This window comes from Altererythrobacter sp. TH136, assembly GCF_007065885.1.
Lineage (GTDB): Bacteria > Pseudomonadota > Alphaproteobacteria > Sphingomonadales > Sphingomonadaceae > Tsuneonella.
The window spans coordinates 616808-672860 of record NZ_CP041409.1 but is presented as its reverse complement, the minus strand read 5'-3'; the positions used below and the strand labels follow the sequence as shown (position 1 = coordinate 672860).

Genomic DNA, 56053 nt, shown 5'->3' with positions numbered 1-56053 from the left:
ATGCGCGCAGCGTTCTGATCACCGGCGCGGGCAAGGGGTTCTGCTCGGGCGCGGACCTTGCGGCGCGCGGCGAGTCGAGCGCGATCCAGCAGAAGGGCGGCAGCCACCGCGCGCTGCAGAACTACTACAACCCGCTGCTCAGCCAGATCCTGCGCTGCCCAGTGCCGGTGGTGACCGCGGTCAACGGTCCGGCCGCCGGCGTCGGCTGCTCGATCGCGCTGGCGGGCGATTTCGTCCTCGCGGGCCAGAGCGCGTATTTCCTGCAGGCGTTCGTCAACATCGGGCTGGTGCCCGACGGCGGATCGACCTGGTTGCTCGCCCGCGCCATCGGCCGCGCCCGCGCCACGCGCATGATGATGCTTGGTGAGAAGATCGGTGCTGAGCAGGCTGAAGATTGGGGGCTTATCTACCGCGCGGTGGACGACGCGGCGCTGATGGACGAGGCGATGGCGCTCGCCACCCGCCTGTCGGAAGGACCGACCGTCGCCTACCGCACGATGAAGTCAAACATCCAGACCGCGCTCGACGGGACGCTGCCGCAGGTCTTTCTGGCCGAGGCCGAGGGTCAGCGGGTGGCGGGCGCCAGCGCCGATGCGGCGGAGGGCGGGATGGCTTTCCTTCAGAAGCGCAAAGCCGCCTTCAAGGGAGCCTGATTGATGCTGTTCTACGATAGCCCGAACCCCGCGCCCAACCCGCGGCGCGTGCGCATCTTCGCCGCCGAGAAAGGCATCTCGCTTCCGAGCAAGGAGGTGTCGATCCCCGCGCGCGAGCACAAGGCGCCTGAATACACCGCCAAGAACCCGCGCGGACAGACCCCCGCGCTGGAACTCGACGATGGCACCGTGATCGCTGAAAGCGTCGCGATCTGCCGCTTCCTGGAAGCGCTGCATCCCGATCCTCCGCTGTTCGGCCGCACGCCGACCGAGATTGGCGTGATCGAGATGTGGAACCGCCGGGTGGAGTTGATCCTGATGCCGCCGGTGGGTGCGGTATGGGTCCACACGCACCGGTTCACCGCCGCGCTCCCCGGCCGGAATGCCGAGTGGGGCGAATCCAACCGGCCGCGGATCGCCGACGCCTTTGCGTTCTTCGACCGCAGCCTGGAAAACAGCGAGTTTCTGGCCGGCGACAAGTTTTCGATGGCGGACATCCTGCTGCTTACCACGGTCGATTTCGCCACGTTCATCGGCAGCGGGCCGGACTCCGGGAACGGTGCGCTGATGCGCTGGCATGAGACGGTCAGCGCGCGGCCGAGCGCGGCGGCATAGTCGCTGTCGCGGCTTCCGCTGGCAGGGCGGTTGTGCTTAGGGGTTGGCCATGACGGACAAGACCAAAGCTGACTGGCAGGCGCTCGCAGACAAGGAAGTGAAGGGCAGGGACCTGGCGTGGCACACGCCGGAAGGGTTCGCGATCCAGCCGCTCTACACGGCGGACGACGTGCCGGCCGATCCAGGGGTGCCCGGCTTCGCCCCGTTCACCCGCGGCGTGAAGGCGAGCATGTACGCCGGACGCCCGTGGACGATCCGCCAGTACGCCGGCTTCTCCACGGCGGAAGAGTCCAATGCGTTCTATCGCCGCAACCTGGCTATGGGGCAAAAGGGGCTGTCGGTCGCGTTCGATCTTGCCACGCACCGGGGATACGACAGCGATCACCCGCGCGTAGTCGGCGACGTCGGCAAGGCGGGGGTGGCGATCGATACCGTCAAGGACATGGAGATCCTGTTCGACGGCATCCCGCTCGATCAGATGAGCGTTTCCATGACGATGAACGGCGCGGTGATCCCGGTGCTGGCGTTCTTCATCGTCGCGGCGGAGCGGCAGGGGGTGAGCCAGGACAAGCTCGACGGGACCATCCAGAACGACATCCTGAAGGAGTTCATGGTCCGCAACACCTACATCTATCCGCCTGAACCGAGCATGCGGATTGTCGCAGATATCATCGCATATACCTCGGCCAACATGCCGAAATTCAACAGCATTTCGATTTCCGGCTATCACATGCACGAAGCCGGCGCGACCGCAGTGCAGGAATTGGCGTTTACCATCGCCGACGGCAAGGAATACGCCCAGCGCGCAATGGCCGCCGGGCTCGACATCGACGCCTTCGCCGGACGGTTGAGCTTCTTCTTCGGGATCGGGATGAACTTCTTCATGGAGGTCGCCAAGCTGCGCGCGGCGCGCACGCTGTGGTGGCGGACGATGGAGGAACTGGGCGCCAAGAGCGAGCGGTCGAAGATGCTGCGGACGCATTGCCAGACCAGCGGCGTCAGCCTGCAGGAGCAGGACCCGTACAACAACGTGATCCGCACCACGGTGGAAGCGATGGCGGCGGTGCTGGGCGGCACGCAGAGCCTGCACACCAACGCGCTCGACGAGGCGATCGCCTTGCCGACCGATTTTTCCGCCCGCATCGCCCGCAACACCCAGCTGGTTCTGCAGGAAGAGAGCGGGATCACCAACGTCGTCGATCCCCTCGGCGGATCATATTACATCGAAGCTTTGACCGCCAAGCTGGTGAAAGAAGCGGAAGAATTGATCTGTGCGGCGGATGCGGCCGGCGGGATGACGGCCTATGTCGCGACCGGCCGGCCCAAGGCAGCGATCGAGGAAGCGGCCGCTGCCAAACAGGCGAAAGTCGATCGCGGCGAGACGGTGATCGTCGGGGTCAACAAGTACCGCAAGGCGAGCGAAGATCACCTCGACACGCTCGACATCGACAACCACGCGGTCCGCGACGGGCAGATCGCCCGGCTGCAAGCAGTTCGCGCGGCGCGCGACGAGGCGGCCTGTCAGGCGGCACTGGCCGCGCTGACCGATGGGGCGCGAGCTGGCGGCAACCTGCTCGCCCTGGCGGTGGAAACGGCCCGGCACGATGCGACGCTGGGGGAAATCTCCAGTGCGATGGAACAGGCGTTCGGCCGTTACGACACGGTGCCAACCCCGGTGAAGGGCATCTACAGCGCCGCTTACGAGGGTGATCCGCGGTACCAGCAAGTGGCGGACGGGGTGCAGGCGGTCGCCCGCCGGCTGGGCCGCGCGCCCAGGATCATGGTCGCCAAGATGGGACAGGACGGGCATGACCGGGGTGCCAATGTCATCGCCTCGGCCTTTGCCGACATGGGTTTCGACGTCGTCAGCGGCCCGCTTTTCCAGACCCCGGCCGAAACCCGCGACATGGCGTTGGCGCGTGAGGTCGACGCGATCGGCGCGAGCAGCCTTGCCGCCGGGCACAAGACCCTGATCCCGGAACTGATCCAGCTACTGCGCGAAGCGGGGCGGGCGGATATCAAGGTGGTCGCGGGCGGCGTGATCCCGCCACAGGACTATGACTTCCTGCGCGAGGCGGGGGTGCAGGGCATCTATGGCCCGGGGTCCAACGTGGTCGAATGCGCGGCGGACCTGCTGCGCCTGCTCGGCCATAATATGCCGCCGCTGGGAAGCGAGCTGGAAGCGGCCGAATGAGCGGCGCCCCCCAGGCCGGCTTTCTCCCCATTGCCGCGATGATGTTCTTGGCCGGCATCGGCATCCCGGTGTTCGCCGCGTTCAACACCGCGCTCGGCAAGCAGCTGGGCGGTCCGATCGCTGCCACGGCCGTGACGTTCGCGGTTGGACTCGTCATCGCGCTGGTGATGGTGGCGGTCACCGGCTTCCCGCAGCGCGCCACCTTTACTTTCGAAACGCCGCACATCTGGTTCGGCGCGATCTTCATGCTGTTCTACGCCACATCAGTCGCTTTTGCGGCGCCGCGGATCGGGCTTGGCAATGCGATCTTCTTCGTGTTGCTCGGCCAGATCGTCGCGGCGGCGGCGATCGACCACTTCGGCTGGCTGGGCACCGTGCAGAGCGCGCTGACGCCCAAGCGCTTGCTGGGCCTCGCAGTGATGGCGGTCGGCCTGTATCTCGCAAGGAAGCCCGCATGAGTATTCCCCGCATCGACTGGACGCGCGAGGAGATCGCCGCGCTGTTCGACCTGCCGTTCACCGAACTGTTGTTCCAAGCGGCGAGCGTGCACCGCGAGAACCATCGGCCGGACCAGGTCCAGCTTTGCACCCTGCTGTCCATCAAGACCGGCGGGTGCCCGGAGGACTGCGGTTATTGCAGTCAGTCCGTGAAGGCGGACAGCGGAGTGCCCGCGTCGAAGCTGATGGACGTGCAGGCGGTGTTGCAATCGGCCGCGCAGGCGAAGGACCACGGCAGCCAGCGGTTCTGCATGGGCGCGGCGTGGCGCAACCCCAAGGACCGCGACATGCCCGCGATCGTCGAGATCGTGAAGGGCGTGCGCGCGATGGGCCTCGAAACCTGCATGACTCTCGGCATGCTGACGCCCAGGCAGGCCGACATGCTGGCCGAGGCTGGGCTCGACTACTACAACCACAATATCGACAGCAGTCCCGAATATTACGAGCGAGTGATCACCACCCGGACGATGGGCGAGCGGCTGGATACGCTGGCGAACGTCCGCGCCGCCGGGATCAACGTATGCAGCGGCGGGATTGTCGGGATGGGCGAGACGCGCGCCGACCGGGTCGGCTTCGTCCATACGCTCGCCACGCTGCCGCAGCATCCCGAAAGCGTGCCGGTCAACGCGCTGGTGCCGGTGAAGGGCACGGTACTGGGCGACATGCTGGCGGACACCCCGCTCGCCAAGATCGACGACATCGAGTTCGTCCGCACCGTCGCGGTGGCGCGGATCACCATGCCGCTTTCCATGGTCCGCCTCTCCGCCGGCCGCGAGAGCATGAGCGAGGCGACCCAGGCGCTGTGCTTCCTCGCCGGGGCGAACTCGATCTTCACCGGCGATAAGCTGCTCACCGCCCCCAACGCCGGCGACGACAGCGACGCCGCACTGTTCGCGAAGCTGGGACTGACGGCGCTCCGGGGTGAGGAGCCGATGCGGGCGTGCCGGGTGGCGGAGGCGGCGGAGTGAGCAACCCCCAACCTCGTCACCCCGGACTTGATCCGGGGTCCAGCTTTTCTTCGAGCGCCGGGCCGGAAGGTAGCGGGATGTCGGATCAAGTCCGGCATGACGGTTAAGGGTAGTCAATGAGAGAGCCGCTCTTCCTGCTCTTTGCGACTCTTTATTGGATCGCGGCTCTCCTTCTCGCATTCATAGCAACAGCTGCGCCCTGTGGTCTTGCGCCGGGGCCCGAATGCGAACTTGAGGGGCCGACGGTATTAGGTTCCGTGCTTGGCACACTTGGCCCGTTGGGGGTGCTGAGCGCTTCCGTGGTAATTTTTGTCGCGATCGTTTTGGTCCGACGCAGGCTTGCAAGGTCAAACTGATGTTCTCCAAAATCCTCATCGCCAACCGGGGCGAGATCGCGTGCCGGGTCATCAAGACGGCGCGCCGCATGGGTATCGCGACGGTGGCGGTCTATTCGGACGCCGATGCGCGCGCGCCGTTCGTGCGGATGGCGGACGAAGCGGTGCATATCGGGCCCTCGCCGGCGGCCGAAAGTTACCTGATCGCGGCAAGATCATCGCCGCGTGCAAGCAGACGGGCGCCGAGGCGGTGCATCCGGGCTATGGCTTCCTCTCCGAGCGCACCAGTTTCGCCGAGGCGCTCGCCAGGGAGAACATCGCCTTCATCGGCCCGCCGGTGAACGCGATCGCGGCGATGGGCGACAAGATCGAATCCAAGAAGCTCGCCAAGGAAGCCGGGGTCAACGTCGTTCCGGGCTTCGTGGGCGAGATCGAGGATACCGAGCACGCGGTGCGCATCGCAGCCGAGATCGGCTATCCGGTGATGATGAAGGCCAGCGCCGGCGGCGGCGGCAAGGGCATGCGGCTTGCCTATTCCGAGCAGGACGTGCGCGAGGGCTTCGAGGCGACCAAGCGCGAGGGCCTGAACTCGTTCGGCGACGACCGGGTGTTCATCGAGAAGTTCATCCTCAATCCGCGCCACATCGAGATCCAGATCCTCGGCGACCAGCACGGCAACATCGTCTACCTAAACGAGCGCGAGTGCAGCATCCAGCGCCGCCACCAAAAGGTGGTCGAGGAAGCGCCGAGCCCGTTCGTCACCCCAAAGATGCGTCAAGCGATGGGTGAGCAGTGCGTCGCGCTCAGCCGCGCGGTGGGGTACTACAGCGCGGGCACGGTCGAGTTGATCGTCAGCGGTGCCGACCCGACCGGCGAGAGCTTTTACTTCCTCGAGATGAACACCCGGCTGCAGGTTGAGCACCCGGTGACCGAGGCGATCACCGGCATCGATCTGGTCGAGCAGATGATCCGCGTCGCCGCGGGCGAGAAGCTTGCCTTCACGCAGGAGGACATCGGCATCGACGGCTGGTCGATCGAGAACCGCGTCTATGCCGAAGACCCCTATCGCGGGTTCCTGCCCAGCACCGGGCGGCTGGTGCGGTATGACCCGCCGGTCGAAGGCTGGACCGAGAGTGAGGTCGAGGGCAGCGACCGGCGCGGCGTGCCCGTCGGCGCGGGCGGGGTTCGAGTCGACGACGGCGTCTATGAAGGCGGCGAGGTCAGCATGTTCTACGACCCCATGATCGCAAAGCTGGTGACATGGGCGCCGACCCGCGACGAGGCCGCCGACCTGCAGGTCAAGGCGCTCGACAGTTTCCAGATCGAGGGGCTCGGCCACAATGTCGATTTCCTCTCCGCGATCATGCAGCACCCGCGGTTCCGCTCGGGCGAGCTGACCACGGGGTTCATCGCCGAGGAATACCCCGATGGCTTCCACGGGGCAGCGAGCGACATCCGCACCATCGGCGTACTTGCCGCCGTGGCTGGCGCGATCGCCACCGCCGATGCCGACCGCGCACGGCGCATTGACGGCCAGTTGGGGGATGAGCGCGCTGCACCGGGCGACTGGCAGGTGCGCATCGCAGGCGAGGATCACGCGGTCGTGCTGGAGGAGGACGCGATCACCGTCGATGGCCAGCCGGTCGCGATCGCGCTGGAATACACGCCGGGCGACCGGTTCGTGGAGGTGGAGCTTTATGCGGCTGACGCGGACGATGAAGCCGCTCCGCTGGACAGCTACGGCATCCAGCTGTCGCCGACGCGTAGCGGCTACCGCATGACCACGCGCGGGGCGAAGCACGAGGTCCGCATCCTGCCCGCCCACGTCGCTCAGTACGCGCAGCACATGATCGAGAAGGTGCCGCCCGACCTGTCGATGTTCCTCATTTGCCCGATGCCAGGGCTGCTGGTCGCGCTTCATGTGGGAGAGGGCGACACCGTCCAGCCAGGCCAGCCGCTCGCGACAGTCGAAGCGATGAAGATGGAGAACATCCTCCGCGCCGAGAAGACCGGCACCGTCGCCAAGGTCAACGCGCAGCAGGGCGCCAGTCTGGCGGTCGACGAGGTGATCCTGGAACTCGAGTGATGCACCTGTCGCATTCGCCCGAGGCCCCGGCGGCCGAGACAATCGCGTTCGCCGATTTCCTCAAGGTCGACATCCGGATCGGCACGATCGTCGAAGCGGACGAGTTTCCGGAAGCGCGCAAGCCTTCGTACCGGCTGAAGATCGACTTCGGACCCGTCATCGGCATCCGGAAAAGCTGCGCGCAGATTGCCGCCAACTATCCTGTGGGTGAATTGCCCGGCCGGCAGGTCGCGGCGGTGGTCAACTTCCCGCCGCGGCAGATCGGACCGTCCATGTCCGAGGTGCTGACCCTGGGCTTTGCCGACACCGCCGGCGAGGTCGTCCTGTTCGCGCCCGACGTCCATGTGCCTAACGGATCGCGGCTGTTCTGATGCCGGCGATCTACACCATCGGTTACGAACAGGCGACGCAGGCGGCGGTGATCGACGCGCTGCGCGCGGCCAATGTCCAGCTTCTGGCGGACATCCGCTTCCTGCCGCTGTCGCGCCGCCCCGGCTTCTCCAAGTCGAGCCTCAAGGCCGCGGCCGAGGAAGCGGGGATCGCCTACCGCCACTTCAAGCAACTCGGCACCCCGGCTGAAGGTCGCGAGGCCGCGCGGCGCGGGGATCACGCCACCCTTGCGTGCATCTACGGCGGACAGCTCGAATTGCCCGAGGCGATGGCGCAGATGGGCGAACTGCACGACATCGCGCAGCAACAGCGCGTGGCGTTGTTGTGCTACGAGCGCGATGCGGCGGAATGTCACCGCAGCCTGCTGTTCGATGCACTGTTCGACGGGTTCGAGCGGGTGGATCTGGAACCGGAACTGCTGCCGAAAACCTGACGGGGCGGACCCAATCCGCTGCCGGTACGTAAGTTCGGCATGCTGTTCGATAACTGGTCCAGTCTCCTGCGTGCCGCGCTTCTTGCCGTTCTGACATACGGGTGGCTGGTGCTGATGCTGCGCTTGTACGGCAAGCGGACGCTGGCGAAGCTCAATGCGTTCGACTTTATTGTCACCGTCGCGCTCGGGTCGATCCTTGCCAGCACGCTCCTCGCGAAGAGCACAACCTGGTCGCAAGGGGCGATCGCCCTCGCGATTCTGTGTTCGCTGCAGTGGCTGGTTGCCAAGGCATCGCTGCGCTGGCCGTGGTTCTTCCAGCTTACCCGACCCCGCGGCTGTTGTTGATCGATGGCACACCGATAGACGCGGCGATGAATGCAGAGCGGATCGGCTTGTCGGATCTGCGGGCCGCTGTCCGCAGGCACGGCAGCACCGCTTTCAAAGATGTTCACGTCGTCGTCCTGGAAACGGACGGAACGCTCAGCGTCATTGCCCAACCCGGCGATGGTTCGACCCTCTGCGATGTCGTCGGCTACGGGCAGTATCGCAAGCAGCAGAACGAGCCTTAGCGCGGATCGTCACCCGTGCGGGGTGTGCAAGGCGTTAGCGGCGCAACTCCTCGTCGAGAAACAAGGCGACGTCGGATAAGGCAACGTCACGTGCGAGGAACGCCTGACCGATCCCGCGCAGCAGCACGAACGGAAGGGTTCCGGCGTCCATCTTCTTGTCGTGCCGCATGTGGTCGACCAGCGTGCCGCCGTCGCGATCGAGCCTGAGTTGCGCAATCTCGGACGGGAGGCCGGCGGAACGCACCGACCCTGCTACCGCCTCTGCTTCCGTAGCCTCCATCAGCCCGGTCCGCGCCGAATAGCGAGCGGCCAACACCATGCCGAGCGCGACCGCCTCGCCATGCAGCAGGCGGTCGGAGAATCCGGTTTCCGCCTCCAGCGCGTGGCCGAAGGTGTGGCCGAGATTGAGCAGCGCGCGCTGTCCGGTGGTCTCACGCTCGTCCTCTGCGACAATGGCAGCTTTCATCGCGACGCTGGTCGCGACCGCATGTTCGAGCGGCGCATCCTCCAGTGCCAGCACCGCGGGGCCGTGGTTCGTGAGCCAGTCGAAGAAAGCCCGGTCGCCCAGCACGCCGTATTTGAGCACTTCGGCGTAGCCGGCGCGCAGTTCCCGATCGGGCAGGGTGCCCAGCGCGTCGAGATCGGCCAGGACCATGCTTGGCTGATGGAACGCGCCAATCAGGTTCTTGCCCGCGGCGGTATTGATCGCCGTCTTTCCGCCGACGGAGCTGTCGACTTGCGCCAGCAGGCTGGTCGGCAACTGGATGAACCCGCACCCGCGCTTGAGAATGGCCGCCGCGAATCCGGTGAGATCGCCGACCACTCCGCCGCCGAGCGCCAGCACGTTGTCGCCGCGCTCGACCTCTCGCGCCAGCAGCCAGTCGGTCAACGCGGCCAGGCTCTGCCAGCTCTTGGAGCCTTCCCCCGGCTCGACCAGGTAGACGTCGGCGTCCTTGCCAGCCTCGCGCAGTCCTTGCTCCAGCCGCTGACCGTGCAGGTTCCAGGCGTTGCGGTCCGCGATCACGGCGACGCGGCGCTTGCGCAGGAGCGGCCCGGCGAGCGCACCGGTGCGCTCGAGCAGCCCGCGTCCGATGTGCACGTCGTAACCGCGCCCGGCGAGCGCGACGGGGATCACAGCCACCGGTCGACCGCCTCGACGATCTGCATCGCCGTTTCGTGCTGCGGGCCCCGCGCGCTCTCGACCCGGATAGGCGCCTGCGCATAAAACGGTGTGCGCTCCCGGTTCAGCCGTTCCAGAATTTCCGCGGGGTCGCCTCCGCGCAGCAGCGGCCGGTCGTCGCGCCGGCCGGTCCGCTCCACCAGGGTGGCCACGTCGCAGTCGATCCACACGGCGATCCCGCGTTCCAGAATCAGCGCCCGGGTATCCGGGTTGACGAACGCGCCGCCGCCGGTGGCGATCACGCCGTGATGCTCGTCCAGCAGGCGCGCGATCACGCGCCGTTCCCCGTCGCGAAAATACTGTTCACCGAAACGGTCGAAGATTTCCGCGACCTGCATCGACGCCGCTTCCTCGATTGCCTCGTCCGCATCCACGAAGTCGGTTTGCAGTATGGTGGCGAGACGGCGACCGACGGTCGACTTGCCGACCCCCATCAGGCCGACCAGCACGATCGGCCGGTCGATCCGCCGAACGAGTGCGCCGATCTCGGCTGGGGTGAGGGCGGCAGTCGCGCAGCGCATTGCCGCTTCGACTATAGATGGGCTAGGGGACGCGCAACCGCGCACCGGCTTTGCGTGCGCGCGGCGGAAGGGATCGCGGGTCTTGGTGATGAACGGCAGGCGCATCGGCTGGATCGCGGCGGCGCTGGTGGCGCTGCTGCTGGCGTATGCGTGGATCGACGGCGGCGAGGAAGCGATCCACCCGATCGTCCAGCCCATCGATGTGCCGGAGCATGCCCGATGAGGCGGCTTGCGGCATTGAGCGGAGGCGCGGCCGCCCTGGCGCTCCTTTCGGGTCTGGCGTTGGCGCAGAATGCCCCCGAATCGCTGCTCCCGCCCGGCTTTGAAGAACCGCGGCCGGCGCCCACTCCAACGCCCCGGCCCAGCCCATCGGGCGGCGCGCAAGCCCCGGCACCCGGGCCGAGTGGCAATGCGACCTCGGTGCCCGTCATCCAGCCGCTGCCGACTGGAAGTAGCAACCGCGCGCCCGCGCCCGCACCTGCGCCGCTCCCCGATTTCGCGGGCAAGCTTCCCTCGCTCGACCAGATCGAGCGGATGTCGACCGACGAGATCGACGAGCTGCTCGGCCTCAAGCCCAAAGTCGATATTCCTCCTGGCGCGCGCCGGTCGCTGAAACGCGTCGGGGTGCTCGCCCCTGCGGAAGGCGGCTTGCCGACGTTCTCGCTCGCCAACCAGCCCGCCTCGCTGGTGCGTGCCGCGCTTGCCGGTAGCGACGGTCCCGTGGTGTCGCGCTGGGGGCACATCCTGCTGCGCCGGGCTCTTGCCAGCCGGCTGGCGGCGCCGGCGGACATGGACCCGGTGGAGTTTGCCGCGCTGCGCGTCAGCACTCTCAACGCGATGGGCGAATTCGCCGCCGCGCGAGCGGTGGCGCAAGAGGTCGATACCTCTGACTGGAACCCGGCGCTGACCGCGGCGGCTCTCGATGCTTATATCGGCACCGCCGATCTGGTCGGAGCTTGCCCCGCGGTGCGCCTGCAAGGCAGTCGGCGCGAAGACGCGAACTGGCGGCTGGTCCAGGGCATCTGCAATGCGTTCGCGGGCGAGGGCGCGCGGGCCAAGGCTGATCTCAACCGCGTGCGCAGCCGCGGTCAGGCCGCCAGCATCGACGCGCTGCTGGCCCTCCGCTTCGCCGGGGCGTCGGGGCAGGGGCGCGGTGCGGTCACGATCGAGTGGAATGACGTCGACGAACTGACGCCGATGCGGTTCGCGCTGGCGAACGCCGTGGGCGAGCCGGTGCCAGCGGGTTTGCTCGAGGGAGCAGGCCCATACTACGCCCGGGCAGCGGCGGTCGCCCCGATGCTGGCATTGCCGCAGCGCATCGCCGCATCGGAAATTGCTGCGCGCGAAGGCATCCTGTCATCGTCCGCGCTGATCGATCTTTACTCGCAAGCATACGGCGAGGAGGACCTCGACGGGCCCGCGGCGACGCTGGCGGGGCAATTGCGCCAGGCGTATGTCGGAGGGGATTCGGCCGCGCGACTGGCAGCGATCAAGGACGTCTGGGTGTCCGGTCCCGGGCAGGCAATCGATTATGCACGGCTCGTGCTGACCGCCTATGCCGCCGCGCGGCTGGAGCCGAGCGAGGAGTTCGTCGACGATTCCGGACCTTTGCTGGCCGCGATGCTTTCGGCGGGCCTTGAACGGGATGCGCTGCGGTGGGGGAACGTGATCCCGGAAGGCAGCGACGGCTGGGCCCAACTGGTGTTTGCGGCGCCCAACCAGAACGATCCGGTATCGACGGGTGCGGTGGATGACTTCATCGGCGACGATGATGGTGCGGGCCAGCGACGGTCCAAGTTCCTGGTTGCCGGGCTCGCCGGTCTCGGGCGGCTGAGCCAGAGCGACATCAACAGCTATTCCAGCGACCTCAAGCTCGGTCTTGGAAGCGCGACGCGCTGGACCCGCGCGATCGACGCGGCGGCCGCGGCCGACAACCAGGCGCTCGTGGCCTTTCTGGCGGGGCTGGGAATGCAGGGTTCGGATTGGCAGCAGATGACCCCGCGCCATCTGTATCACATCGTCGGCGCGCTCCATCGCGTGGGCCTGTCCGCCGAGGCGCGGATGATCGCGGCGGAGGCGGTCGCGCGCGGCTGATGGCGGCTGGCACGGGCCCGGTCGAAGATTTCCTCGCGATGCTGGCAGCCGAACGCGGCGCGGCGGCCAACACGCTGGCCGCCTATCGCCGAGACCTGGAGGGAGCCGCCGGGCACGTCGGCGATCTGGCGACAGCCGACTCCACGACGCTCGCCAGGTTGGGCACCGCGTGGTCCGATCTCGCGCCGGCGAGCGTCGCGCGGAAATCGTCTGCGCTGCGTCAGTTCTACGCCTTTTTGATCGACGAGAACGTGCGCGAAGACGATCCGAGCAGCGGGCTTCCGCGCCCCGTCGCCCGCCGCCCGCTGCCCAAGATCTTGTCACACTACGAAGTCGAGGCCCTGTTCAGCCGCGCGGAGCTGGAGGCGGCAACTGAAAGTCCGCCGGCCTTGCGGATGCTGGCGTTGCTGGAACTGCTTTATGGATCGGGCTTGCGCGCGACAGAGCTGGTTTCATTGCCGGTGACGGCGGTGCCGCGCGATGCGCCGCTGCTGACGGTGACGGGGAAGGGGGGGCAATCGCGCATGGTACCCGTCAGTTCCGCCGCCCGTACTGCGCTTATCAGCTGGCTGGCGACCCGGCCGCCGGGGCGGTTCCTGTTCCCCTCCCGCGCGGGCACGCACCTGACCCGGGTCAGGCTGTTTCAACTGATCAAGGAACTGGCGATTCGCGCTGGCCTGCCCCCTGAAAAAGTCAGCCCGCACGTCCTGCGCCATGCCTTCGCAACTCACCTGCTGGAAGGCGGCGCGGACCTGAGGGTGCTGCAGACCCTGCTCGGCCATGCCGACATCGCCACGACCCAGATCTATACCCACGTCGATGCCGCGCGGTTGGTGACGCTGGTCAATGAGCGCCACCCGCTTGCACGGGCGCGCCGGGGGGACTAGCGGGGCGCCAATGCAGTCTTATCTCGAATTCGAGAAGCCCGTCGCCTCGCTGGACAAGCGCATCGCAGAGTTGCGCGCGGCCGCCGCCGGTGACGAAGTCGACATCTCGAGCGAACTCGCGAAGCTGGAGGCCAAGAGCGCCGAACTGCTGGCCACGACTTACGCGGGGCTCACTCCCTGGCAGAAGACGCAGGTCGCGCGCCATCCGCACCGGCCCCACTTCCGCGATTACGTCGCCCACGCGTTCGATGAGTTCGTGCCGCTGGGCGGTGATCGCCTGTACGGCGACGATCAGGCGATCATCGGCGGATTGGCCAGGATCGATGGCCGCAAGGTCGTCCTGATCGGGCACGAGAAGGGCCACGATACGCAGACCCGCATCCGCCATAATTTCGGGATGGGAAAGCCGGAGGGGTATCGCAAGGCGATCCGCCTGATGGAGCTGGCCGGCCGTTTCGGCCTGCCGGTGGTGACGCTGGTCGACACGTCTGGGGCATTCCCGGGGATCGAGGCCGAGGAGCGCGGCCAGGCTGAAGCTATCGCCCGCTCGACCGAAGCGTGCCTGGCATTGCCGGTGCCGATGGTCGCCGTGATCGTGGGCGAGGGCGGATCGGGCGGGGCGGTCGCGCTTGCCAGCGCCGAGCGAGTCCTGATGCTGGAACACGCCGTTTATTCGGTAATCAGCCCCGAAGGCTGCGCATCGATCCTGTGGCGAACCGCGGAAAGGGCGCCCGACGCGGCAGAGGCAATGAAGGTCACGGCACAGCACCTTGAGCGTCTGGGCGTGATCGACCGCATCGTGCCCGAACCGATGGGGGGCGCACACCGCGATCCCGTCGGCGCGGCGAGGGCGCTCGGCAGCGCGATCGCGCAGGAGATCGACGCGCTTACCAAGTTGCCCGCCGATGTGATCCGGCGGATGCGGGAGGACCGCTTCCTCGCGATGGGCGCCGGCTGAACACTGCTCCCGGGGGAACCAGAGTTGTTCCTTGCGGGTTTCCAAGGCCACAAAAACGCATAACCGCGGCGGGCGGTGGGTCGCCGTGCATGCCTTGGAAAAGGACCAGACATGACCGTACATCGCACCAGAATGCGCGCGCTTTTACTCGCCACCAGCGCGGCCGGCTTGATCGTTTCCGGCTGCTCGACCACTGCCGATGCCGCGCCGCGATCCACGGCTGCCACGATCAGCCAGTCCGAAGCGCAACAAGGCGCGCAGCAGCACCCGCAACTGCTGCAGGAATTTGGCGGCGCGATGAGCGGGCCGCAGGCGCAATATGTCGAGCAGGTGGGCAAGAACATCGCTGTCCAATCGAGTTTGTCCAATGCCCGCGATGCCTTCACGGTGTCGTTGCTCAACAGTTCTGTGAACAACGCCTTCGCCATCCCGGGCGGCTACATCTACACCACCCGACAGCTGGTCGGGCTGATGAATAACGAGGCCGAGTTGGCCGGCGTGCTGGGGCACGAAGTCGGGCACGTCGCTGCCCGGCACGCACAGCGGCGGCAGAGCACGGCCACCAAGAATTCGATTCTAGGCGCCCTGGGTTCGATCCTCGCCGGGGCGGTGCTGGGCAACAGCCAGGTCGGCCAGGCGATTACCAGCGGGATTCAGCAGGGCTCGCAGCTTTTGACGCTGAAGTTCTCCCGCAGCCAGGAATTGGAAGCCGATCGGCTTGGCATCCAGTACCTGCAGCGCGCCGGCTACGATCCGCGGGCGATGGGAACCGTGTTGCAGAGCCTTGCGCTGCAGAACGCGCTGGACGCCTCGCTGCAGGGCCGGAACAACGCGAGCGTGCCGCAATGGGCCTCGACTCACCCGGATCCCGCCAGCCGGGTGCAAAGTGCGTTGCGAACTGCCGGTGCCGCAACCGGCGTGACCAATCGCGACACGTTCCTCACCCGGATCGACGGGCTCGTCTATGGCGATGATCCCGCGCAGGGCGTGATCGAGGGGCGGCAGTTTATCCACCCGACCTATCGCCTGTCCTTCAGCGCGCCGACCGGGTTCTACATGGTCAATGGCACGCAGGCCGTGTCCATCCAGGGCCAGAGCGGGCAGGCGCAGCTGACCACCGCTCCATACAACGGCAATTTGGATACGTACGTACGCCAGGCATTCGCCTCGCTGAGCCAGAACCAGCAGGTTGCTCCGCAGTCGCTGCAACGTACGACGGTCAATGGCATTCCGGCAGTGTTCGGCACCGCGCGGGTCAACTCGGGCAACAGCCAGGTCGATGTGGTGATCTTCGCCTATGAATTTGCGAGCAACCAGGCGTTCCACTTCGTCACGATCAGCCAGGCGGGCCGATCGAGCGTGTTTTCGCCGATGTTCAATTCGATGCGGCGGATCAGCGCCAACGAAGCGGCGCAGGTCATCCCGCGGGTGATCGATGTGGTGACGGTGGGATCACGCGACACGGTGCAGTCGCTGGCCGCCCGGATGGCCTACACCGATGCGCAGGAACAGCGCTTTCGTGTGTTGAACGGGCTGACCGGCAATCAGACGGTCACGCCGGGGCAGAAGGTCAAGCTGGTGGTTCGCGCGCGCTAACGGACAGAGCGCGCATAGAAAAGGGCGGCGGGTTTGCTCCCGCCGCCCTCAGTAGTGGCTTTGTTTCGCTTACGTGGTTTCGGCGCAGTTGGCTGCCGCAGTGCCATCCGCCGAGTCCTCAAGGCATTCGCTGACGCCCGTAAAGGTGGAGCTCAGCTGGTCGCCGAGGCCCTGCATCGCAGCGATCGCGGCCACTGCGATCAGAGCGGCGATGAGGCCGTATTCGATAGCGGTCGCGCCGTCTTCGTTGCGAACGAGATTTTTGATGAACTGCATGTGGTGTCTCCTGATTTGGTCTTCGCTACCCCGCCTGCCCCGCAACCCTTACGGTTCAGACTGCACGTGAATACGTTGAGGTGGTTGATTAAATCCTAACCGCATTCTCGCTTATTGAGACTGGCTTTTGGCTTCCTCGATGTCCGTGGCGACTTTGTTCCACATTGAAGATGTCGAACCTTCAAGGGTCTGAATCGCCGCGAGCATCGCAAGAAAGATCATGGCCAGGATCAGGCCGTATTCGACAGCAGTGGCCCCTGAAATGTCGCTGGCAATCCGCTTTACGAACTTGCGCATCGGCATTTTTGCTACTTTCTGTCGAACAGTGCCTGATCGAATTCGCTTCTGGACTTCACTCCTTAAGAAAAGATTGCCGATGGTGACGAAACTGGAAAATCCACCGACAGCGATGGAGGTGGTGGCGGGCGCAATGTCCGACGGCGCGGGTCGCTGGCTGTTGCAGAAGCGCCCGGCGGGAAAGCGGCACGGGGGACTGTGGGAATTTCCCGGGGGCAAGGTCGAGCCTGGCGAAACGCACGCCGAGGCGTTGCTGCGCGAGCTTTATGAGGAATTGGCGATCATTGTCTGCTTGCCCGACGAAGACGCCGTTGGTCAGGCGCGCGCCGACGCTGGCGAGGGCGAGGCTGCGATTGTCATCACTCTTTACAGAATCACTTCATGGACCGGAGTGCCGCAGCCCGAACCCGGCGCGGAATGCCGTTGGTTCACCCCCGCAGAGGTAGGGCGGCTGCTGGTTCCGCCGCTCGACCGCGCGCTGGCTGCGCAACTCTTCACGGCGGCAGGATAAGGGATTGCCAAGCCGAAACGGCGACCCTATGTGCCGCCCCCTAGTGCGCGCCCGTAGCTCAGCTGGATAGAGCATCAGACTACGAATCTGAGGGTCGGACGTTCGAATCGTTCCGGGCGCGCCAACTTCGGGCCGCTTCCCATCGGGAGGCGGCCCGCTGTGTTTCTGCCGCTGAAATCGGACCGATCTGTCTCCGCGATAGCAAGACCCGTGACCCGGCCCCCGCCTTGCCCTACGGACCGTAAGCTAGCGACGAAGGGGGAAGCACTTGGCAAAGCCGCCGGAACAACATCAGGGTCCCGCCTTCGATGACAACTCGGTCGCGCCCGGCGTGTGGAAGTTCGCGAAGGTCGAGCGCGCCAGTGTCGTCGTGGATGCGGAAGATTATTTCGCCCTCATGCAGCGGGCGATGCTGAAGGCACAACGCCGCGTCATGCTGGTCGGGTGGGACTTCGACACGCGTATCCACCTTGCAGTCGGTCGCCGTTGGTTCAGCCGGCCGTTCCGGCGAAACCATCCCCGCCGCTTGGGTAGCTTCCTCCTGTGGCTGGCCCGCCGCCACAAGAAGGTGGAAATCCGGATCCTCAAATGGGGGATGGGCGTGTTTCAGTTCGTCGCCCGCGGATACATGTTCATCGATGTGATCCGCATGGCCAGCTACGAACGGATCAAGTTCAACTTCGACAGCCATCACCCGGTCGGCTGCTCCCATCACCAGAAGATCGCGGTGCTCGATGATCGCCTCGCGGTCTGCGGCGGGATCGACATGACGATGGATCGCTGGGACACCCGTGCGCACGATGAAACGGACCGCCGGCGCCGGCGGCCGCACGGTCGCAAGTACGGTCCGTGGCACGATGCGACGATGATGATGGAAGGCGACGCGGCACGCGAACTGGGCCGGCTGTGCCGTGACCGCTGGGTCAAGGCGGGCGGCAAGCAATTGAGCGAGATCGACATACCGGACGACAGCCTGTGGCCCGAGGAACTGCCGGTGCAGTTCGAGAACGTCGAGATCGGTATCGCCCGCACTCGTGCCAAGTACGATGGCGACGTCGCGGTGAACGAGATCGAGGACCTGCTGCTGCAGCAAATCTCCGCGGCCAAGCGCTTCATTTATTCTGAAAACCAGTACTTCACCTCGCCGAAGATCGCCGAAGCGATCGCTCGCCGCCTGAAGGAAGACGATCCGCCCGAGATTGTCATGGTGCAACCCCAGACGGCTGACGGCTGGCTTGAACAGCAGGCGATGGACCACGCGCGCAACTGCCTGCTGCACTCTCTCCAAGAAATCGACCACAAGAAGCGGTTCGGCCTGTTCACACCCTACACGGGTGAAACGAGCATCTATGTCCACGCCAAGCTGACGATCTTCGACGATCAGGTCCTGCGGATCGGATCGGCGAACTTCAACAACCGGTCGATGGGGCTGGACAGCGAATGCGACGTGTTCATCGACTGCAATCGTCCCGGCAATGCGCACGCATGCGACGGCATCGCCGCACTGCGGCATTCGCTGCTGGCGGAACACTGCGGGCTATCCGATGCCGAGGTGGCGTCCGCTCTGGATGACGCCGGGGGATCGATGCTCCGATTGATCGAGCAGCACGGCGCGCGCAACGCGCGTCAACTCCGGCGGTTTGATCCGCCCGAACTGGGCGCGATCGAGGAGACGCTGGCGGGATCGCAGGTGCTCGATCCCGAACGCCCCGAAGAGATGTTCGAACCGTTTGCCAAGGGCGGCTTGCTCAAGCAGGGGAGCCTGATGAAGCGGGCGTACGAGCGCGCCAAGAAGGGGATCCGCAGATGAGCAGCCTGGTCGGTCCGGACGAGGACACCGATGACGGCAAGCCGCCGGTGCCCGCGGACGTGCAGGAAGCAATCCGCACCGTGATCCGCTGGGCGGGCGACGACCCGTCGCGCGAAGGTCTGCTCGATACTCCCAAGCGCGTTGCCCGGGCGTGGAAGGAATACTGCCTCGGCTATGCCGAAGACCCTTCGGTCCACCTCAGCCGCGTGTTTGACGAAGTGGGCGGGTACAACGAGATCGTCCTGCTGAAGGACATCCCATTCCAGAGCCACTGCGAACACCACATGGCGCCGATCATCGGCAAGGCCGCGATCGCCTATCTGCCCAATGACCGGGTGGTCGGCATCAGCAAGCTGGCACGGGTTCTCCACGGGTTCGCGCGCCGGTTGCAGGTGCAGGAGCGGCTGACGGCACAAGTGGCGGACTGCATCTGGAACCACCTCCACCCCCAGGGTGTGGCGGTAGTGATCGAGGCGGCGCACAGCTGCATGACCGCGCGCGGGGTGCGCACGCCGGGCGTGAGCATGATTACCAGCCGGATGATGGGCACTTTTCTTGACGACCCGCGCAGCCGCGAGGAAGTGCTCAAGCTGATGGGGTACTAACCCGCTGGCTGATCGCGGCGGCCAAGGCCCAGATGACAAAGCCGGCGGCAAGATCGACAGCGTAATGCCCGCCCACCGGAACGGTCGAGACGATGACCATGCTCGTCCAGGCCACTCCCACCCAGCGGAGGCGGGTGGGGGCGAGTGCTTGCGTCGCCATCAGCGCCAGCACGGTGTGAAACGACGGAAAGGTGACAAGACCGGTCATGTCGCTCAGCCGAGCGACAGGATCGCTCCCGCCGTAAAAGTGCGCGAAGCCCTGAAGGTGATAGACGCCAGCCCCCACCGGCAGGCCCCGGCCCTGCAGGTCGCCCAAGCCGAAGTGGTGCATGGCACCGATGGCCGGCATCAGGATCGATAGCGCGGCGACAACCTGCATGGCGATCACGATGGTCGCGGTAAGCTCCCACGCGCGGCCGGTGCTTCCGGTCCCGAGAACCGCGAGTATCAGCGCCACGACGACAACTCCCGAAGCGTTGTACACAAACGCCAGCACGTCGATCAGGTGCGGACTGTACGCCGCCGCACGGACTGCCCGATCGACATGAAACCCCAGCGCGGCGTCGGCCCGGGCCAAACGCGCATCCATCAGGGGCGCCTCCAGCTTGAGGCCCACATGCGAGATGACCGCGCAGAACATCAGCGAGAGGATCGCCGCCGCGACGATCGCTGCAGCGGCCGCCATCCGCGGATCGAGCTGCCGTTTGCTGCACCATAACGATACCAGGGCCATCCCGGTCGCCAGGGCGGCGAACCGGGCGAACACGGCCCACTCGAGAGACGTGCCGGTAACCATCAGGATGGCGCCCGCGAGCATCGCGGCACTCCCCAGCACGATCGCCAGCAGCGAGGTCAGGCCATGCCGCGCGGTCCACGTCGCCGTGGGGGGCGTGGGGGAATGCTCCAGTGCGATGGCGCGTGCGGCGAGAAGCCCGTTCATGCGGCAAAACTAAACGGCAATGGTTGCCATTCGGTGGACAACGGCGTCGCCACCCGGCCGTAAAAAAGCCGCGGGCGATCTCTCGCCCGCGGCTGTTGTCGCGTTCTGGAGGAACCTAAAGCTGTTCGAGCAGGTGCTCTGCGCTGGACACGGAGAAATCGCCGGGCTGTTCGACGTTGAGCTCCTTCACCACGCCATCATCGACGATCATCGAGAACCGCTGACCGCGCTTGCCAAGCCCGAAGCCCGAGCCGTCCATCGTCAGGCCGAGCGCTTCGGCAAAGTCGCCGTTGCCGTCAGCCAGCATCGTGATGTCGTCGCTGCCGGCGGACTTGTTCCAGGCGCCGAGCACGAACGCGTCGTTGACCGAGGTCGCGACGATCTCGTCCACGCCCTTCGATTTCAGATCCTGCGCCTTGTCGACATATCCCGGAAGATGGCGCGCCGAGCAGGTCGGCGTGAACGCGCCGGGCACCGAGAACAGCGCAACCTTCTTGCCCGCGAAATAGTCGGAGCTCTGCACCGCTTCGGGCCCGTTTTCGGTCGCCTTCACCAGCTTCACGTCGGGCAGCTTGTCGCCCACCTTGATCGTCATCGCACTAATCCTTTTGCAAGTTGCAGGAAGTCGCCAGCGAGATAGCGCGCACGGACGCCGGTGCAAGCCGCGCAGCCCCGAGAGCGACGAATTTCGGGGCAGGGCCGTCCGCTGCCGCGACAGCCCGCCAAGACGGGTTCTGGATCACATATAAAGGAAGCTTTATATTTGCTTTTGGCGCCAACGGGAGCTAGGGCGCGCGCAACCCCCGAATGGAGAATTTTGCCGTGGCCACTTCTGCCCAGACCCTTACCCGCGATTATGTGATCGCGGACATCAACCTTGCCGACTACGGCCGGGCCGAGATCGCGATCGCCGAAACCGAGATGCCGGGCCTGATGGCTTTGCGGGAAGAATACGGTGCGTCCCAGCCGCTCAAGGGCGCGCGGATCACCGGTTCGCTGCACATGACGATTCAGACAGCGGTGCTGATCGAGACGCTGACCGCGCTGGGTGCGGAAGTGCGCTGGGCCACCTGCAACATCTTCTCGACCCAAGACCACGCAGCCGCTGCGATCGCCGCGAGCGGCGTGCCCGTGTTCGCGATCAAGGGCGAGAGCCTGGCGGATTACTGGGACTATGTCGGCCGCATCTTCGACTGGGGCGACCAGACCTGCAACCTGATCCTCGACGACGGCGGCGACGCCACCATGTTCGCGCTATGGGGCGCACGGATCGAGGCGGGCGAGACCATGCCTGATCCCGCCAACGCCGAAGAAATCGAGATGCAGCGCGCACTGAAGGCGTTCATCAAGGCACGGCCGGGCTACCTCACCGAGACGGTCAAGGCGATCAAGGGCGTGTCGGAAGAAACCACCACCGGCGTGCACCGGCTGTACCACCTGGCCAAGCAGGGCAAGCTGCCGTTCCCCGCGATCAACGTGAACGACAGCGTGACCAAGTCGAAGTTCGACAACCTGTACGGCTGCAAGGAATCGCTGGTCGACGCGATCCGCCGCGCCACCGACGTGATGCTCGCCGGCAAGGTTGCCTGCGTTGCCGGGTTCGGCGACGTCGGCAAGGGCTCCGCCGACAGCCTCCGCAACGGCGGCGCGCGGGTGATGGTGACCGAAATCGATCCCATCTGCGCTCTTCAAGCAGCCATGGAAGGCTTTGAAGTCGTCACGATGGAAGAGGCGGTCAAGCGCTGCGACATCTTCGTCACCACCACCGGCAACGAGGACGTGATCACCGCCGAGCACATGAAGGCGATGAAGCCGATGGCGATCGTGTGCAACATCGGTCATTTCGACAGCGAGATTCAGATCAGCGCGCTCGACAACTACGACTGGCAGGAAATCAAGCCCGGCACGGACGTGGTGACCTTCCCCGACGGCAAGAAGATCATCATCCTCGCCAAGGGCCGCCTGGTGAACCTGGGTTGCGCCACCGGACACCCCAGCTTCGTGATGAGCTGCTCGTTCACCAACCAGACCCTCGCGCAGATCGAGCTGTTCACCAAGGGTGAAGAGTACAACAACGACGTGTACGTGCTGCCCAAGCATCTCGATGAAAAGGTGGCCGCGCTGCACCTCGAAAAGCTGGGCGTTCAGCTCACTCAACTGAGCCAGCGACAGGCTGATTACATCGGCGTGCCAGTGGCCGGTCCGTTCAAGCCGGATCACTACCGCTACTAAGTGCTAGTCGCCCGGTTGCTTTGGGGGCCGTGCGCGCATAGCGAACGGCCCCCATGCAGTTTTCACCTCTCGCGCTGGCACTGATCGGTCTGCTGCTCGCCGCTTGGGTGGCGGGAGCGGCCGGGCTGATGATCGCCGCCGGCGCGAAAGCGCGCGCCGCGGAATCGTCCCGCAAGGCCGCGCGGCGCATGGCGCGGATGATCGACGAAGCACCGGCCATTCCCTTGCTGGTGCGCGCCGACGGGCGCATCGAGGGCAGCGAGCGACTCGCCGGCTGGTTCGGACTCGCCAAGTTGCCCCAGTATCTCGTGGATCTGGGCAACGGCGCGGGCGGGAAGGGACTGTCCGCCGAACAGCTTGCCGAACTGCAGCGCCTCGTCGCGCGCACGCAGAAAACCGCCGCTCCGTTTCGCATGGCGATCACTCCCCCCGGCTCGCGCCGCAGCCTTGCCGTGCGGGGTGCACTGGCTGACCCCCAGGTCTCGCCCGGCGGCGCGGCCTTGCTGTGGATCTTCGACTTTTCCGAAAGCGAGAGCGAACTGGCTCGCCTGCGCGCGGACGCCGCCCGCGCCAAGAGCGATTTTGCCGCCCTGGTGGGCCTTATCGAAGCCGCTCCCATGCCGATGTGGTTTCGCGGTCCCGACGCGAGGCTGAAGCTCGTCAACCAGGCCTATGTTGCCGCGGTCGGCGCCGACAGCGCCGAAACAGCGGTCGAAAACCAGGTGGAACTGATTGAACCTGCTGACGGCCTGTCCGCAGCGCAGGTCGCAGCCCAAGCTGCCGGACAGAAGCAGGCGATCGAGCGGATCGTGGCCACCACTATCGCCGGTCAGCGGCGGGCGATGAAGGTCAGCGACTTGCCGCTGGGGGACGAGGGCGTCGCCGGATACGCGGTCGACATCGAGGAGATGGAAGAGCTTGGTCGCACCCTGCGGGCATTCCAGGATGCCCAGCGCGCGATGCTGGACCAGCTTTCCGTCGGCGTCGCGCAGTTCGGAGCCGACCGCAAGCTGATCTCCGCCAACCAGCCCTTCCGCCGTGCCTTCACGATGCGTCCCGGCGCAAGCGAGGGCACCGAGTTCGAACGCTTCCTGCGCGAAGCGCGCGAGGCCGGGCGGACGCCCGAAGTGCGCGACTTCCCCGCCTGGCGGGCGGAACGGGTCGAGTGGTTCGCGCAAGGCGAGCCGGTGGAAGAAGCCTGGCCGCTGAGCGACGGCACGCACTTGCGGATCGTCACGCAGCCGATGCCTGACGGAGGGCTCGTGCTGATCGCGGAGGATCGCACCGAAAGCCTGGCCCTGTCCGCGACCCGTGACACGCTGCTGCGCACGCGCACCGCGATCTTCGACAGCCTGTTCGAGGCGCTGGCGGTGTTCGCTCCCGACGGGCACATGCAACTGTGGAACCGCCGTTTCGCAGCAGCCTGGGGGATCGAGCCGGACACACTCGATGGTCATCCGACCGCGGATCAACTCGTGGCGATCATCGCCCCGCACCTGGAAAAGCCCAAGCAGGCGAAAGCCATCGGCGAAATCGTCCGCGGCGCTACGCTCGATCGCAAGCAGACCGGCGGCCGGGTCGCGCTGGCCGACGGGCGCACGCTGGAGATCGCGGGCGTCCCGCTGCCCGACGGCAATGGCCTGCTGACGGTGCTCGACATCACCGATTCGCAGAAAGCCGAGGACGCCCTGCGTGAGCGTAACGAGGCGCTGGAGGCAGCTGACGAGCTGAAGACCCGTTTCCTCGCCAACATGAGCTATGAATTCCGCGTGCCGCTTACCTCGATCAGCGGGTTTGCAGAGCTGCTGGAGGCCGGCGTGGCGGGCGAACTTTCCGCGCAGGGGCATGAGTATGTCGCCGCCATCATAGAATCGGTCCAGCGCCTGACCGATCAGGTGGAGAATGTCCTCGACCTGTCGCAAAGCGAAGCCGGCCTGCTGCCGCTGGCGCCCGAGAAGTTGGAACTGCTGCCGTTTGCCACCAAAGTAGTGCGCGATCGCGAGGCGGCCATCCTGAGTGCGGGGTTGAGCCTGGACTTGCGCGGCGGCCAGACGGCGAAGGTGGAGGCCGATCCGCGCCAGCTGGGCCGGGCACTCGGCCAGTTGCTCGACAACGCGATCGCCGCCACGCCGCCGGGGGGAAAGATCCTCGTCGAATTGTCGCGCAAGGCCGACGGCGTGCGCATAATCGTATCCGACAACGGCAAGGGCATGACCCGCGATGAGCTGCGCCGCGCGCTGGAGGGCTTGCGCACTGGTGCGAATGGCCGCCCGGAGCGCCGCGCGGGGCTAGGCATCCCGCTCGCCCGCCAGCTGGTCGAAGCGCACGGCGGCACGCTTGAGATCGTGTCGCTTGCTGGTGAGGGGACCACCGCGACGATCCTGCTGCCGTGAGGGTGGAGCTGCCCGACCTTGCCGCGATGGATGCGTTCGGTGCCCGCCTGGCCGTGCACCTGCGCGCAGGCGACGTTATCGCCCTGTCCGGTGGCCTTGGCGCTGGCAAGACGACTTTGGCGCGGGCGATCATCGCCGCCCTGGGTCATCAGGGAGAAGTGCCGTCGCCGACCTTCACCATCCTTGAGACCTACGATGCGCTCGATCCGCCCCTGGTGCACGCGGACTTCTATCGGCTCGATTCGCCCGCTGAAGCCGAGGAGCTGGGGTTGGATGACTACCGCTACGGCGCAGCCCTGATCGCCGAATGGCCGGAGAATGCGGGCGGTTTCGCACATGAGCCGGGATGCCTCTCGATCACGCTGGAAACGGCGGGAAACGGCCGCGTGGCGATTGTCGAACCGGGGGCCGATTGGCTAGGGCGCCTGTCATGAGCGAGCTGCCCGAAGGTCTGCACCCGTTTCTCGCCGCTGCCGGCTGGGGCAGCGCCGCTGTCGATCCCATTCCCGGCGATGCGTCGTTCCGGCGGTATTTCCGCATTTGCAGCAGTGAGCGCAAGGCGATGCTGATGCACGCCCCGCCGCCGCATGAAGATCCGCAACCGTTCCTCGATGTCGCCGAATGGCTGACCGCCGCGCAGATGCGCGCGCCCGCGATCTACGCTGCCGACGCCGCACAAGGTTGGGTGTTGTTGGAAGATTTCGGCAGCGACCGGATGCGCGATTGGCTCGACGTTCACCCCGCCGACGAGGACGCGGCATACAGCGCGGCGATCGATGCCCTGGTCGCGCTGCACACCAAAACGCCTGGTCCGTTCGCACCGTATGACATGGCGACATATCAGCGCGAAGCGGCGCTGCTGACCGAATGGTACTGCCCCGCCGCAGGGCTGGAAGTGGATGCCGAGGGTTACACCCGCGCCTGGGACGAAGTGCTCGCTCCGCTGCTCGAGCGTCAGCGCCCCGGCGTGACGGTGCTGCGCGATTATCATGCGGAAAACATCATGCTGCTCGAGGCAGGCAAGGACGCGGGCGGCGCGCAAGGACTGATCGATTTTCAGGACGCGCTGGTCGGTCATCCGGCGTACGATCTGGTTAGCCTGCTGCAGGATGCGCGGCGGGAGGTCTCGCCCGAGCTCGAGCGCCGCATGCTCGACCGTTATGTCACGCGCGCGCGGCCGGGCGCTGAATTCGCGGCGGACTATGCGCGCCTCGGCGCCCAGCGGAATGCCAAGATCGTCGGCATCTTCGTGCGGCTATGGCAGCGCGACGGCAAGCGAGGCTACCTGTCGCTGATCCCGCGGGTATGGGCCGCGCTGGAGCGCGACCTCGCGCATCCGGCGCTGGCCCCGGTCGCCGCCTGGTTCGACGCCAACATCCCGCAGGCCCGCCGTGATGAACTGGGTGGAAGCCTGACGTGACCGTCCTCGCCAGCGATACCGCGATGGTCATGGCGGCGGGGCTGGGCAAGCGGATGCGTCCGCTCACGGCGACGCAGCCCAAACCGATGGTGCGGGTCGCGGGCAAGCCGCTGATCGATCACGCGCTTGACCGCCTGGCAGATGCCGGCGTCGCGCGAGCGGTAGTGAACGTGCATTATCTGGCCGACCTGTTGGAGGCGCACCTTGCCGAGCGGCAATCGCCGAAGGTGACCGTTTCGGACGAGCGCGCGGTGCTGCTGGAGACGGGCGGCGGCATGAAGAAAGCGCTCGCCGCCGGCCTGCTGCCCGATCCGTTCTTTTGCCTCAATGCCGATAACATCTGGCTCGACGGGCCGCGCGATGCCTTCGCCGATCTGTCGAGCGCGTGGCGGCCTGATCAGATGGACGCCCTGCTGCTCGTCGTGCCGCACGCGCGCGCGATGAACTTCCGGGGGCAGGGCGATTTCCACATGGACGCGCTTGGCCGCCTCAGCCGCCGCAAGACGGGCCGGGTCGCGCCGTTCATCTATACCGGCATCCAGCTCGTCAGCCACCGGCTGCTGCGCGATGCGCCGGACGGTCCGTTCGGCACGATGATCCTGTGGGAGCGGGCGATCGCGGAAGGCCGGCTGTTCGGCGCCGCGTTCACCGGCCAGTGGTTCGAAGTCGGAGAGCCGCACGCGATCAAGCCGACCGAAGAGGCGTTGAGGGGTGCCTGATCGCCGCCGATGAAGGGCCCGCAAGTCTATTCGATCGCAGCGCACCGAGGCTTTGCCGACGCGCTCGTCGCCGGGTTGATCCCGCGCTACACCGAAGGCGATTACGGGCTTGCGCGCCTGACGCTGCTGTTGCCGTCGAGCCGTGCCGCCCGAACCTTGCAGGAAGCGTTCGTGCGGGTCAGCCCGTCCGCCGGTTCGGGAGCCGGCCTGCTGATGCCGCGGATGGCGGTGGTCGGCGACCTGGACCTCGACGAAACCCTCGGCACGCTGCTTGACCCGCTGGGTGCGGCCGACATCCCGCCGGCGGTCGATCCCACGCGCCGATGGCTGCGCATCGCCGCGTTGCTGGCGGACGAGATGGGGCAGGAGGCACCGCGCGGTGCTGCGCTGTTGCGGCTGGCGCAGCAGGTCGCCCGCACGATGGACCGTCTGCTGATCGAGGATATCGGACCCGAATTGCTGCTGAGCGATCAGGTGCGCGAGATCGTCGGCGACATGGCCGAACACTGGCAGCGGTCCGTGCGGCTGTTTGCGCGGGTCCAGACACGGTGGCTGGCGGAACTTTCGGCGATGTGTGCGCTAGACGCGTCCGCGCGGCGCAATCGCCTGTTCGATCATGCGGCGCGAACCTGGAAGGAACGACCGCCGCAAACTCCGGTGATCGCCGCCGGCGTGACCAGCGCCGCGCCCGCCCTTGCGCGGCTGCTGCGCGTGGTCAGCGAACTGCCGCAGGGTGCCGTCATCCTGCCCGACCTCGATCTGGCGATGCCCGATGAGGTGTGGGCAGAGCTGGGCATCGCCGGCGGACCGGAAGATCCACCATTCTCGGAAGACGACGCGGTCTCGCACCCGCAATACCACCTCAAGCTGCTGCTCAACCGGATGGGCGTGAACCGGCAGGAGGTGCAGCCGTGGCACCGGCGCGGGCTGTCGGCCGCCCCGCCCGAACGCAGCCGCGCAATCTCCAGCCTGTTCCTGCCGCCCGAAGCGAGCAAGTCGTGGGCCGACATGCCGCCCGATCGCCGCCGGCTGGCCGGCGTCCGGCTGATGGAGAACCCCAACCCCGAAGCCGAAGCGCAGGCAATCGCGCTGCTTATCCGGCAAGCAGTGGCGGAACCGGAAAAGCGGGTCGCGCTGGTCACGCCCGACCGCGCGCTCGCGCGCCGGGTGATCCAGCACTTGCGTCGCTGGAACCTGGACGCCGACGATTCAGCGGGCCGCCCGCTGGGCAGCACCGCCGCCGGTCGGCTGTTCCTTCAGCTGGCGCAGATCGCATCGGAAGGCGGCGCGCCGATCGCGCTCGTGGCCGCGCTCGCCCATCCGCTCGTGATGACGGGCGAACGGCGCGCGCCCTGGCTCGAACGCCTGCGCGCGTTCGAGCTCAAGCTGCGCGGTCCGCGTCCCGCACCGGGTTTCGCAGCCTTGCGGCCGATCGCGGAGAAGGCGCGGGTCGGGCACTGGTGGCTTGAGGTCGAGGCGATCCTGACGCCGCTGATGGCAGACGAAACGCTCTCCCTGGCAGAATGGCTGGACCGGCTCGCCGCGACCGGAGAGGCGCTGTCGGGAGAAGTGCTGTGGAGCCGCGAGGACGGCCGCGCACTGTCCGCCTTCGTCGAGGATCTGCGCGCCCACGCCCGCGAAACGGGCACCGTGCTGGAGGCGCGCGACCTGCACCCTGCGCTGGGCGATGCGATGGAAGCGGTGGCGGTTCGTCCGCCCTACGGGGGACACCCGCGGGTGGCGATCTACGGCCTGATCGAATCGCGTATGGCGCGGGCGGACCTGGTGATCGCAGCCGGGTTGAACGAAGGCACCTGGCCCACGCGACCGGCGACCGACCCGCTGCTCGCACCGGCGGTGCTGCGCGCGCTCGGCGTGCCGGGCGCCGATTTCCGCATCGGCCTTAACGCACACGATCTTGCTGCCGCGATGGGCGCGCCCGAAGTGGTGCTCAGCCGCTCCCGCCGGGACGAGGGCGGGCCGGCGATCGCCTCGCGCTTTCTGCTGCGGGTCCAGGCGCTGCTGGGGGAACTGGGCGACCACCACCGCGAGGCTGACGCGCCGCGGCTTGCCGCGATGATTGACCATGCCGCGCCCGCGCCGGACTATCCCCGGCCGCGGCCCATGCCCACGGCGGAGCAGCGAAAGGTCGCGATCAGCGTGACCGGGCTCGACCGGCTGCGCGCTGATCCATACCAGTTTTATGCGTCGTCTATTCTCGGCCTGCCGGAGCTGGAGCCGCTGGAGGCGGAGCCGAGCCCGGCGTGGCAAGGCACTCTGGCGCACGAGATCCTGGAAAACTGGCACAAGACCGGTCGCCCCCTGGACGAAATCGCGCGCGAAACGCTGAGTGCGATGCACGCCCATCCGCTGACGCGCGCGCTATGGCGCCCGCGGCTGCTGAACGCGCTGCGATGGGTGGAAGCGAGCGTCGCCTCCGATCCCTCGCGCACGCCCGTTCTCTGGGAGGAGAAAGGGCGCATGGAGTGGCGCGGCGTGACCCTTCATGGGCGAATCGATCGCCTGGACCAGCTGGAGGACGGCACCTTTGCAGTGGTCGACTACAAGACCGGCAAGCCGCCGTCGGGCGCGCAGGTGGAGCGCGGGTTCGCGCTCCAGCTCGGCACGCTGGGGTTGATGGTGGGCGAGGGCGCGTTCGCCAAGGCACAGGGCACAGCCAGCCGGTTCGAATACTGGTCGCTCGGTCGAAGCGACAAGAGTGATACCGGGTTCGGTTACATCACCACGCCGATCCTGGAAGGCGCCAAGAAAAAGGGCATCGCCGCGGGCGAGTTCCTGCCGCAGGCGCGGCGCTATCTGGATGATGCGCTGGACAACTGGATCCTGGGGTCCGAGCCGTTCACCGCCCGGCTCAACCCCGATGCGCCCAGCTACGCGACGTATGACCAGCTGATGCGGTTGGATGAGTGGGTGGGACACGAACAATGAGCGGCGCGGTTCACCCCTTGCGCGACAATCAGGCGCGGGCCGTCGCGCCGGAACGCAGCGTGTGGCTGTCCGCATCTGCCGGGACCGGCAAGACCCAGGTTCTGTCTGCGCGCGTGCTGCGCCTGCTGCTTCAACCGGGGGTCAAGCCCGGCCAGATCCTGTGCCTTACCTTCACCAAGGCCGGCGCGGCGGAAATGTCCGAGCGGGTCAACGCCGTGCTAGCGCGCTGGGTGCGATTGAAGCCGGAGGAACTGGGCAAGAACCTACTCGCGATCGGTGCGCCGGTCGATCCGGCCACGCAGGAGCGGGCACGCACGCGCTTCGCGGCGGTGCTCGATTGCCCTGGCGGTGGCTTGAGGATCGACACGATCCACGCGTTTTCCCAGTGGCTGCTGGCGGCATTCCCTGACGAAGCGGGGCTGGTCGCCGGCACCCGGCCGATGGAAGACCGCGACCGCGAACTCCTGGCGCGACAGGTGCTTCAGACCCTCGTCGTGGAGGCCGAGCAAGTGGAGGACGTCGCGGTGCTCGGTCCGCTGGCGATGCTGAGCGAGCGGATGGGGCCGGACGGCGTGCGGTTGTGGCTGATGCGCTGCGCCGAAGCGCGCGAGGTCTGGCAGGGGACGGGTGCATGGCAGCCCCCGATGCACGAACGGGTGCTCCGGTTGCTCGGCCTCGAGAGCGACGCGAGCGAGACCAGCCTGGTGGAACTGTGCGCCGAGGGTGTGTTCGACTGCGAAGCGCTTCACCGGGTCCAGTCCGCAAACGCGGCATGGGGCACGGCGACCGCGCTTAAATCGACCACCGCGATTGCCGACTTCCTTGGCGCCAGCGGCTTGGGGCGGGTCACGGCGGCGGGTCCGCTGCGGGATGCGCTGTTCACCCAGAAGGGTGAAATCCGCTCGCTGAAGAGCCTGGAGAAGTGCGATCCCGGCTATGCCGCCGCGGCGGAAGCGGTTGCGGCTTCGCTGGGTGCGCTACGCGAGCGACAGGCGTTGCTCGCGCTGGCTGACCTGCTGACGCCCGCACTTGAGCTTGGCCGCCGGTTCGCGCTCGCGTGGGAAGAGGCCAAGGAGCGGGAAGGGCTGATCGACTTCGATGACCAGATCCGCCGCGCGGCCGAATTGCTGACCCGGTCCGATATTGCCGACTGGATTCGCTACAAGCTCGACCGGCGGTTCGACCATATCCTGATCGACGAAGCGCAGGATACCAACCAGGCCCAATGGGACATCATCCGCGCGCTGACCGGAGACTTCTTCGCCGGCGAGGGCGCGCGCGGCGAAGCCATGCGCACGATCTTCGTGGTCGGTGATTACAAGCAGGCGATCTTTCGCTTCCAGGGCACCAGCCCGGAAAACTTCGCCATCGCGCGGCAGCACTATGCCGAATTGATCGACGCGCTGGCAGCCGGTGACCCCGACCGTGAGCTGCTGAAGCTGGGACTCGGCCGCAGCTACCGCACCGCGCAGCCGGTGCTCGATTTCGTCGATCGCGCGATCGAGACGATCGGCGCGCGCGCGTTCGGTCTCGACAGCGAGCCTGAGCCGCACATCGGGGATGGGCGCCCCGGACTTGTCACGCTGTGGCACCCGGTCGCCGGTCGCGGAGACGATGCCGATGACGACGGGCCCGAGGACTGGCTGTCGGAACCCGAGGGAGCGATGGCCAACCGCATCGCCGATCAGGTCCGTGTCTGGCTGAGAGACGGCTTCCCGCTGGTCAAGGGCGGCACCCGCAATGCCGGACCCGGCGATATCATGGTGCTGGTGCGCAAGCGGCGCGAGCTGGCCGGGCTGATCGTCGCCCGGCTGCACGCGGCGGGCGTGCCGGTCGCGGGCGTCGACCGGCTGCGCCTGGGCGCGCCGCTGGGGGTGAAGGACCTGCTGGCGGCGCTGCGCTTTTCCGCCCAGCCGCTCGATAGCCTGAGCTTGGCCAACCTGCTGGTCAGTCCGCTGATCGGTTGGTCGCAGGAAGAACTGCTCAAATTCGGCTACCGCACCAAAGGCGTGCCGCTGTGGGATCACATCCGGGGCGGCGCGCACCCGCGCCAGCAAGAGACCGCCGCCCGCCTGCTCGACTTGCTCTGGCGCGCGGATTTCGAGCCGCCCCAGGCGTTGCTCCACTGGCTGCTGGTCGGTCCGTGGCAGGGTCGCAAGGCACTCGTCGCGCGTCTCGGTCACGAGGTACACGATCCGATCGACGAACTGCTCAATGCCGCCAGCGCCTACGCCTCCACGCAAACGCCCAGTCTCGTCGGCTTCCTCGCATGGTTCGATGCGGGCGAGGGCGAACTGAAGCGCGACGCGGACGGAGGCGGCGGGCTGGTGCGGGTGATGACAGTCCACGGATCGAAGGGCTTGCAGGCGCCTATCGTGATTTTGGCCGATGCCACCGGCAATCCGGACGCTTCTCCGACGCGCGACCTGACTCTCACCGAGGATCTGCCCGGCGGCGGCGGGCGCACGGTGCCGATGCCTCCCCTGCGCAAGGAGGAAAAGGCCGGCCCGGTGGTCGATGCGGAGAACACCGCCCGTGTTGCCGAGCGCCAGGAGCACTGGCGCCTGCTCTACGTCGCGATGACCCGCGCCGAGGAAGCGCTGTTCATCGGCGGCGCGCTGGGCAAGCGAGAGAAAGAGCCGGCACCCGATTCATGGTTTGCGCGCCTGGCGCCCTTGTTCGAAAATGAACCGCTGGCCGATCCGATCTGGGGGGCGGTCAGCGAATGGGGCGCGCGCGCGCCAGCGGCCCCGCCAACGGCGGCGGTTGAGGCTCCGCTCGAGGCGGGACTACCTGTCTGGGCTAGCGCTCCGGTCGGCGACGAACCGCGCCCGCCGCGGCCGCTGGCACCTTCGGCTGCTGGCGCGGAGCAGGGCGCCGATCCGCCATTCCCCGCCGATACCGCGCGGATCGCGGCGCGCCGGGGCGTGCTGGTGCACCGGCTGCTGGAGCGACTTCCCGACATCGCTCCAAACCAGAGGAGCGAGCTTGGCCGAGGATGGCTCACTCGCCAGGCAGCGGACCTTCCCGCCGAGGAGCGCGAGGCGTTGCTCGCCAGTGCGCTGGCGGTCTTGTCGCAGCCCGCGTTTGCCGACGTGTTTTCGCCCAGCGCCCTCGCCGAAGTCCCGCTGGCGGCGACGGTGGGCGGCGTGGTGGTCGCCGGAACCGCGGACCGTCTACTGATCGAGCCGGGCCGGATCACGGTAGTCGACTTCAAGACCACGCGCCGTCCGCCATCCTCGCTGGAGGAAGTGCCCGAGAGCACGCTGCGCCAGATGGCCGCGTACGTAGCCGCGCTGCAGGTGATCTATCCCGGGCGGGAGATTTGCGCGGCGGTCCTCTATACACAGGCGCCTCGGCTCATCGTCATCCCGGAAGATTTGCTGGCAGCGCGCAAGACGCACTTGTCCCCCGAACCGGAAAGCTTTCCAGCCCCATCGGTTGAGTGAACGACCGGGCTGCCTAGATTGGTGGCCAGAACATCGGGCCGCCGCGGAATGGCGGGCCGTGCAAAAGGAGAATATCATGCCGACCATCGCGGTGACCGACGCCAGTTTCCAATCCGACGTGCTCGATTCCGACAAACCGGTGCTGGTGGATTTCTGGGCCGAGTGGTGCGGTCCGTGCAAGATGATCGGCCCCGCGCTGGAAGAAATCGCCGATGAGCTGTCGGACAAGGTGACCATCGCCAAGATGGACATCATGGAAAACACCGGCGTGCCCGGTTCGATCGGCGTGCAGTCGATCCCGCTGATGGTGCTGTTCAAGGGCGGCAAGCCTATCGCGCAGAAGCTGGGCGCAGCCCCCAAGATGCAGCTCAAGAGCTGGCTCGAAAGCGAACTGCAGAGCTAGGGCACGGTTAGGCGAGCGGCCATCTGGTCCCACAAGCGCGGGCTCGCCGCGCCGATGAGGCCGGGCCGCTCGTACTCGTCCACGCGGTAGGGCGACCCGTCAGGGCGGGCGACCTTTCCGCCGGCCTCGTTGACGAACAGCGCGCCGGCAGCGTGATCCCACGGCAGGGTCCGTTCGAAAATCGCGACATCGTTCTCGCCCAGAACCAGCCGCGGATATTGCTCGGCTGCGCACCGGGGAATGTCGACGAGCGTGTAGTGTGGGGCGATCGCCGCGCTGACCCGTGCGCGCCGATCGGGGGCCATGTAGATCAACGAGTTGGCCGCGACCGGGGTCGAAGCGCCTGTCTCGCGCGCGGCGGCGCGCTCGCCATCGATGTACGCGCCGCGCCCACGGATCGCGTGGCAAAATCGGCCGGTCAGGCAATCGTAGAGCCACCCGGCGGCCGTTTCCCCATGCTCAGCCAGTGCGATCAGGATGCCGAACGGCGGTTTGCCGGCGGCGAAGTTGTTGGTCCCATCGAGTGGGTCGACGATCCAGCACAACGGGTCGCCGAGCCGAGCAAGCAGCGAAGGATCGGCGGCGCACGCTTCCTCGCCGATCACGGTGGCTTCGGGCAGCAGGCGGGACAAGCCTTCGGTCAGGATCGCTTCCGCTTCGTGATCCGCGATCGTGACCACGTCAGGCAGGGTGCCGCCGCTTGCTTTGCTTTCGATCTGGTATTCGGCAAGCGCTTGCCACCGCGGCATGATGGCGCGCGTCGCGGCGTCACGCATCAGCGCGCCGACCGCGCTGGTCAGCTTATCACCGGCGGCGGCCATTCAGGACCGATAATCTGCGTTGATGGCGATGTATCCCGCGGTAAGATCGCAAGTCCACACTGTCGCGCGGCCTTCGCCAAGGCCAAGATCGACCGCGATCGTCACTTCGTCGCCCGCGAGATACCGGGCCACGGGAGCTTCGTCGTAGTCCACGACCGGCTGACCCTCACGCGCGGCCCAAGTGCCGCCGAACCCGATCGACAGCTTGTCGCGGTCCGCCGGCTCCCCAGCTTTGCCGACCGCCATGACGACCCGCCCCCAGTTGGCGTCACCGCCCGCTACGGCGGTCTTGACCAACGGAGAGTTGGCGACCGCAAGGCCGATCCGGCGCGCGCTGTCGTCGGAGGTCGCTCCCGTTACCGCCACCTCGATGAACTTGGCGGCCCCTTCGCCATCGCGCACCACCAGATGAGCGAGCTGGCGGCACACATCGTGCAGCGCCGCGGCGAAAGCATCGGCGCCCGCGTCTTCGATCGAGGCCAGAGGAGCGTTGCCGGCTTGCCCGGTGGCGAACGCCAGCACGGTGTCGCTGGTCGAGGTGTCGCTATCGACAGTGATGCAGTTGAACGTCGCGTCGCTTGCCGCCGACAGCAGCGCCTGCAGGAAAGCCGGTTCGACCGCTGCGTCGGTGAACACATAGCCCAGCATCGTCGCCATGTCGGGCGCGATCATGCCGCTGCCTTTGACGATACCCACCAGCGAGATTTTTTGCCCGCCGACGATCGCGGTCGCCACCGCGCCTTTGGCGAAAGTGTCGGTCGTGCCGATGGTTGTCGCAGCCTCTTCCCATGAGCACTCGGCTGCCGTGAAGGCAGCAGCGAGACCTTCGCGCGCCTTGTCCTGCGGAAGCGGCACGCCGATCACCCCGGTGGAAGACACGAAGACGTCGCTCGGCGCGCACCCCAGGTGCTCGGCAATTTGAGCCATGATCCCCTCGACCGCCGCGCGGCCGCGGTAGCCGGTGAAGGCGTTCGAGTTGCCGGCATTGACCACCAGCGCGCGCGCAGTCCCCAGACGCACCTGCTCGCGGCCGAGTTCCACCTCGCTGGAACAGCAGACGTTGCGGGTGAACACGCCAGCGACAGTCGTGCCCGGAGCAAGCTCGATATAGGTCAGATCGCAGCGTCCCCAGTCCTTGTAACCGGCGCGGGCTACGCGCGGGGTCACCCCCGCGACCGGCGGTGCGACTGGAAAAGGGCGGGCGAGCGGAGAGCGATCGAGATCCATGTATCGGCCGCTAAAGACCCCTTTTAACGGCTGTTCAAGATTCGTTCAGCGCTCAAGCGTAGCGTGGACGCTTCGGTTGCTGCGATTCACTAGGGGGTGGACGAGATGCTTGCCAAAGCCTATCTGTCCCGCTCCATGTTGCGTCGTATTATTGCCTGTCTTGCGCTGATCACCGGGCTTGTTGCCACCGGCACTCCCGCGCATGCGCGCATGATCCTGGATTCCAGTACGCGTATCGAAACCAGCGTGCCGACTTCGCAGGGTTCTTCTCAAGCGCCCTGCAGTTCGCAGCCGCAGCGGGTGAACGCGCAGGGCAAGGCAGTCACGCAGCCCGGTTGCGCGCCGCGCCGGCCGGTGGTCGTCTACATTCCTACGGTTCAGTACGGCCCCGACCGCGCGTACGAATAGCGCGTCGTTTCGCTTCCCCGTAACGCTGCCCGGCAGGACCCGCGTGTCCGGCGGGTTTGGCTCTTGAACCTCCAGCCGTCAGGCACCCCATCATGATCCAGAATTTCGCCAAGGCCCTGTTCGGGTCGTCGAACGACCGTTACGTCAAGTCGCTCGACAAGATCGTCCGCCAGATCAATGCGCTCGAACCGCAGCTTGAAGCGCTCTCGGATGCCGAACTGTCCGCCCAGACGCAGAAGTTCCGCGATCAGCTCGCCGGCGGTTCCACTCTCGACGATATCCTGCCCGAAGCGTTTGCGACCGTTCGCGAAGCATCGCGGCGTGTGCTGGGCATGCGGCATTTCGACGTCCAGATGGTCGGCGGCATCGTCCTCCACCGCGGTGAGATCGCCGAAATGCGGACTGGCGAGGGCAAGACCCTGGTCGCGACGCTGGCGACGTACCTCAACGCGATCGAGGGCAAGGGCGTCCATGTCGTGACCGTCAACGACTACCTCGCCCGCCGCGATGCCGACTGGATGGGCCGGATTCACAAGTTCCTCGGCCTGACGGTCGGGGTGATCGTGCCCAACCTCAACGAATTCGAGCGGCGCGAGGCATATGGGTCCGATGTGACGTACGGCACGAACAACGAGTTCGGCTTCGATTACCTGCGCGACAACATGAAGCACGAGCGCGGCCAGATGGTGCAACGCGCGTTCAACTTCGCGATCGTCGACGAGGTCGACTCGATCCTGATCGACGAGGCGCGTACCCCGCTGATCATCTCGGGCCCGACGGAGGACAAACAGGACCTGTACCTCTCGATCGACGCCATCGTGAAGTCGATCGACGACAGCTATTACGAGGCAGACGAGAAGACCAAGAACATCTCGTGGACCGAAGAGGGTGCGGAGAAGATCGAGGAGCTGCTTGCCGGCAGCGGCCTCCTGACCACGCCCAATCTCTACGACGTCGAGAACACGCAGGTCGTCCATCACCTCGACCAGGCGCTGCGCGCGAACGTGATGTTCAAGCGCGACATCGACTACATCGTCAAGGACGAGAAAATCGTCATCATCGATGAATTCACCGGCCGCATGATGGACGGCCGCCGCTGGTCGAACGGCCTGCACCAGGCGGTCGAAGCCAAGGAAGGGGTGAAGATCGAGCCCGAGAACCAGACGATGGCCTCGATCACCTTCCAGAACTATTTCCGCATGTATCCCAAGCTCTCCGGCATGACCGGCACCGCCGCGACCGAGGCGGCCGAGTTCTGGGACATCTACAAGATGAACGTCGTCGAGATCCCCACCAACGTGCCGGTGCAGCGGATCGACGAGGAGGACGAGTTCTACAAGAACACGGCCGACAAGTTCCAGGCGATTGCCAAGGCGATCGCCGAGAAGAGCAAGATCGGCCAGCCGGTGCTGGTGGGCACCGTGTCGATCGAAAAGTCGGAACTGCTCAGCGAATACCTTGAGAAGGAAGGCGTGAAGCATTCCGTCCTCAATGCCCGCTTCCACGAGATGGAAGCGCACATCGTGGCGCAGGCGGGCCGGCTGGGCGCGGTGACCATCGCGACCAACATGGCGGGCCGCGGGACCGACATCCAGCTAGGCGGCAACGTCGAGTTCCGGACCGAGGACGAGCTGAAGAACGTGCCCGAAGGTCCGGAGCGCGACGCGGCGATCCAGCGGATCAAGGAAGAGGTCGCTGCAGAACGGGCCAAAGTGCTCGAAGCAGGTGGCCTGTTCGTTCTTGCGACCGAGCGGCACGAATCCCGGCGCATCGACAACCAGCTGCGCGGCCGGTCGGGCCGTCAGGGCGACCCCGGCCTCAGCCGGTTCTACCTGTGCCTGGAAGACGACCTGCTGCGTATCTTCGGCCCCGATACGCTGTTCAGCCGGATGATGAATTCGAACCTCGCCGATGGCGAGGCGATCGGGTCAAAATGGCTGTCGAAGGCGATCGAGACCGCGCAGAAAAAGGTCGAAGCGCGCAATTACGATATCCGCAAGCAGGTCGTCGAATATGACGACGTGATGAACGACCAGCGCAAGGTCGTCTACGAACAGCGCGCCGACATCATGGATTCCGAAGCCGTCGACGATGTGGTCGCCGACATGCGTCATGACACGGTCAACAATCTGGTCGGCGAAGCATGTCCTCCCGGCTCGTATCCCGAGCAATGGGACGTGGCCGGACTGAAGCAGCGCATCTTCGACGTGCTGGGCGTCGATGCCCCGGTCGAAGCGTGGCTGGAGGAAGACCACGTCGAGCCTGAGCTGATCGAGGAACGCCTGCAGGCGCTCACCGACGAGGCGATGGAGCGCAAGATCGCCGAGGCCGATCCCGGGATGTGGAAACGGCTGGAGAAGCAGATCCTGCTGGAACGGCTGGATCACCACTGGAAGGAGCACCTCTCCACCCTCGACGCGCTCCGTCAGGTGATCTTCCTGCGCGCCTACGCTCAGAAGCAGCCGATCAACGAGTACAAGCGCGAAGCATTCATGCTGTTCGAGCGGATGCTGGAAACGCTGCGCGAAGACGTGACCACGATCCTGCTGCGCAGCGAATTCCGCTTCAACGCGCCTCAGGCGCCGCTGTCGCTCCCCGACCTGCCGGATTTCCTGACGGGTCACATCGATCCGCTGCTCGGCATCGACAATTCGAACGATGGCGACGGGTCACGCTTGCGCGAAGCGCTGTTCGGCTCGCTCGCCGGGTCGCCTGTGGCCGAAGCCGGGCCGGGCGGCGTGGCGGACAACCCGTGGGCAGGTCAGGAAATCAGCCGCAACGCGCCGTGCCCTTGCGGATCGGGCAACAAGTACAAGCACTGCCACGGCGCGGTGGGGACCAAGACGCCGGCCTGACCTGCGGGCGCGGATCGCCAACCACGGCCGCTTGGCGAAACCCAGCGCGGAGGCCGCAACATGGCCTCCAGCGGCGGGGCACCGGGCATCACATCGATCATCGCCTGACGTTCGAAGCCGCAACTGCGGTAGAACCCGCGGTTCGCCGGGTTGGAATTCTCCAGGTAGGCTGGCACGCCGGCCCGATCGCACGCGTCGAGCACCGGCTGGATCAAACTGCGACCAAGGCCTTTGCCCCGTGCGGATGGGCGCACGCCGATGGTAAACAGGTACGCGTGGGGAAACGCGGGATGGTGGCGGGCCATGGCAGCGACCGCCGCATCGGTGCGGCGTTTTGCGCCCCAGGTACTCCCGAACAACACCGCACCGTACAGCGCGGGTAAGGCGCGCAGCGGCGGCTCGAGGTCACCTCCGGGCAGCATCCACATCGCGGCACCCTCATCTCCCATCCGGATGCAGTAGCCGCGCGGCAGATACACATGGCGGGCGAGCGCGCCGAACACCCCCGCCATTCCGGCAAAGCGCCCGAACAACCAGCGATTGAAGGGGTCGTCGCGAAAAGCGTCGGCGGTGATGTCGCCGATGGCGCGCGCGTCGCTCGATCCGCCGCGCTCCAGGTCGCGGCCAAGTTCGATGGCGGGGAAGTCCACGCGCTCCCTCCTGCTAGTGGCAAGGTCGACGCTATCATGGCGCATGGGGTCTGGTAGAGGAAGTGATGATGCCGCTGCTTGCCGCCGCCTTCGCGCTGACTGCCCTGCTTTACGCCGCGGTCGGCTTTGGTGGCGGATCGACCTACAGCGCGTTGCTGGCGCTCGCCGGGTTCGATTACCGCCTGCTGCCGATCCTGGCGCTCGCCTGCAACCTGGTGGTGGTGAGCGGGAGCTCGATCCGGTTTGCGTGCGCCGGACTGACGCCGTGGCGCGGGGCCGCGCTGCTCACCGGCGTGGCCGCTCCCGCCGCTTTCCTGGGCGGGCTGACCCCGTTGAAGCAGGAAGTGTTTGTCGGACTGCTCGGAATCAGCCTCGTGCTCGCCGGGGCAGCCCTGCTGATCCCGCAGACCACCCGGGGGGAAGGGGGAGCGCTGACCGCCGCGCGGTGGATGCCCCTGCTCGTGGCGCCGATCGGCTATCTGGCGGGCCTAGTGGGGATCGGGGGCGGGATTTTCCTCGCCCCGCTGCTGCACCTGACCCGCTGGGACAACGCACGTGCTATCGCCGCGACAGCGGCGCTGTTCATCCTGATCAATTCGGTGTTCGGCCTGGCTGGCCAGCTCATCAAGAATGGCGGCGATCGCCTCGGCGAAGCCGCGACGCTGGGACTGCCCCTGTTGATCGCCGTGGTGATCGGCGGCCAGGTCGGCAGCCTGCTCGCGGTGCGCCTGCTGCCGCAGACCGCCATTCGCTGGCTCACCGCCGCGCTCACGATCTATGTCGGAGCGCGGCTGTTGCTGAAATTCTAACTGGTCGGGGCGAGCGGCCCTTCGCCGGCGTGCACCACCGTCGCGTCCCTGCTGAGAGGCCCACCGGCGAGGTCAGCGTTGTCGCCGGTCCGACCACTGGCGGATCCGCCCTGTGTCAGGCGCCGGAAGGTGCCGTCCACCTGCTCGCGGTTCTTGTTGTAATAGTTGTAAGCGGCGTATCCGAGGGCGCAGAGGGTTGCCATTCTGAGAAGCATCTTGAGGTGTCCTTTCCTTCAGCCCCTCAACGAAGGCGACCCGCAAAGGGTCCGGTATGGTCGAAGTCAGTGCGACAGCTGCTTATGGCATGGACTTGCGTGGTGAATGACGTCGCCCAGTCGGCGGCGATCGACCTGCTGGCCGCAAACCGGGCATTTGTGGAAGTGGTCCGGCTCGGGCAGGTCGGGCGCTGCGACCGAAGCGCGATTGGCGACCTCACGCATTGTGCAAGAGATTGGCTTCATCACCCCGAACCGAACCGGATGAGCCGCGGCCGGTTCCGATTCGGTCTGGCGCGAAACGGATTCGGTTCAGCGTAACGACCGGAACGCTGCGATTCTCTCGAGCGCTCAGCCTTCATGCCTGTCCAGCAGATCCGAGGTTCGTCCGCGATCGAGAGAGTGGCCTACAATCCCCTTTCGCGCGAACTCAGCGTCTGGTTCAGCGGGCGGAGGCGTTACATCTATTCCGACGTCCCGGCCGAGATCTATCAGTCGCTATGCGAAGCCGGATCGGCCGGCCGGTTCGTCAACTCTGCGGTAAGAGGACGGTTCGATTGCCGCGCCGATCCGCCGCGGCGCCGGTATCCCGATTAGAGTATTACGGATCCCTGGGCATCCCGTGGATGCGGGGGATCGCGTCTGCAACCGGCTGCTTTGCCGCCACGTCAGGGACTTTCAGCAAATACAGAGGACAGGATGACGGCCTGACATACCCGCGCCGCACCCGTACGGGTCAAGCTGCGGTGTCATCGCCAGTGCGGCTACCATAGCCGCAGGGAGGGACTGAAGCGCCGCTTGGCGGCTCATCGTACATCGTCGAACTGGCGACGATGAATGGCTCCCCGAGTTGGATTCGAACCAACGACCAAGTGATTAACAGTCACCTACTCTACCGCTGAGCTATCGGGGAGCAGCCGGATCGGCAGGAGCGCGCCTATATGGGCGTGCCCGATGGTTGGCAAGTCCCAGAGTCGACTAGACCGCGAACTGTTCCGCAACGATCCGCTCATCGAGGGCGTGACCGGGATCGAACAGCAGGGTTAGCTGGCTTTCGCGGGCGATCTCCAGGTTCACTTCGGCGACGTCGCGGAACTCTTTTTGGTCGGCGACCACCGACACCGGGCGCTTGGCTGGCTCGTTGACACGGAAGGTCACCTTGCTCCGCTCAGGCAACACCGCACCCGACCACCGTCGCGGGCGGAACGGACTGATCGGGGTCAGCGCCAGCAACTGCGAATCGAGCGGCAGGATCGGTCCGTTGGCAGACAGGTTATAGGCGGTGGAACCGGCCGGGGTGGCCAGCAGCACGCCGTCGCAGACCAGTTCCTTCAGCCGGGTCTTGCCGTCCAGCAACACCTCAATCTTGGCGGTCTGGCGGGTTTCGCGCAGTAGCGACACTTCGTTGATGGCGCAGGCAACATGGCGCGCCCCGTCCTGCGTGATGGCCTCCATCCGCAGGGGGGCGATAGCGTGGATGCGGGCCTTGTGCAGCCGATCAACCAGCTTGGCCGGAGTGCGATAACGGTTCATCAGAAAACCGATCGTGCCGCAGTTCATTCCGTACGCAGGTATGACCCGCCCCTTGTCGAGCATCCGGTGCAGCGTGTGCAGCATGAAGCCATCGCCGCCCAACACCACCACCGCTTCCGCCCGGTCGAACGAGACGAAATCGTGATGCTCGCGCAGCTCGGCCGCCGCGGCGATGGCCCGTTCGGTGCGGGAGGCGAGCAGCGCCAGGCGCTTGACATCGATGGAGCCAGTCACGCGCGCACCCTTATTTCGAAACCAGGATAAGCGCGAAGCTAGAGCCGGGTGTCCCATTTGGCAACGCAGGGCGGCGGCGGGCGCGCGGCGGCGGGCGCAAGCGGCTAGGGAGGGCCGGATGACGTCGCTATCACATGCTTCAGGCCAGAGCCGCCGCGATGCCCTGACCGGGCTTGCCGACAGCGAGGCCGTGCGCGGCGCGCTCGACATCTGGCGGGCAGAAGCCACCGACGGCAAGGCGGCGCCGGTTCATGCCCTGCTGATCGGGCTGGGACGGTTCGATGCAGTGAATCTGGCGTACGGCGAAGCCGCGGGAGACGGCGCCCTGGTCGAAGTGGCCCGGCGGATCCTTCATTTTGCCGCCGATGAACTGGCGGACGGCGAATGGCTGGCGGCCCGCCTGGGTGGTGGCAAGTTCGCTTTAGTGGCGCGAGAGGCGATGAGCCGTGAACGGTGGCAGTGGCTGGGGGAGGCTTTGGGCGAAGCGCTCGCCGCCCCGATTGCGACGCTCGACCGGTCCGGCACGGTGCGCCTGTGGCCGCGCATCGCGCTGCTGCGGGTGCTGCCCGGAGAGCGGGCCGATCACGTGGTCGATCGTCTCGCCGGCACGCTGGCGCAAGCGCACGACCGGCCGGGCGCGCGGATCGCGTGGGCCGACCGGACCCGCTCACCCGCCGGCATCCGCGCTGCCGAGATCGAGGCGGACCTGCTTACGGCCATCGACCACGGCGAGATCGAGATCGTCTTTCAACCGCAGTATGACATGGCGGACGACAGAGTGGTGGGGGCCGAGGCGCTCGCCCGGTGGAACCACCCCCGCATCGGCCAGATCGGGGCGGGTGCGCTGTTCGCGATCGCCGAACGCGCCGAGCATGTGGCGCATCTGTCGCGGCACATCGCGGAGAAGGCGCTGGCGGCGGCGCGGGTGTGGTCGCGCGACGTGCGGCTGTCCATCAATGTCACGCCGGCTGATCTCGCCAGCCCGAACTTCGCGCACGACTTTGCGTCGCTGCTGGACGCAAGTGGCTTCGCCGCGGCACGGCTGACATTGGAGATCACCGAGCAGGTGCTGCTGGGCGATCTCGAGCGATGCGCTGCTACGCTGGCCACGCTGAAGTCTCGCGGAATCCACATCGCGCTCGATGATTTCGGCGGCGGGTTCTGCAATTTCCGCTATCTCAAGCTGCTGCCGCTCGACACGCTGAAGCTCGACCGCTCGATGATCGACGGGATCGAGCAGGACGAGCGCGACCGGGCGGTCCTGCGCGCCATCGTGGCGCTCGCCCGGGCACTCGACCTGGCAGTGGTCGCAGAGGGGATCGAGACCGAGGCCCAGCGCGCCATCGCCCACAGCGAGGGTTGTGCGGTGTACCAGGGCTTTTTGCGATCGGCCCCGCTTTCGCCCGCCGCTTTTCTCAAGGTTGCGCGCCTGCCCGCGTGACGCGCCCCGCGGCATCCGCTAGTGAACGCGGCGAATGCTGACGCGCCTCACCATCCGCAACATCGTGTTGATCGAGGCGCTCGATCTGGAATTTCGCAGCGGGCTGGGCGTCCTGACTGGCGAAACCGGGGCGGGCAAGTCGATTCTGCTCGACGCGCTGGGTCTCGTCCTCGGCAACCGGGCGGAAAGCGGTCTGGTGCGCGCGGGAGAAGACAAGGCGAGCGTAACCGCGACGTTCGAGTTCGCCGCGCTGCCTGAAGCCATCGCCGCCGCCCTTGACGAGGCTGACGTCGAACTGGAGCCGGGCGAGCCGCTGATCCTGCGGCGCACGCTGAAGGCGGACGGGGGTAGCCGCGCGTTCGTCAACGACCAGCCGGTGGGCGTGGCGCTGCTGCGCGAGATCGCGCCCGCGCTGGTCGAGCTGCACGGCCAGCACGACGACCGCGGGCTGGTAAACCCGCGTGGCCATCGCGCGTTGCTCGATCGGTTCGCCGGAGGGGAGCAAGGCCTCACCGCCCTGTGGACAGGGTGGCGCGCTGCCGAGGATCGGCTGGCCGCCGCGCGAGAACGGGTGGCGACGGCGCAGGCCGATCAGGACCTGCTACTCGCGCACCTCGCCGAACTCGCGGCGATCGAACCGCAGGCGGGCGAGGAAGAACGCCTGGCCGAAGCGCGCGCATCGATGCAGAAGGGCGAGCGGCTGTCGGGCGACCTCGAGGAATTGCGCCTGCTGTGGGAGGGTTCCGACTCGCCGCTGGCCAACCTGCGGGTCGCTGCTCGCCGCCTGGACCGGATCGCATCAAAACACCCGCTGCTGGCCGAAGCACTGGCGGCGCTCGACCGCGCGGTGATCGAGGCGGGGGAGGCGGAGGACAAGCTGACCGCCGCGGGCGAGGCGCTGGTGCACGATCCGCTGGCGCTGGAGCGCGCCGAAACGCGGTTGTTCGATCTTCGTGCACTGGCGCGCAAGCATCGCTGCGAAGTCGACGAGCTGCCCGACCGCATGCGCGAGTTCCGCCACCAGCTCGATGCGATCGAGGGCGGCGAGGCGGAGCTCGACTCGCTGGCCGCCGCGGCGAAATCGGCTGGCGAGGCTTATCGAGAGCGCGCCGTCGCCTTGCACCAGGTGCGGATCGCCGCGGCGGAACGACTGGACGCGGCGGTTGCGGGAGAGCTTGCACCGCTCAAACTGGATTCGGCGCGCTTCCGGACAGCGGTGACGGAGTTGCCGGAGGACCGCTGGGGGCCGCACGGGATCGACGCGGTCGAATTCCTGATCGCCACCAATCCGGGAGCTGATTTCGCCCCGCTCAACAAGATCGCGAGCGGGGGCGAACTCAGCCGCTTCATCCTCGCGCTCAAGGTTGCGCTGGCGGAGAAAGGCGGGGCAGCCATGATCTTCGACGAGATCGATCGCGGCGTCGGCGGCGCGGTGGCGAGCGCCATTGGCGAGCGGCTGTTGCGCCTCGCCGGCCACGAAGCGAAGAGCGGTGGGCAGGTGCTGGTGGTCACGCACAGCCCGCAGGTCGCCGCGCGTGGACGGACCCATTACGTGATCCACAAGTCGAGCGAGGGCACGGTGACGCGCACCTCGGTGACGCTGCTCGATCCGGCGGCGCGGCAGGAGGAGATCGCCCGGATGCTGTCCGGCGCGGAGGTCACTCCCGAAGCGCGCGCGCAAGCCGATCGGCTGTTGGAGGGAGTGTGAGTGCGGTGCGGAACCTGTTTGGCGCTGCGGCGGCGATCTTGCTGGCGGGTTGCACGATGACGGCGCCTCCGGCCGCAGCACCGCCGCTGGGCATGTACGGCACCGATGCGAATCTCACGCCGTCGAAACCTGATCGCGTGCTGCGCTATGCCGACCACCAGCGCGCGGTAGCCGACCTGCGCCTGCCGGAAGGCACGGGGCCGTTCCCGCTGGCGGTGATCTTTCACGGCGGGTGCTGGAAGACGGGCATCGCCGACCGACGATACATGGAGCCGCTCGCCACCCGGTGGCAGCAACTCGGCATCGCCACCTTGAATGTCGACTACCGCGAAGTGGGCGACGGAGGGGGCTGGCCGGGAAGCTTCCGCGATTGGTCTGACGCCGAAGGCTTGCTGCGCGGACTGGCGGAAGATCCGCGGCTGGACCTTAGCCGCCTGACTTTCGTGGGACATTCGGCCGGCGCTCTGCCGGCGCAGTGGTTGGCGGCGGCCCAAGGCGTGGACGGGCCGCTTGGCAATCGCCCGGCGACATCCGGAGCCAGTGCTATCGTGTTTGACGGCCCAGCCGACCTCGCGCTGGATCAGCCACCGTTCGACGCGCTATGCCAATTTTCGGCCGTGGCTCCGTTCATGGGCGGCAGCGAGAGGGAGGTGCCGCAGCGGTATCGGGCGATCTCTCCGCTCAACCATCCGGCGCGGCTGGACCGGATCCTGTTCGTCCAGGCACGGCTGCCGGCGCCAAATGAGCGAGGCCTTGAAGCCCTGCGCTCCGCCGGAGCGAAGGTTGCGGTGGAAATGAAGCCCGCGGCGACCCACTTCGATGTCATCACGCCCGGTGCCGCGGCCTACGATGCGGTCGAACCGCAAGTGCTGGCGGTGCTGCGCGCGCAATGAGCACGGCCATGAGCGAAGCCGATGCCGCGAACGAACTGATGCGGCTCGCCAAAGCGATCGCACACCATAACCGGCTGTATCATGCCCAGGACGCGCCGGAGATCACCGACGCCGAATATGACGCGCTGGTGCGGCGCAATGCGGAGCTGGAAGCAGCCTATCCGCATCTGGTGCGCGCTGATTCGCCGTCTCGCGCCGTGGGGCACGAAGTCGCCGCCTCTCCCTTGAGCAAAGTGCGCCACGACGTGCGCATGATGAGCCTCGATAATGCGTTCTCCGACGAGGAGGTGGCGGAATTCGTGGCCCGCGTCCGCCGGTTCCTGAACCTGCCTGCCGACGCCCCGCTGGCTTTCACCGCCGAGGACAAGATCGACGGCCTGTCGTGCTCACTGAGATACGAGCAGGGCCGCCTGGTGCGTGCCGCGACCCGCGGGGACGGCGAGGTGGGGGAGGATGTCACCGCTAATGTCGCGCACATCCCTGACATTCCGCAGGAATTGACGGGCGAGGTGCCCGCGCTGTTCGAGGTGCGCGGCGAAGTCTACATGGCGAAACAGGACTTTACGGCCCTGAATGCGGCGCAGCAGGAGGCGGCGGGCCGGCTGTTCGCGACACCGCGCAACGCGGCGGCCGGATCGCTGCGGCAGAAGGACGCTAGTGTCACCGCCCGCCGCAAGCTGCGTTTCTGGGCGCATGGCTGGGGGGCGGCGTCCGAGGTGCCAGCCGACACCCAGCATGCCATGATGGAGCGGCTGCGCGCGTGGGGACTGCCGGTCAGCCCGGACTTCGTCCTCTGCCAGACGGTTGAGGAGATGGTGCGTCATTACCGCGGCATCGGCGAGCGGCGTGACGGCCTGCCGTATGACATCGACGGGGTGGTCTACAAAGTGGACGACCTAGCGCTGCAGTCGCGGCTCGGTGCGATTGGCAAGGCCCCCCGCTGGGCGCTGGCCCACAAGTTCCCTGCCGAACGGGCCGAAACCGTACTGGAGAAAATCGATATCCAGGTCGGCCGCACGGGCAAGCTGACTCCGGTGGGCCGCCTGCGACCGGTGCTGGTCGGCGGGGTGACGGTGGTAAACGTGACGCTGCACAACCGGGACGAGATCGCGCGCCTGAACTTGCGGGAAGGGGACCGGATCGTGATCCAGCGGGCCGGCGACGTCATCCCCCAGGTGGTCGGCAACCTCACTGGCGAGGAGCCGCGAGACGTTTACGTGTTCCCGGATCACTGCCCGGTCTGCGGCAGCGAAGCGGTGGCCGAAGAGGGTGAAGTCGATGTTCGCTGCACCGGCGGCCTGGTCTGCCGCGCCCAGCAGTTCGAACGGCTGCGCCATTTCGTCAGCCGCGCCGCGCTCGACATCGAGGGGTTGGGGGAAAAGACCATCGCTGAGTTTATCGATTTGGGCTGGCTCGACCGAGGCCCCCCGGAAATCTTCTGCCTGAGGGACCATCGCGGCGATCTGGTCGGACGAGAGGGGTGGCAGGAGAAATCGGTCGACAACCTCCTCGCCGCGATCGAAGCGAAGCGCACGCCCGATGCGGCGCGGCTGCTGTTCGGCCTCGGCATCCGGCACGTGGGCGCGGTGACCGCGCGCGATCTCCTCAAGCATTTTCACGAGTTGCCGGCGGTGCGCGCCGCCGCGGAAGCCGCACATCGGGGCGATGCGGAGGCGGCCGCTTCGCTGACCGCGATCGAGGGCGTCGGCCCGGTGGTGGTCGAGGCGCTCGGCGATTTCTTCCACGAAGAACACAACCGCGCGGTGTGGGACGACCTGCTGCGCGAGGTTTCGCCCCCGCGTTACGAGGTTCAAACCACCGCCAGCGCGGTCAGCGGCAAGACGGTGGTGTTTACCGGCAAGCTGGAAACGATGAGTCGGGACGAAGCGAAGGCGCAGGCCGAGCGGTTGGGTGCCAAAGCCGCCGGAACGGTCAGCGCCAAAACCGACCTCATCGTCGCCGGGCCGGGCGCGGGCAGCAAGCTCAAGAAGGCCGCCGAACTGGGCATCGAGGTGATCGACGAGGCGGCATGGGCGGAGATCGTCGCCAGCGCCGGGTAGCGGAACCCGCGCGCCGGCGGGGCGCTTTGCAAGCCATGGCACGCAAGCTCAAGGTGTTCCGCACGGCGGCGGGGTTCAACGACGCGTACGTCGCGGCGCCGAGCCAGAAAGCGGCGCTTGCTGCCTGGGGCGCGAGTGGAAACCTGTTCGCGCAAGGCACCGCGGAAGAGGTGACCGACGAAGCCTTGATGGCCGCGCCCCTCTCCAAGCCAGGCGAGATCGTGATGATATCGCGCGGTGGATTGGCCGAACAACTGAAGGCGCTCGGCCCGCGCAAGACCAAGAATTCCGCAAAGTCTGGGAAAGCGGCTCCTGAACCGGCACCTCCCCGCAAGCGCAGCAAGCCGCCCAGCCGTGCTTCGCTCGACAAGGCGGAAGCGGCTCTGGAGGAGGCGACCAGCCGCCACGCGGCGGCACTCGCCGCATTGGAAGCCAAGCGCGAGTCGCTTGACCGAAAGATTGAAGCGCTCCGGGCGCAGCAGGCGAAGGAAGCCAAGAAGCTCCAGCGGCGCGAGCGGGATGCGCGCGAAAACTACCGTGAGGCGCTCGCCCGGTGGAGCGGCTGACGGTTGCGTTTTCGCAGCCACAGCACGGACCAGTCTCCGCGCACGTCGCGCGCGGCGAGGCGAAACCCGGCGCGGGTGTAGGTGGCGCGCACCGCGCGCTCCTGCGTTTCGAGCAAGCCCGCCAGCAGCACGCTGCCGCCGGGCACCACGGCGCGCCCGAAATCGGCGGCCAGTTCCGCCAGCGGACCGGCGAGGATGTTGGCGATGAGCAGGTCGTACGGCCCGCGCGCGCGCAGCAGCGGGTTCGCCATGCCATCGGCGATCACCATCGTCAGCGCGCCGCGGCCAGCACCCATCCGCACGTTATTGGCCTCGGCATTGGCCTCCACGACCCCGGCGCAGACCGCGTCGATGTCGCTCGCGGTCGCATAGGCGCGGGACCACAAGGCCAGCCCGGCGAATGCCAGAAGCCCCGTGCCGGTGCCGATGTCAGCGAGGTTGCGCACCTGCATCCCCGTCCGTTTCATGCGCCCTAGCATCGCCAGGCAGCCCGCGGTAGTGGCGTGATGGCCGGTGCCGAAGGCTTGGCTGGCCGGGATCGCGAAGTCGATCGTGTCGGGGATCGCCGGATGATCGGGGGTGCGGACGCGGAACGGTCCGGCGACGATCGGCTCCAGCCCCGCTTGGCTGACGGTGAGCCAGTCCTGATCGGGGATCGCGGTCACTACCAGCTTTGGCGCCGTGTCTCCAAACAAAGCCGCTACACGGCCGACGTCCTCCGCCGAAGGTTCGTGCGGCAGATAGGCTTCGACAAACCAGTCTTCCGGCAAGTGATCGGCCACCTCGCTGCCGGTCAGCACCCAGTCTTCCGGCCAGTCGAGCGCGTCTTCGTGCGCCACCAGCGCCGCACGGGCGATTTCCCGCGGCACATCGGCGCGAACGGACCAGCAGTCAGCCACCGGCGGCCTCCTGTACGAGCCGCTTGTCGAGCCGATCACTTGCTGCTGCAGCATAGGCACGGCAACCACCCGGATCGACCAGAGGCTTGTCTCCCAGCAAGCGCGCGCGCATCGCTGCCGCCATAGGATGCGGCGCCAGCACGATGTCGCACGGTGCGCTGCTCACCGCGTCGATTCCGCCGCGGAACCCCTTCACCAGCTCCGGATGGTCGCGGTAGCGGTAACCTTCAGAGCTGATCGGATTGAGGCTGTCGGCATAGACGATCGTCTTGCAGTCCCCTTCGTCGCAAGCCTGCCAGGTCCAGCTCAGCGCTCCCAGAGTATGCCCCGGGGTGAAGATCGGTTTGGCGGCCAAACCCGGCGGCATTCGCGCTTCATCTACGCCGAGTTCGATGATCCGGCCGGTTGCGGGCGGGAAGGGCGGGTGGTTGGAACGGGACTGCGGGTCGTTCGGATCGACCTCGCCGCTGCGCAGGACTTTGGCGGCAGCTGCAGAGGTTACGATGGTTGCTCCCGTGGCAGCCTGCACCCGTGCGATCCCGCCGACGTGGTCGAAATGTTCGTGGCTCATCAGCAGGTACTTCACGTCGCCTGGATCGAAGCCGAGCGCGCGGATGTTAGCCAGCACCACCTCGGCACCCTTGTCGGTCCCGCTGTCGATCAACGTGTGGCCGCGGGGCCCCGTCACCAGCAGCGCGGTGATGCCGCAAGTGCCTACGTAATAGGTGTTGCCGCGGATGCGGAAGGGCGGGCCGGGCTTGTCCCACTCGTCAGCGTCCGCACACGCCGCGGCCCAGGCGCGCTGGCCGATGGCGGCGTCGGCCAGCGGCGCTGGAGCCGTCGCGCATCCCGCCAGCAGCGCAAATGCGGCGGCGATTGATCTAACGGACATAGCTAGCTCCGTTGGCGTCGAGGGTCGCGCCGGTCATGCTCGGCGGCGCGTCGAGAGCGCAGAACACGATGATCGTCGCGATCTCCTCTGGCGTTGCCACCCGGCCAAGCGGAATGTCCGCCAGCAGCGCCGGGCCGCCACGGCTGGCGAGGTAGTCTCCCGCCATGCCGGTATCGGTGAAGCCGGGCGCGATCGCATAGCTGAGGATCCCTTGCGCTGCGTATTGCCGCGCGATCGTCTTGTGCAGCGCCAACATCCCGCCCTTGGCCGCGGCGTAGTGCCAGTGCGCCGGGGAATCGCCCCGGTGTCCGGCACGGCTCGCGACATGGACGATGCGCCCCCCTGTGCCCCGGTCCTGCCAGTGCCGCACGGCGAACCGGCTGAGCTGGGCCGCTGCGGTCAGGTTGATCCGCACCGTATCTTCCCATCCGTCGAGCCAGGCGATGTCGGATCCGTCGAGCGGATTCTCGGCAAAAAGCCCGGCATTGTTGACCAATACGTCGATCGCACCGCCAGCCTGCGCCAGCGCGGTTTCCCACAGGACCTGCGGCGCCTGGGGCTCGGCGAAATCCGCCGCCAGCAAGCTTTCGCTGGCGCGTGTTGCCTGTCCGATCACACGGCACCCGCGTGCTTCGAGAGCGGCGAGGGCCGCCGCGCCGATCCCGCGCGACGCGCCGGTGAGAAGGATGGTCGTCATACCGGCCCCTTTTCCGCATCATCGGTTGCATGTCGAGCGCTTGCGCGACCAAGCCAAGACGTTAAGGGGAGGGCGCACTTCAACCGACGGACTTCTCGATGGCCAATCGCCCGATAGCACCGCACCTGCAGATCTGGAGATGGGGGCCGCACATGGCGGTATCCATCCTCCACCGCGTCACCGGCGACGGCATGGCGCTGCTGGGCCTGCCCATCCTGGTGTGGTGGCTCGCCGCGTTGGCGAGCGGCGGCGAAAGCTATGCCACCTTCCAGGCCGCGGCCGATTCCATCATCGGCCAGATCATTCTGATCGGCCTGTCGTGGGCGTACTTCAGCCACCTGGCGAGCGGCATCCGTCACTTCGTGCTCGACATCGGCTCGGGTTACGAACTTGGCACCAACAAGACCTGGTCGTGGCTGACGCCGGCGATCGGTCTCCTGCTGACCGTGGTCTTCTGGGCCCTGGTCTTGACCCGCTGAGGAACTGATCGATGGGTGATGGAACCGAACTCGGCCGGGTACGCGGACTGGGCTCCGCGCGGACCGGCGCGCACCACTGGCTGATCCAGCGCTTCACCGCGATCGGCAATATTCTCGGCGGCCTGTTCCTGGCGTTCGGCCTGGCACTGCTGCCGAGCCATGACTTTGCGGCGATGAAGGACTGGGTCGCCAGCCCGCTGCCCGCACTCGTGCTGGCGCTGTGGGTGCCCAACGTGTTCTGGCACGCGCGCCACGGCCTGCAGATCCTGGTGGACGATTATGTCCACGACGCCGGCAACCACCTAGCGATCTCCATCGTGCTGAACATCCTCGCCGTCGTGGGCGCCGGTCTCGGCGTCCTCAGCATCATCCGCCTCGCCCTGTCAGGAGCCGCCTGATGGCGACCGCAGCTTACAAGATTATTGACCACACCTACGATGTCGTCGTCGTCGGTGCCGGCGGATCGGGCCTGCGCGCCACGATGGGCGCCGGCGAAGCGGGACTGCGCACCGCGTGCATCACCAAGGTATTCCCCACCCGCTCGCACACCGTGGCGGCGCAGGGCGGCATTGCTGCCAGCCTGGGCAACAACACGCCGGATCACTGGACGTGGCACATGTACGACACCGTCAAGGGGTCCGACTGGCTCGGCGACCAGGACGCGATCGAGTACATGGTGCGCGAGGCGCCGCAGGCGGTGTACGAGCTGGAGCACGCCGGCGTGCCGTTCAGCCGTAACGAGGACGGGACGATCTACCAGCGCCCGTTCGGCGGCCACATGCAGAACATGGGCGAAGGTCCGCCGGTCCAGCGCACCGCTGCCGCGGCCGACCGGACCGGGCACGCGATGCTCCACGCGCTCTACCAGCAGAGCCTGAAGCACGACGCGGACTTCTTCATCGAATACTTCGCGATCGACCTGATCATGGACGGCGGCAAGTGCGTCGGCGTCATCGCGCTGTGCATGGACGATGGCTCGATCCACCGCTTCCGCGCCAAGGCGGTGGTGCTGGCGACCGGGGGCTATGGCCGCTGCTATTACACCGCCACCAGCGCGCACACCTGCACCGGCGACGGCGGCGGCATGGTCCTGCGCGCCGGCCTGCCGATGCAGGACATGGAGTTCGTCCAGTTCCACCCGACCGGCATCTACGGCGCGGGCGTGCTGATCACCGAAGGCGCTCGGGGCGAGGGCGGGTACCTCACCAATTCCGAGGGCGAGCGCTTCATGGAGCGCTATGCGCCTAGCGCGAAAGACCTCGCCAGCCGCGACGTCGTCAGCCGTTCGATGGCCCTAGAAATCCGCGAAGGTCGCGGTGTGGGTCCGAACAAGGACCACATCTATCTCCACCTCGACCACATCGATCCCAAGATCCTGGCCGATCGGCTGCCCGGCATTACCGAGAGCGGCAAGATTTTCGCCGGTGTCGACCTGACGCGCCAGCCGCTCCCGGTGGTGCCGACGGTGCACTACAACATGGGCGGCATCCCCTGTAACTATCACGGGGAGGTCGTGACGATCGGCGCCGACGGTAACGCCGACACAGTGGTCCCCGGACTGTTCGCGGTTGGCGAAGCGGCGTGCGTTTCGGTGCACGGCGCCAATCGCTTGGGCTCCAACTCGCTTATCGACCTAGTGGTGTTCGGCCGTGCGACCGGGCACCGGCTGAAGGAGCTGATCACCCCCGGAACCGCGTTCGAGGAGCTGCCCAAGGACAGCGCGGACCTCGCGCTCACCCGGCTCGACCACTTCCGCAATGCCAGCGGGGGCACCCCTACCGCGACGATCCGCAAGAACATGCAGCAGGCGATGAGCCGTCATGCCGCGGTGTTCCGCACCGACGAATTGATGAAGGAAGGCGTCGAGCAGCTCGAGACGATTTATCGCTCGATGCAGGATATCGCGGTCACCGACCGGTCGCTGATCTGGAACAGCGACCTGATCGAGACGCTGGAACTCGACAACCTGATCGCCCAGGCGAACGTCACGATGGCGAGCGCCTACAACCGCAAGGAAAGCCGAGGCGCCCACGCGCACGAGGATTTCCCCGAGCGCGACGATGCGGGCTGGATGAAGCACACCGCCAGCTGGTTCACCGGCTGGGGCGGCACCGGCGGCTCGGTCAGGATCGATTACCGCCCCGTGCACGAGTACACCCTCACCGACGACGTGGAGTACATCAAGCCCAAGAAGCGGGTGTACTGACGGTACCTTTCGTGGGGCGACGCGCCGGCTGGCTGCTCGGCGGCGCGCTGGCCGTGTTGACCGGATGCGCGTCGGTTGACACCGGGCCGCGGCCGTCTGTCCGGCTGCACCCCTTCTATGCCCAGCGCATCGACGCTGGCGGCATTCCCGTGATCGGATCGAACGCGGTGCCGGCAGCGGCGCTCGAGCGCGCGGCAGGGCTGATCCGGCAGATGCTCGCCCACCGGCCCGACCTGGCGCGGTGGCTGGTGGCCAACGGCTATCGCGTGGCGATCATGGCGGAAAGCGAGGCGACGACCGACTTGCCGGAGCAGGCGGGCTGGACCCGCCCCGACCGCTCCGACCCGCGGCTGACCCAGTGCGAACGCAAGCATTACGACACGCGGGTCGGCGCTCTGACCGATCGGGAATACTGGAACGCGCGTGCGCGGGGGATGGCCGGCCCGCTGACGAGCGCCGCCGCCGAGGATGTCCTCGGACTACGGTCAAGCCGATATTACGGCGAGACGATCCTGGTTCACGAATTTGGGCACAATGTCCTCGCCGCCATTCGCGCGATCGACCCGGTGCTGTCCGCGCATGTGGATGCCGCGTTCGCCGACGCGCGGTCGGCGGGGCGGTGGAAGGACGAATACGCCTCCACCACGGTCGATGAATACTGGGCGGAAGGCACCCAGTTCTGGTTCAATTCCAACAAGCTGGCGGCGTTCGGCGGTCGCATCATCCTCAACCACAGCGATCTGGCCGAGTACGACCCGGCGCTCTACGCGGCACTCGGCGCGGCTTACGGGGATCGGCATCGGCTGGCCGGCGATCCGTTCTGGATGTCGCCCACACGGGTGCCAGCCGGGCCGATCCCGCAGCATACCGCGGAGGTATGCTAGGCTGCGTTGGCTTGCGCCGCAGCGCGGGCGAACAGGCGGGACGACAGCACCCACAGCGCGGTGAAGAACAGGTCGATGACCGCGGTGAAGTGTCCCTCGATCAGATGCAGCGCGAGGAAGGCTAGCTGCAGCACGGCCATGAAGCGCATCGCCCATGCCAGATTGCGCGCGCTTCCCGCGACGATCGCCGCGCTGAGAGCCGCGATCACCATCGCGATGTAAGTCCAGTTGGCGGGATCGTCCTCGCTGCCGATGATGCCCACCGCAACCGTGATCCACAGCTGGAGGAACCCGCAAGCCACCGCCACCACCACCGCCGCGCGATAGGCGATGTTGCGGCTGGCCCGCGCCGCGAGTTCGAACAGGCCGCCGATCAAGCCGAAGATGACGGCGGCGAAGACGAAGTCGCTGACCGTCCAGTGCACACCAGAATCGGGAAATTGCATGGCGATGGCGGGCACTGTCAGCAGCAGGCCTGCGGTCGCCCAGCCGCCAATACGCAGGATGCGGGTCGTGCGGTCGCTCATCAAAGTGGATTCGGTCATGTCAGCTCACTCCGTTTCAAGAGGTCCCGCCATCGGCCGCGGCGGGGGTGA

At 66.8% G+C, this 56053-nt stretch carries 53 protein-coding genes, 2 tRNA genes and 1 pseudogene (1 of these 56 only partly in view); 40 read left to right on the top strand and 16 right to left on the bottom strand.

The window, feature by feature from the left end:
• The 10 genes and pseudogenes from C0V74_RS03300 to C0V74_RS12985 form a co-directional block, all read left to right on the top strand.
• Window positions 1-653 carry the 3' portion of an enoyl-CoA hydratase-related protein gene (locus C0V74_RS03300; RefSeq protein WP_143250607.1) on the top strand. The gene continues 136 nt to the left of window position 1, outside the view, so 653 of the gene's 789 nt are visible here — the last part of the coding sequence; the start codon falls outside the window, past its left edge; the stop codon is at window positions 651-653.
• A 3-nt stretch (window positions 654-656) separates the two neighbouring features.
• Complete coding sequence (locus tag C0V74_RS03295; protein ID WP_143250605.1) at window positions 657-1268, top strand: glutathione S-transferase family protein; 612 nt, start codon at window positions 657-659, stop codon at window positions 1266-1268.
• Window positions 1269-1317: 49 nt separating this feature from the next.
• Entirely contained in the window at window positions 1318-3462 is a 2145-nt protein-coding gene (gene scpA, locus C0V74_RS03290) for a methylmalonyl-CoA mutase (protein WP_143250604.1), read from the top strand.
• Window positions 3459-3920, top strand: coding sequence for a DMT family transporter (locus tag C0V74_RS03285; RefSeq protein ID WP_207974497.1), 462 nt, complete (start codon window positions 3459-3461; stop codon window positions 3918-3920). The genes scpA and C0V74_RS03285 overlap by 4 nt, the downstream gene beginning before the upstream one ends.
• A complete protein-coding gene (gene bioB / locus C0V74_RS03280) occupies window positions 3917-4927 on the top strand; it encodes a biotin synthase BioB (RefSeq protein WP_143250602.1) in 1011 nt (336 codons plus the stop codon). The genes C0V74_RS03285 and bioB overlap by 4 nt, the downstream gene beginning before the upstream one ends.
• A gap of 355 nt (window positions 4928-5282) precedes the next feature.
• Window positions 5283-7348: pseudogene (locus C0V74_RS03275) on the top strand (acetyl/propionyl/methylcrotonyl-CoA carboxylase subunit alpha).
• The gene (locus tag C0V74_RS03270) at window positions 7348-7719 is read left to right on the top strand and encodes a tRNA-binding protein (protein WP_143250600.1); all 372 of its coding nucleotides are present in this window, start codon (window positions 7348-7350) and stop codon (window positions 7717-7719) included. The pseudogene C0V74_RS03275 and the gene C0V74_RS03270 overlap by 1 nt, the downstream one beginning before the upstream one ends.
• Window positions 7719-8171: a DUF488 domain-containing protein gene (locus C0V74_RS03265; RefSeq protein WP_143250598.1), complete on the top strand. Its 453-nt coding sequence runs from the start codon at window positions 7719-7721 to the stop codon at window positions 8169-8171. Before C0V74_RS03270 ends, C0V74_RS03265 begins: the two co-directional genes overlap by 1 nt.
• 39 nt (window positions 8172-8210) lie before the next feature.
• Window positions 8211-8516, top strand: coding sequence for a hypothetical protein (locus tag C0V74_RS12990; RefSeq protein WP_210413438.1), 306 nt, complete (start codon window positions 8211-8213; stop codon window positions 8514-8516).
• Window positions 8510-8740, top strand: coding sequence for a YetF domain-containing protein (locus C0V74_RS12985; protein WP_210413437.1), 231 nt, complete (start codon window positions 8510-8512; stop codon window positions 8738-8740). The genes C0V74_RS12990 and C0V74_RS12985 overlap by 7 nt, the downstream gene beginning before the upstream one ends.
• Window positions 8741-8774: 34 nt before the next feature.
• On the opposite strand, the gene aroB is transcribed toward C0V74_RS12985, so the two are convergent.
• Window positions 8775-9881, bottom strand: a complete 1107-nt coding sequence (gene aroB, locus C0V74_RS03255) for a 3-dehydroquinate synthase (protein ID WP_143250595.1) — start codon at window positions 9879-9881, stop codon at window positions 8775-8777.
• On the bottom strand, window positions 9872-10441 hold the full coding sequence (locus tag C0V74_RS03250) for a shikimate kinase (RefSeq protein WP_143250594.1): 570 nt from the start codon (window positions 10439-10441) through the stop codon (window positions 9872-9874). The genes aroB and C0V74_RS03250 overlap by 10 nt, the downstream gene beginning before the upstream one ends.
• An 88-nt stretch (window positions 10442-10529) precedes the next feature.
• On the opposite strand from C0V74_RS03250, the gene C0V74_RS13215 reads away from it, so the two are divergent.
• From C0V74_RS13215 to C0V74_RS03230, 5 genes are all read left to right on the top strand, one after another.
• The gene (locus C0V74_RS13215) at window positions 10530-10664 is read left to right on the top strand and encodes a hypothetical protein (protein WP_282595931.1); all 135 of its coding nucleotides are present in this window, start codon (window positions 10530-10532) and stop codon (window positions 10662-10664) included.
• Window positions 10661-12535: a hypothetical protein gene (locus tag C0V74_RS03245; RefSeq protein ID WP_143250593.1), complete on the top strand. Its 1875-nt coding sequence runs from the start codon at window positions 10661-10663 to the stop codon at window positions 12533-12535. The genes C0V74_RS13215 and C0V74_RS03245 overlap by 4 nt, the downstream gene beginning before the upstream one ends.
• A complete protein-coding gene (locus C0V74_RS03240) occupies window positions 12535-13422 on the top strand; it encodes a tyrosine recombinase (protein WP_143250592.1) in 888 nt (295 codons plus the stop codon). Before C0V74_RS03245 ends, C0V74_RS03240 begins: the two co-directional genes overlap by 1 nt.
• Before the next feature lie 10 nt (window positions 13423-13432).
• A complete protein-coding gene (locus tag C0V74_RS03235; RefSeq protein WP_143250591.1) occupies window positions 13433-14380 on the top strand; it encodes an acetyl-CoA carboxylase carboxyltransferase subunit alpha in 948 nt (315 codons plus the stop codon).
• A gap of 111 nt (window positions 14381-14491) precedes the next feature.
• A complete protein-coding gene (locus C0V74_RS03230; protein ID WP_246844947.1) occupies window positions 14492-15976 on the top strand; it encodes a M48 family metalloprotease in 1485 nt (494 codons plus the stop codon).
• 69 nt (window positions 15977-16045) lie between these two features.
• Here C0V74_RS03230 and C0V74_RS03225 read toward each other — a convergent pair whose 3' ends face one another.
• Both C0V74_RS03225 and C0V74_RS03220 read right to left on the bottom strand, forming a co-directional pair.
• Window positions 16046-16252: a Flp family type IVb pilin gene (locus tag C0V74_RS03225; RefSeq protein WP_143250590.1), complete on the bottom strand. Its 207-nt coding sequence runs from the start codon at window positions 16250-16252 to the stop codon at window positions 16046-16048.
• Window positions 16253-16363: 111 nt separating this feature from the next.
• The gene (locus C0V74_RS03220; RefSeq protein WP_143250589.1) at window positions 16364-16549 is read right to left on the bottom strand and encodes a Flp family type IVb pilin; all 186 of its coding nucleotides are present in this window, start codon (window positions 16547-16549) and stop codon (window positions 16364-16366) included.
• Between C0V74_RS03220 and C0V74_RS03215 the strand changes: the two genes are divergently transcribed.
• The 4 genes from C0V74_RS03215 to folE all read left to right on the top strand — a co-directional run bounded on the left by C0V74_RS03215 (window position 16542) and on the right by folE (window position 19475).
• Window positions 16542-17060, top strand: a complete 519-nt coding sequence (locus C0V74_RS03215) for a (deoxy)nucleoside triphosphate pyrophosphohydrolase (protein ID WP_246844946.1) — start codon at window positions 16542-16544, stop codon at window positions 17058-17060. The two genes, C0V74_RS03220 and C0V74_RS03215, sit on opposite strands and share 8 nt — an antisense overlap.
• A 47-nt stretch (window positions 17061-17107) precedes the next feature.
• Window positions 17108-17184: transfer RNA gene (locus tag C0V74_RS03210), tRNA-Arg, on the top strand.
• 144 nt (window positions 17185-17328) lie between these two features.
• Window positions 17329-18870 (top strand): phospholipase D-like domain-containing protein, encoded by a 1542-nt coding sequence (locus C0V74_RS03205; protein WP_246844945.1) that lies wholly within the window; start codon window positions 17329-17331, stop codon window positions 18868-18870.
• Window positions 18867-19475 (top strand): GTP cyclohydrolase I FolE, encoded by a 609-nt coding sequence (folE, locus tag C0V74_RS03200; protein ID WP_143250588.1) that lies wholly within the window; start codon window positions 18867-18869, stop codon window positions 19473-19475. Before C0V74_RS03205 ends, folE begins: the two co-directional genes overlap by 4 nt.
• Here folE and C0V74_RS03195 read toward each other — a convergent pair.
• The gene (locus C0V74_RS03195; RefSeq protein ID WP_143250587.1) at window positions 19456-20415 is read right to left on the bottom strand and encodes a phosphatase PAP2 family protein; all 960 of its coding nucleotides are present in this window, start codon (window positions 20413-20415) and stop codon (window positions 19456-19458) included. The genes folE and C0V74_RS03195 overlap by 20 nt on opposite strands.
• Before the next feature lie 115 nt (window positions 20416-20530).
• Window positions 20531-21010, bottom strand: coding sequence for a peroxiredoxin (locus C0V74_RS03190; RefSeq protein WP_131625411.1), 480 nt, complete (start codon window positions 21008-21010; stop codon window positions 20531-20533).
• A gap of 227 nt (window positions 21011-21237) precedes the next feature.
• Between C0V74_RS03190 and ahcY the strand changes: the two genes are divergently transcribed.
• From ahcY to trxA, 8 genes are all read left to right on the top strand, one after another.
• On the top strand, window positions 21238-22647 hold the full coding sequence (gene ahcY / locus C0V74_RS03185; protein ID WP_131625413.1) for an adenosylhomocysteinase: 1410 nt from the start codon (window positions 21238-21240) through the stop codon (window positions 22645-22647).
• A 53-nt stretch (window positions 22648-22700) separates the two neighbouring features.
• Window positions 22701-25040, top strand: a complete 2340-nt coding sequence (locus C0V74_RS03180; protein ID WP_143250586.1) for a PAS domain-containing sensor histidine kinase — start codon at window positions 22701-22703, stop codon at window positions 25038-25040.
• Complete coding sequence (gene tsaE, locus C0V74_RS03175; RefSeq protein ID WP_143250585.1) at window positions 25037-25474, top strand: tRNA (adenosine(37)-N6)-threonylcarbamoyltransferase complex ATPase subunit type 1 TsaE; 438 nt, start codon at window positions 25037-25039, stop codon at window positions 25472-25474. Before C0V74_RS03180 ends, tsaE begins: the two co-directional genes overlap by 4 nt.
• Window positions 25471-26460, top strand: coding sequence for a phosphotransferase (locus C0V74_RS03170; RefSeq protein WP_143250584.1), 990 nt, complete (start codon window positions 25471-25473; stop codon window positions 26458-26460). Before tsaE ends, C0V74_RS03170 begins: the two co-directional genes overlap by 4 nt.
• Window positions 26457-27179: a nucleotidyltransferase family protein gene (locus C0V74_RS03165; RefSeq protein WP_246844944.1), complete on the top strand. Its 723-nt coding sequence runs from the start codon at window positions 26457-26459 to the stop codon at window positions 27177-27179. The genes C0V74_RS03170 and C0V74_RS03165 overlap by 4 nt, the downstream gene beginning before the upstream one ends.
• A gap of 9 nt (window positions 27180-27188) precedes the next feature.
• On the top strand, window positions 27189-30128 hold the full coding sequence (addB, locus tag C0V74_RS03160) for a double-strand break repair protein AddB (protein WP_143250583.1): 2940 nt from the start codon (window positions 27189-27191) through the stop codon (window positions 30126-30128).
• Window positions 30125-33577 carry a double-strand break repair helicase AddA gene (gene addA, locus C0V74_RS03155; protein WP_143250582.1) on the top strand — a complete coding sequence of 1151 codons (3453 nt, stop codon included), beginning with the start codon at window positions 30125-30127 and terminating at the stop codon, window positions 33575-33577. Before addB ends, addA begins: the two co-directional genes overlap by 4 nt.
• Before the next feature lie 76 nt (window positions 33578-33653).
• Window positions 33654-33980, top strand: a complete 327-nt coding sequence (trxA, locus tag C0V74_RS03150; protein WP_131625424.1) for a thioredoxin — start codon at window positions 33654-33656, stop codon at window positions 33978-33980.
• On the opposite strand, the gene C0V74_RS03145 is transcribed toward trxA, so the two are convergent.
• Both C0V74_RS03145 and argJ read right to left on the bottom strand, forming a co-directional pair.
• Window positions 33977-34801 carry an inositol monophosphatase family protein gene (locus C0V74_RS03145; RefSeq protein ID WP_143250581.1) on the bottom strand — a complete coding sequence of 275 codons (825 nt, stop codon included), beginning with the start codon at window positions 34799-34801 and terminating at the stop codon, window positions 33977-33979. The two genes, trxA and C0V74_RS03145, sit on opposite strands and share 4 nt — an antisense overlap.
• Window positions 34802-36028 (bottom strand): bifunctional glutamate N-acetyltransferase/amino-acid acetyltransferase ArgJ, encoded by a 1227-nt coding sequence (gene argJ / locus C0V74_RS03140; RefSeq protein ID WP_143250580.1) that lies wholly within the window; start codon window positions 36026-36028, stop codon window positions 34802-34804.
• 96 nt (window positions 36029-36124) lie between these two features.
• On the opposite strand from argJ, the gene C0V74_RS03135 reads away from it, so the two are divergent.
• Window positions 36125-36436, top strand: a complete 312-nt coding sequence (locus C0V74_RS03135; RefSeq protein ID WP_143250579.1) for a hypothetical protein — start codon at window positions 36125-36127, stop codon at window positions 36434-36436.
• Between the two features lie 92 nt (window positions 36437-36528).
• Complete coding sequence (secA, locus tag C0V74_RS03130; protein WP_131625428.1) at window positions 36529-39291, top strand: preprotein translocase subunit SecA; 2763 nt, start codon at window positions 36529-36531, stop codon at window positions 39289-39291.
• Here the strand turns inward: secA and C0V74_RS03125 are convergent.
• Window positions 39198-39941, bottom strand: a complete 744-nt coding sequence (locus C0V74_RS03125) for a GNAT family N-acetyltransferase (protein ID WP_168194136.1) — start codon at window positions 39939-39941, stop codon at window positions 39198-39200. The genes secA and C0V74_RS03125 overlap by 94 nt on opposite strands.
• 68 nt (window positions 39942-40009) lie before the next feature.
• Here C0V74_RS03125 and C0V74_RS03120 point away from each other — a divergent pair, with 68 nt between their 5' ends.
• Window positions 40010-40750, top strand: coding sequence for a sulfite exporter TauE/SafE family protein (locus tag C0V74_RS03120; protein WP_143250577.1), 741 nt, complete (start codon window positions 40010-40012; stop codon window positions 40748-40750).
• Here the strand turns inward: C0V74_RS03120 and C0V74_RS03115 are convergent.
• On the bottom strand, window positions 40747-40965 hold the full coding sequence (locus C0V74_RS03115) for a hypothetical protein (RefSeq protein WP_143250576.1): 219 nt from the start codon (window positions 40963-40965) through the stop codon (window positions 40747-40749). The genes C0V74_RS03120 and C0V74_RS03115 overlap by 4 nt on opposite strands.
• A 360-nt stretch (window positions 40966-41325) precedes the next feature.
• Between C0V74_RS03115 and C0V74_RS03110 the strand changes: the two genes are divergently transcribed.
• Window positions 41326-41562, top strand: coding sequence for a KTSC domain-containing protein (locus tag C0V74_RS03110; RefSeq protein WP_143250575.1), 237 nt, complete (start codon window positions 41326-41328; stop codon window positions 41560-41562).
• 241 nt (window positions 41563-41803) lie between these two features.
• On the opposite strand, the gene C0V74_RS03105 is transcribed toward C0V74_RS03110, so the two are convergent.
• Together C0V74_RS03105 and C0V74_RS03100 are read right to left on the bottom strand one after the other, a co-directional pair.
• Window positions 41804-41878 (bottom strand) — tRNA-Asn (locus C0V74_RS03105).
• 65 nt (window positions 41879-41943) lie between these two features.
• Entirely contained in the window at window positions 41944-42732 is a 789-nt protein-coding gene (locus C0V74_RS03100) for an NAD kinase (RefSeq protein WP_207974510.1), read from the bottom strand.
• A gap of 118 nt (window positions 42733-42850) precedes the next feature.
• Between C0V74_RS03100 and C0V74_RS03095 the strand changes: the two genes are divergently transcribed.
• From C0V74_RS03095 to C0V74_RS03075, 5 genes are read left to right on the top strand one after another with little or no spacing between them, the layout of a single operon-like run.
• Window positions 42851-44173 (top strand): bifunctional diguanylate cyclase/phosphodiesterase, encoded by a 1323-nt coding sequence (locus tag C0V74_RS03095; protein ID WP_143250573.1) that lies wholly within the window; start codon window positions 42851-42853, stop codon window positions 44171-44173.
• Window positions 44174-44207: 34 nt separating this feature from the next.
• Complete coding sequence (gene recN, locus C0V74_RS03090; RefSeq protein WP_143250572.1) at window positions 44208-45881, top strand: DNA repair protein RecN; 1674 nt, start codon at window positions 44208-44210, stop codon at window positions 45879-45881.
• 56 nt (window positions 45882-45937) lie between these two features.
• Complete coding sequence (locus C0V74_RS03085; RefSeq protein WP_143250571.1) at window positions 45938-46774, top strand: alpha/beta hydrolase; 837 nt, start codon at window positions 45938-45940, stop codon at window positions 46772-46774.
• A complete protein-coding gene (gene ligA, locus C0V74_RS03080; RefSeq protein WP_143250570.1) occupies window positions 46771-48834 on the top strand; it encodes an NAD-dependent DNA ligase LigA in 2064 nt (687 codons plus the stop codon). Before C0V74_RS03085 ends, ligA begins: the two co-directional genes overlap by 4 nt.
• Window positions 48835-48869: 35 nt before the next feature.
• A complete protein-coding gene (locus C0V74_RS03075; protein WP_143250569.1) occupies window positions 48870-49400 on the top strand; it encodes a hypothetical protein in 531 nt (176 codons plus the stop codon).
• On the opposite strand, the gene C0V74_RS03070 is transcribed toward C0V74_RS03075, so the two are convergent.
• Genes C0V74_RS03070 through C0V74_RS03060 form a run of 3 tightly spaced genes read right to left on the bottom strand, consistent with a single transcriptional unit; the run spans window position 49367 to window position 51888 of the window.
• Window positions 49367-50299 (bottom strand): 50S ribosomal protein L11 methyltransferase, encoded by a 933-nt coding sequence (locus C0V74_RS03070; protein WP_246844942.1) that lies wholly within the window; start codon window positions 50297-50299, stop codon window positions 49367-49369. The two genes, C0V74_RS03075 and C0V74_RS03070, sit on opposite strands and share 34 nt — an antisense overlap.
• Complete coding sequence (bla, locus tag C0V74_RS03065; protein ID WP_143250567.1) at window positions 50292-51191, bottom strand: subclass B3 metallo-beta-lactamase; 900 nt, start codon at window positions 51189-51191, stop codon at window positions 50292-50294. Before bla ends, C0V74_RS03070 begins: the two co-directional genes overlap by 8 nt.
• On the bottom strand, window positions 51181-51888 hold the full coding sequence (locus C0V74_RS03060; protein ID WP_143250566.1) for an SDR family oxidoreductase: 708 nt from the start codon (window positions 51886-51888) through the stop codon (window positions 51181-51183). Before C0V74_RS03060 ends, bla begins: the two co-directional genes overlap by 11 nt.
• Before the next feature lie 98 nt (window positions 51889-51986).
• On the opposite strand from C0V74_RS03060, the gene sdhC reads away from it, so the two are divergent.
• From sdhC to C0V74_RS03040, 4 genes are read left to right on the top strand one after another with little or no spacing between them, the layout of a single operon-like run.
• A complete protein-coding gene (gene sdhC / locus C0V74_RS03055) occupies window positions 51987-52367 on the top strand; it encodes a succinate dehydrogenase, cytochrome b556 subunit (RefSeq protein ID WP_143250565.1) in 381 nt (126 codons plus the stop codon).
• 11 nt (window positions 52368-52378) lie between these two features.
• Complete coding sequence (sdhD, locus tag C0V74_RS03050) at window positions 52379-52765, top strand: succinate dehydrogenase, hydrophobic membrane anchor protein (RefSeq protein ID WP_131625440.1); 387 nt, start codon at window positions 52379-52381, stop codon at window positions 52763-52765.
• Complete coding sequence (sdhA, locus tag C0V74_RS03045; RefSeq protein ID WP_143250564.1) at window positions 52765-54573, top strand: succinate dehydrogenase flavoprotein subunit; 1809 nt, start codon at window positions 52765-52767, stop codon at window positions 54571-54573. Before sdhD ends, sdhA begins: the two co-directional genes overlap by 1 nt.
• An 11-nt stretch (window positions 54574-54584) precedes the next feature.
• Window positions 54585-55457, top strand: coding sequence for a glycoside hydrolase (locus C0V74_RS03040; RefSeq protein ID WP_246844941.1), 873 nt, complete (start codon window positions 54585-54587; stop codon window positions 55455-55457).
• Here the strand turns inward: C0V74_RS03040 and C0V74_RS03035 are convergent.
• The gene (locus C0V74_RS03035) at window positions 55454-56002 is read right to left on the bottom strand and encodes a hypothetical protein (RefSeq protein WP_143250563.1); all 549 of its coding nucleotides are present in this window, start codon (window positions 56000-56002) and stop codon (window positions 55454-55456) included. The two genes, C0V74_RS03040 and C0V74_RS03035, sit on opposite strands and share 4 nt — an antisense overlap.
• Between the last annotated feature and the right edge of the window lie 51 nt (window positions 56003-56053).

What these genes read in the sequence shown, in the direction of transcription:
- C0V74_RS03295 (WP_143250605.1), top strand. Translation starts at nt 657, where the DNA reads ATGCTGTTCTACGATAGCCCGAACCCCGCGCCCAACCCGCGGCGCGTG.
- scpA (WP_143250604.1), top strand. Translation starts at nt 1,318, where the DNA reads ATGACGGACAAGACCAAAGCTGACTGGCAGGCGCTCGCAGACAAGGAA.
- C0V74_RS03285 (WP_207974497.1), top strand. Translation starts at nt 3,459, where the DNA reads ATGAGCGGCGCCCCCCAGGCCGGCTTTCTCCCCATTGCCGCGATGATG.
- bioB (WP_143250602.1), top strand. Translation starts at nt 3,917, where the DNA reads ATGAGTATTCCCCGCATCGACTGGACGCGCGAGGAGATCGCCGCGCTG.
- C0V74_RS03270 (WP_143250600.1), top strand. Translation starts at nt 7,348, where the DNA reads ATGCACCTGTCGCATTCGCCCGAGGCCCCGGCGGCCGAGACAATCGCG.
- C0V74_RS03265 (WP_143250598.1), top strand. Translation starts at nt 7,719, where the DNA reads ATGCCGGCGATCTACACCATCGGTTACGAACAGGCGACGCAGGCGGCG.
- C0V74_RS12990 (WP_210413438.1), top strand. Translation starts at nt 8,211, where the DNA reads ATGCTGTTCGATAACTGGTCCAGTCTCCTGCGTGCCGCGCTTCTTGCC.
- C0V74_RS03250 (WP_143250594.1), bottom strand. Translation starts at nt 10,441, where the DNA reads ATGCGCTGCGCGACTGCCGCCCTCACCCCAGCCGAGATCGGCGCACTC.
- C0V74_RS13215 (WP_282595931.1), top strand. Translation starts at nt 10,530, where the DNA reads ATGAACGGCAGGCGCATCGGCTGGATCGCGGCGGCGCTGGTGGCGCTG.
- C0V74_RS03245 (WP_143250593.1), top strand. Translation starts at nt 10,661, where the DNA reads ATGAGGCGGCTTGCGGCATTGAGCGGAGGCGCGGCCGCCCTGGCGCTC.
- C0V74_RS03240 (WP_143250592.1), top strand. Translation starts at nt 12,535, where the DNA reads ATGGCGGCTGGCACGGGCCCGGTCGAAGATTTCCTCGCGATGCTGGCA.
- C0V74_RS03235 (WP_143250591.1), top strand. Translation starts at nt 13,433, where the DNA reads ATGCAGTCTTATCTCGAATTCGAGAAGCCCGTCGCCTCGCTGGACAAG.
- C0V74_RS03230 (WP_246844947.1), top strand. Translation starts at nt 14,492, where the DNA reads ATGACCGTACATCGCACCAGAATGCGCGCGCTTTTACTCGCCACCAGC.
- C0V74_RS03225 (WP_143250590.1), bottom strand. Translation starts at nt 16,252, where the DNA reads ATGCAGTTCATCAAAAATCTCGTTCGCAACGAAGACGGCGCGACCGCT.
- C0V74_RS03220 (WP_143250589.1), bottom strand. Translation starts at nt 16,549, where the DNA reads ATGCGCAAGTTCGTAAAGCGGATTGCCAGCGACATTTCAGGGGCCACT.
- folE (WP_143250588.1), top strand. Translation starts at nt 18,867, where the DNA reads ATGAGCAGCCTGGTCGGTCCGGACGAGGACACCGATGACGGCAAGCCG.
- C0V74_RS03195 (WP_143250587.1), bottom strand. Translation starts at nt 20,415, where the DNA reads ATGAACGGGCTTCTCGCCGCACGCGCCATCGCACTGGAGCATTCCCCC.
- C0V74_RS03190 (WP_131625411.1), bottom strand. Translation starts at nt 21,010, where the DNA reads ATGACGATCAAGGTGGGCGACAAGCTGCCCGACGTGAAGCTGGTGAAG.
- C0V74_RS03180 (WP_143250586.1), top strand. Translation starts at nt 22,701, where the DNA reads ATGCAGTTTTCACCTCTCGCGCTGGCACTGATCGGTCTGCTGCTCGCC.
- C0V74_RS03170 (WP_143250584.1), top strand. Translation starts at nt 25,471, where the DNA reads ATGAGCGAGCTGCCCGAAGGTCTGCACCCGTTTCTCGCCGCTGCCGGC.
- addB (WP_143250583.1), top strand. Translation starts at nt 27,189, where the DNA reads ATGAAGGGCCCGCAAGTCTATTCGATCGCAGCGCACCGAGGCTTTGCC.
- addA (WP_143250582.1), top strand. Translation starts at nt 30,125, where the DNA reads ATGAGCGGCGCGGTTCACCCCTTGCGCGACAATCAGGCGCGGGCCGTC.
- trxA (WP_131625424.1), top strand. Translation starts at nt 33,654, where the DNA reads ATGCCGACCATCGCGGTGACCGACGCCAGTTTCCAATCCGACGTGCTC.
- C0V74_RS03145 (WP_143250581.1), bottom strand. Translation starts at nt 34,801, where the DNA reads ATGGCCGCCGCCGGTGATAAGCTGACCAGCGCGGTCGGCGCGCTGATG.
- argJ (WP_143250580.1), bottom strand. Translation starts at nt 36,028, where the DNA reads ATGGATCTCGATCGCTCTCCGCTCGCCCGCCCTTTTCCAGTCGCACCG.
- secA (WP_131625428.1), top strand. Translation starts at nt 36,529, where the DNA reads ATGATCCAGAATTTCGCCAAGGCCCTGTTCGGGTCGTCGAACGACCGT.
- C0V74_RS03120 (WP_143250577.1), top strand. Translation starts at nt 40,010, where the DNA reads ATGCCGCTGCTTGCCGCCGCCTTCGCGCTGACTGCCCTGCTTTACGCC.
- C0V74_RS03115 (WP_143250576.1), bottom strand. Translation starts at nt 40,965, where the DNA reads ATGCTTCTCAGAATGGCAACCCTCTGCGCCCTCGGATACGCCGCTTAC.
- C0V74_RS03110 (WP_143250575.1), top strand. Translation starts at nt 41,326, where the DNA reads ATGCCTGTCCAGCAGATCCGAGGTTCGTCCGCGATCGAGAGAGTGGCC.
- C0V74_RS03095 (WP_143250573.1), top strand. Translation starts at nt 42,851, where the DNA reads ATGACGTCGCTATCACATGCTTCAGGCCAGAGCCGCCGCGATGCCCTG.
- recN (WP_143250572.1), top strand. Translation starts at nt 44,208, where the DNA reads ATGCTGACGCGCCTCACCATCCGCAACATCGTGTTGATCGAGGCGCTC.
- C0V74_RS03085 (WP_143250571.1), top strand. Translation starts at nt 45,938, where the DNA reads ATGACGGCGCCTCCGGCCGCAGCACCGCCGCTGGGCATGTACGGCACC.
- ligA (WP_143250570.1), top strand. Translation starts at nt 46,771, where the DNA reads ATGAGCACGGCCATGAGCGAAGCCGATGCCGCGAACGAACTGATGCGG.
- C0V74_RS03075 (WP_143250569.1), top strand. Translation starts at nt 48,870, where the DNA reads ATGGCACGCAAGCTCAAGGTGTTCCGCACGGCGGCGGGGTTCAACGAC.
- bla (WP_143250567.1), bottom strand. Translation starts at nt 51,191, where the DNA reads ATGTCCGTTAGATCAATCGCCGCCGCATTTGCGCTGCTGGCGGGATGC.
- C0V74_RS03060 (WP_143250566.1), bottom strand. Translation starts at nt 51,888, where the DNA reads ATGACGACCATCCTTCTCACCGGCGCGTCGCGCGGGATCGGCGCGGCG.
- sdhC (WP_143250565.1), top strand. Translation starts at nt 51,987, where the DNA reads ATGGCCAATCGCCCGATAGCACCGCACCTGCAGATCTGGAGATGGGGG.
- sdhD (WP_131625440.1), top strand. Translation starts at nt 52,379, where the DNA reads ATGGGTGATGGAACCGAACTCGGCCGGGTACGCGGACTGGGCTCCGCG.
- sdhA (WP_143250564.1), top strand. Translation starts at nt 52,765, where the DNA reads ATGGCGACCGCAGCTTACAAGATTATTGACCACACCTACGATGTCGTC.
- C0V74_RS03035 (WP_143250563.1), bottom strand. Translation starts at nt 56,002, where the DNA reads ATGACCGAATCCACTTTGATGAGCGACCGCACGACCCGCATCCTGCGT.